48 protein-coding genes and 1 tRNA gene (1 of these 49 running past the window's edge) are annotated in these 57,117 nt (G+C 68.2%); 22 read left to right on the forward strand and 27 right to left on the reverse strand.

Annotated elements, in window-relative coordinates; all coding sequences use genetic code 11:
• Positions 1-119: 119 nt before the first annotated feature.
• The 3 genes from G9C85_RS17570 to G9C85_RS17580 are packed head-to-tail and all read right to left on the reverse strand — an operon-like array spanning position 120 to position 2,182.
• On the reverse strand, positions 120-1,148 hold the full coding sequence (locus tag G9C85_RS17570; protein ID WP_166042391.1) for a Zn-ribbon containing protein: 1,029 nt from the start codon (positions 1,146-1,148) through the stop codon (positions 120-122).
• Positions 1,148-1,534 carry a DUF2073 domain-containing protein gene (locus tag G9C85_RS17575; RefSeq protein ID WP_166042393.1) on the reverse strand — a complete coding sequence of 129 codons (387 nt, stop codon included), beginning with the start codon at positions 1,532-1,534 and terminating at the stop codon, positions 1,148-1,150. The genes G9C85_RS17570 and G9C85_RS17575 overlap by 1 nt, the downstream gene beginning before the upstream one ends.
• A 6-nt stretch (positions 1,535-1,540) precedes the next feature.
• Entirely contained in the window at positions 1,541-2,182 is a 642-nt protein-coding gene (locus tag G9C85_RS17580; RefSeq protein ID WP_166042395.1) for an Era-like GTP-binding protein, read from the reverse strand.
• Between the two features lie 2,223 nt (positions 2,183-4,405).
• On the opposite strand from G9C85_RS17580, the gene G9C85_RS17585 reads away from it, so the two are divergent.
• Positions 4,406-5,899: a Cdc6/Cdc18 family protein gene (locus G9C85_RS17585; protein WP_166042397.1), complete on the forward strand. Its 1,494-nt coding sequence runs from the start codon at positions 4,406-4,408 to the stop codon at positions 5,897-5,899.
• Between the two features lie 249 nt (positions 5,900-6,148).
• On the opposite strand, the gene G9C85_RS17590 is transcribed toward G9C85_RS17585, so the two are convergent.
• The gene (locus tag G9C85_RS17590) at positions 6,149-7,321 is read right to left on the reverse strand and encodes a S26 family signal peptidase (RefSeq protein ID WP_166042399.1); all 1,173 of its coding nucleotides are present in this window, start codon (positions 7,319-7,321) and stop codon (positions 6,149-6,151) included.
• A 117-nt stretch (positions 7,322-7,438) separates the two neighbouring features.
• On the opposite strand from G9C85_RS17590, the gene G9C85_RS17595 reads away from it, so the two are divergent.
• Entirely contained in the window at positions 7,439-9,115 is a 1,677-nt protein-coding gene (locus tag G9C85_RS17595; RefSeq protein ID WP_166042401.1) for a DNA-directed DNA polymerase II small subunit, read from the forward strand.
• A gap of 97 nt (positions 9,116-9,212) precedes the next feature.
• On the opposite strand, the gene G9C85_RS17600 is transcribed toward G9C85_RS17595, so the two are convergent.
• Positions 9,213-9,707 (reverse strand): hypothetical protein, encoded by a 495-nt coding sequence (locus tag G9C85_RS17600; protein WP_166042671.1) that lies wholly within the window; start codon positions 9,705-9,707, stop codon positions 9,213-9,215.
• Between the two features lie 189 nt (positions 9,708-9,896).
• On the opposite strand from G9C85_RS17600, the gene G9C85_RS17605 reads away from it, so the two are divergent.
• Together G9C85_RS17605 and G9C85_RS17610 are read left to right on the forward strand one after the other, a co-directional pair.
• Complete coding sequence (locus G9C85_RS17605) at positions 9,897-11,075, forward strand: aspartate kinase (RefSeq protein WP_166042402.1); 1,179 nt, start codon at positions 9,897-9,899, stop codon at positions 11,073-11,075.
• Between the two features lie 1,472 nt (positions 11,076-12,547).
• Positions 12,548-13,891: a tryptophanase gene (locus G9C85_RS17610; RefSeq protein WP_166042404.1), complete on the forward strand. Its 1,344-nt coding sequence runs from the start codon at positions 12,548-12,550 to the stop codon at positions 13,889-13,891.
• 43 nt (positions 13,892-13,934) lie between these two features.
• On the opposite strand, the gene G9C85_RS17615 is transcribed toward G9C85_RS17610, so the two are convergent.
• A complete protein-coding gene (locus G9C85_RS17615; RefSeq protein WP_166042406.1) occupies positions 13,935-14,594 on the reverse strand; it encodes a metallophosphoesterase in 660 nt (219 codons plus the stop codon).
• A gap of 147 nt (positions 14,595-14,741) precedes the next feature.
• Between G9C85_RS17615 and G9C85_RS17620 the strand changes: the two genes are divergently transcribed.
• Both G9C85_RS17620 and G9C85_RS17625 read left to right on the forward strand, forming a co-directional pair.
• Positions 14,742-15,614, forward strand: a complete 873-nt coding sequence (locus G9C85_RS17620; RefSeq protein ID WP_166042407.1) for an SDR family oxidoreductase — start codon at positions 14,742-14,744, stop codon at positions 15,612-15,614.
• Positions 15,614-16,705 (forward strand): patatin-like phospholipase family protein, encoded by a 1,092-nt coding sequence (locus tag G9C85_RS17625; protein WP_166042409.1) that lies wholly within the window; start codon positions 15,614-15,616, stop codon positions 16,703-16,705. The genes G9C85_RS17620 and G9C85_RS17625 overlap by 1 nt, the downstream gene beginning before the upstream one ends.
• A 79-nt stretch (positions 16,706-16,784) precedes the next feature.
• On the opposite strand, the gene G9C85_RS17630 is transcribed toward G9C85_RS17625, so the two are convergent.
• Positions 16,785-17,366, reverse strand: coding sequence for an IMP cyclohydrolase (locus tag G9C85_RS17630; RefSeq protein WP_166042410.1), 582 nt, complete (start codon positions 17,364-17,366; stop codon positions 16,785-16,787).
• Between the two features lie 161 nt (positions 17,367-17,527).
• Between G9C85_RS17630 and G9C85_RS17635 the strand changes: the two genes are divergently transcribed.
• Entirely contained in the window at positions 17,528-18,091 is a 564-nt protein-coding gene (locus G9C85_RS17635; RefSeq protein WP_166042412.1) for a homing endonuclease associated repeat-containing protein, read from the forward strand.
• 66 nt (positions 18,092-18,157) lie between these two features.
• Positions 18,158-18,230: transfer RNA gene (locus tag G9C85_RS17640), tRNA-Gln, on the forward strand.
• A 92-nt stretch (positions 18,231-18,322) separates the two neighbouring features.
• On the opposite strand, the gene G9C85_RS17645 is transcribed toward G9C85_RS17640, so the two are convergent.
• The 5 genes from G9C85_RS17645 to G9C85_RS17665 form a co-directional block, all read right to left on the reverse strand.
• Positions 18,323-18,475, reverse strand: coding sequence for a hypothetical protein (locus G9C85_RS17645; RefSeq protein ID WP_166042414.1), 153 nt, complete (start codon positions 18,473-18,475; stop codon positions 18,323-18,325).
• Between the two features lie 64 nt (positions 18,476-18,539).
• Positions 18,540-19,931, reverse strand: a complete 1,392-nt coding sequence (locus tag G9C85_RS17650) for an NADH:flavin oxidoreductase (protein ID WP_166042416.1) — start codon at positions 19,929-19,931, stop codon at positions 18,540-18,542.
• A gap of 98 nt (positions 19,932-20,029) precedes the next feature.
• Positions 20,030-20,608, reverse strand: a complete 579-nt coding sequence (gene cgi121, locus G9C85_RS17655) for a KEOPS complex subunit Cgi121 (RefSeq protein WP_166042418.1) — start codon at positions 20,606-20,608, stop codon at positions 20,030-20,032.
• The gene (locus G9C85_RS17660; RefSeq protein WP_166042419.1) at positions 20,608-22,896 is read right to left on the reverse strand and encodes an ATP-dependent DNA helicase; all 2,289 of its coding nucleotides are present in this window, start codon (positions 22,894-22,896) and stop codon (positions 20,608-20,610) included. The genes cgi121 and G9C85_RS17660 overlap by 1 nt, the downstream gene beginning before the upstream one ends.
• 76 nt (positions 22,897-22,972) lie before the next feature.
• On the reverse strand, positions 22,973-23,443 hold the full coding sequence (locus tag G9C85_RS17665) for a hypothetical protein (RefSeq protein WP_166042421.1): 471 nt from the start codon (positions 23,441-23,443) through the stop codon (positions 22,973-22,975).
• Between the two features lie 130 nt (positions 23,444-23,573).
• Between G9C85_RS17665 and htpX the strand changes: the two genes are divergently transcribed.
• Complete coding sequence (gene htpX / locus G9C85_RS17670) at positions 23,574-24,458, forward strand: zinc metalloprotease HtpX (RefSeq protein WP_166042422.1); 885 nt, start codon at positions 23,574-23,576, stop codon at positions 24,456-24,458.
• Positions 24,459-24,491: 33 nt separating this feature from the next.
• Here the strand turns inward: htpX and G9C85_RS17675 are convergent, their stop codons facing one another.
• The 4 genes from G9C85_RS17675 to G9C85_RS17690 form a co-directional block, all read right to left on the reverse strand.
• On the reverse strand, positions 24,492-26,123 hold the full coding sequence (locus G9C85_RS17675; protein WP_166042424.1) for an aryl-sulfate sulfotransferase: 1,632 nt from the start codon (positions 26,121-26,123) through the stop codon (positions 24,492-24,494).
• Positions 26,124-26,236: 113 nt separating this feature from the next.
• Positions 26,237-26,947 carry a type 1 glutamine amidotransferase gene (locus G9C85_RS17680; protein ID WP_166042425.1) on the reverse strand — a complete coding sequence of 237 codons (711 nt, stop codon included), beginning with the start codon at positions 26,945-26,947 and terminating at the stop codon, positions 26,237-26,239.
• A 191-nt stretch (positions 26,948-27,138) separates the two neighbouring features.
• Positions 27,139-27,909 (reverse strand): alpha/beta fold hydrolase, encoded by a 771-nt coding sequence (locus G9C85_RS17685; RefSeq protein WP_166042427.1) that lies wholly within the window; start codon positions 27,907-27,909, stop codon positions 27,139-27,141.
• Between the two features lie 139 nt (positions 27,910-28,048).
• Complete coding sequence (locus G9C85_RS17690) at positions 28,049-29,281, reverse strand: glycosyltransferase family 87 protein (RefSeq protein ID WP_166042429.1); 1,233 nt, start codon at positions 29,279-29,281, stop codon at positions 28,049-28,051.
• Positions 29,282-29,453: 172 nt separating this feature from the next.
• Here G9C85_RS17690 and G9C85_RS17695 point away from each other — a divergent pair, with 172 nt between their 5' ends.
• The 3 genes from G9C85_RS17695 to G9C85_RS17705 all read left to right on the forward strand — a co-directional run bounded on the left by G9C85_RS17695 (position 29,454) and on the right by G9C85_RS17705 (position 31,754).
• Positions 29,454-30,617 carry an HD domain-containing protein gene (locus tag G9C85_RS17695; RefSeq protein ID WP_166042430.1) on the forward strand — a complete coding sequence of 388 codons (1,164 nt, stop codon included), beginning with the start codon at positions 29,454-29,456 and terminating at the stop codon, positions 30,615-30,617.
• Between the two features lie 385 nt (positions 30,618-31,002).
• The gene (locus tag G9C85_RS17700; protein WP_166042432.1) at positions 31,003-31,209 is read left to right on the forward strand and encodes a hypothetical protein; all 207 of its coding nucleotides are present in this window, start codon (positions 31,003-31,005) and stop codon (positions 31,207-31,209) included.
• Positions 31,206-31,754: a DUF421 domain-containing protein gene (locus tag G9C85_RS17705; RefSeq protein WP_166042433.1), complete on the forward strand. Its 549-nt coding sequence runs from the start codon at positions 31,206-31,208 to the stop codon at positions 31,752-31,754. The genes G9C85_RS17700 and G9C85_RS17705 overlap by 4 nt, the downstream gene beginning before the upstream one ends.
• Before the next feature lie 96 nt (positions 31,755-31,850).
• Here G9C85_RS17705 and alaS read toward each other — a convergent pair whose 3' ends face one another.
• From alaS to G9C85_RS17720, 3 genes are all read right to left on the reverse strand, one after another.
• Positions 31,851-34,640: an alanine--tRNA ligase gene (gene alaS / locus G9C85_RS17710; protein WP_166042435.1), complete on the reverse strand. Its 2,790-nt coding sequence runs from the start codon at positions 34,638-34,640 to the stop codon at positions 31,851-31,853.
• A gap of 143 nt (positions 34,641-34,783) precedes the next feature.
• The gene (locus G9C85_RS17715) at positions 34,784-35,365 is read right to left on the reverse strand and encodes a response regulator transcription factor (protein WP_166042437.1); all 582 of its coding nucleotides are present in this window, start codon (positions 35,363-35,365) and stop codon (positions 34,784-34,786) included.
• A gap of 203 nt (positions 35,366-35,568) precedes the next feature.
• The gene (locus G9C85_RS17720) at positions 35,569-36,549 is read right to left on the reverse strand and encodes a replication factor C small subunit (RefSeq protein WP_166042439.1); all 981 of its coding nucleotides are present in this window, start codon (positions 36,547-36,549) and stop codon (positions 35,569-35,571) included.
• A gap of 175 nt (positions 36,550-36,724) precedes the next feature.
• Here G9C85_RS17720 and G9C85_RS17725 point away from each other — a divergent pair, with 175 nt between their 5' ends.
• The 3 genes from G9C85_RS17725 to G9C85_RS17735 all read left to right on the forward strand — a co-directional run bounded on the left by G9C85_RS17725 (position 36,725) and on the right by G9C85_RS17735 (position 38,526).
• Entirely contained in the window at positions 36,725-37,795 is a 1,071-nt protein-coding gene (locus G9C85_RS17725; RefSeq protein WP_166042440.1) for a polymer-forming cytoskeletal protein, read from the forward strand.
• A gap of 82 nt (positions 37,796-37,877) precedes the next feature.
• Positions 37,878-38,078, forward strand: a complete 201-nt coding sequence (locus tag G9C85_RS17730) for a ubiquitin-like small modifier protein 2 (RefSeq protein WP_166042442.1) — start codon at positions 37,878-37,880, stop codon at positions 38,076-38,078.
• Positions 38,079-38,082: 4 nt separating this feature from the next.
• Positions 38,083-38,526, forward strand: a complete 444-nt coding sequence (locus tag G9C85_RS17735; RefSeq protein WP_166042444.1) for a GNAT family N-acetyltransferase — start codon at positions 38,083-38,085, stop codon at positions 38,524-38,526.
• Between the two features lie 120 nt (positions 38,527-38,646).
• On the opposite strand, the gene G9C85_RS17740 is transcribed toward G9C85_RS17735, so the two are convergent.
• Positions 38,647-40,077 carry a phosphoglucomutase/phosphomannomutase family protein gene (locus G9C85_RS17740; protein ID WP_166042446.1) on the reverse strand — a complete coding sequence of 477 codons (1,431 nt, stop codon included), beginning with the start codon at positions 40,075-40,077 and terminating at the stop codon, positions 38,647-38,649.
• Between the two features lie 266 nt (positions 40,078-40,343).
• On the opposite strand from G9C85_RS17740, the gene G9C85_RS17745 reads away from it, so the two are divergent.
• From G9C85_RS17745 to G9C85_RS17755, 3 genes are all read left to right on the forward strand, one after another.
• Positions 40,344-40,481, forward strand: coding sequence for a hypothetical protein (locus G9C85_RS17745; protein WP_166042448.1), 138 nt, complete (start codon positions 40,344-40,346; stop codon positions 40,479-40,481).
• Positions 40,482-40,654: 173 nt separating this feature from the next.
• A complete protein-coding gene (locus G9C85_RS17750) occupies positions 40,655-41,242 on the forward strand; it encodes an NADPH-dependent FMN reductase (RefSeq protein WP_166042450.1) in 588 nt (195 codons plus the stop codon).
• 72 nt (positions 41,243-41,314) lie between these two features.
• Complete coding sequence (locus G9C85_RS17755; protein WP_166042452.1) at positions 41,315-41,794, forward strand: hypothetical protein; 480 nt, start codon at positions 41,315-41,317, stop codon at positions 41,792-41,794.
• Positions 41,795-41,818: 24 nt separating this feature from the next.
• Here the strand turns inward: G9C85_RS17755 and G9C85_RS17760 are convergent, their stop codons facing one another.
• From G9C85_RS17760 to G9C85_RS17780, 5 genes are all read right to left on the reverse strand, one after another.
• Positions 41,819-42,097 carry a hypothetical protein gene (locus G9C85_RS17760; RefSeq protein WP_166042454.1) on the reverse strand — a complete coding sequence of 93 codons (279 nt, stop codon included), beginning with the start codon at positions 42,095-42,097 and terminating at the stop codon, positions 41,819-41,821.
• Positions 42,098-42,205: 108 nt separating this feature from the next.
• On the reverse strand, positions 42,206-42,625 hold the full coding sequence (locus G9C85_RS17765; protein ID WP_166042456.1) for a hypothetical protein: 420 nt from the start codon (positions 42,623-42,625) through the stop codon (positions 42,206-42,208).
• 3 nt (positions 42,626-42,628) lie between these two features.
• Entirely contained in the window at positions 42,629-44,974 is a 2,346-nt protein-coding gene (locus G9C85_RS17770) for a DEAD/DEAH box helicase (RefSeq protein ID WP_166042458.1), read from the reverse strand.
• 70 nt (positions 44,975-45,044) lie between these two features.
• Positions 45,045-45,563, reverse strand: coding sequence for a hypothetical protein (locus G9C85_RS17775; protein WP_166042460.1), 519 nt, complete (start codon positions 45,561-45,563; stop codon positions 45,045-45,047).
• 175 nt (positions 45,564-45,738) lie between these two features.
• On the reverse strand, positions 45,739-46,065 hold the full coding sequence (locus G9C85_RS17780; protein WP_166042462.1) for a hypothetical protein: 327 nt from the start codon (positions 46,063-46,065) through the stop codon (positions 45,739-45,741).
• A gap of 220 nt (positions 46,066-46,285) precedes the next feature.
• Here G9C85_RS17780 and G9C85_RS17785 point away from each other — a divergent pair, with 220 nt between their 5' ends.
• Positions 46,286-50,167, forward strand: a complete 3,882-nt coding sequence (locus G9C85_RS17785) for a PAS domain S-box protein (protein ID WP_166042464.1) — start codon at positions 46,286-46,288, stop codon at positions 50,165-50,167.
• A 49-nt stretch (positions 50,168-50,216) separates the two neighbouring features.
• Here the strand turns inward: G9C85_RS17785 and G9C85_RS17790 are convergent, their stop codons facing one another.
• Positions 50,217-51,635: an MATE family efflux transporter gene (locus G9C85_RS17790; RefSeq protein WP_166042466.1), complete on the reverse strand. Its 1,419-nt coding sequence runs from the start codon at positions 51,633-51,635 to the stop codon at positions 50,217-50,219.
• A 177-nt stretch (positions 51,636-51,812) separates the two neighbouring features.
• Here G9C85_RS17790 and lipA point away from each other — a divergent pair, with 177 nt between their 5' ends.
• Positions 51,813-52,757, forward strand: a complete 945-nt coding sequence (gene lipA / locus G9C85_RS17795; RefSeq protein ID WP_166042467.1) for a lipoyl synthase — start codon at positions 51,813-51,815, stop codon at positions 52,755-52,757.
• 83 nt (positions 52,758-52,840) lie between these two features.
• Here lipA and G9C85_RS19150 read toward each other — a convergent pair whose 3' ends face one another.
• Entirely contained in the window at positions 52,841-54,778 is a 1,938-nt protein-coding gene (locus G9C85_RS19150; protein ID WP_166042469.1) for a histidine kinase N-terminal 7TM domain-containing protein, read from the reverse strand.
• 393 nt (positions 54,779-55,171) lie between these two features.
• Between G9C85_RS19150 and pdhA the strand changes: the two genes are divergently transcribed.
• Together pdhA and G9C85_RS17810 are read left to right on the forward strand one after the other, a co-directional pair.
• Positions 55,172-56,281: a pyruvate dehydrogenase (acetyl-transferring) E1 component subunit alpha gene (gene pdhA, locus G9C85_RS17805; RefSeq protein ID WP_166042470.1), complete on the forward strand. Its 1,110-nt coding sequence runs from the start codon at positions 55,172-55,174 to the stop codon at positions 56,279-56,281.
• A 1-nt stretch (position 56,282) separates the two neighbouring features.
• A protein-coding gene (locus G9C85_RS17810) for an alpha-ketoacid dehydrogenase subunit beta (RefSeq protein WP_166042472.1) crosses the window boundary here: on the forward strand, positions 56,283-57,117 show its 5' portion. Its footprint extends 173 nt past the window's final position; only the first 835 of its 1,008 coding nucleotides appear in the window; its start codon is at positions 56,283-56,285; the stop codon falls past the right edge of the window.

A 57,117-nucleotide genomic window follows, 5' to 3' on the forward strand; every position in this document is an offset into this window, starting at 1 on the left:
GGCAGGCCCCGACTCGCGGCGGTCAGTCGACCTCGACTCGCGACGGCGCACAGGCCCCGACCCGCAACGGGCCGTAGTCCTGTCTCGTGCCGGTGCTCGGTCCGAATTCTGGCGAATCGTCAGTCCGGGCTGGCGTCGCCGCGCCAGGACTCCGGGACCTCGATGACGTACCGGCCGTCCTCCTGGAGCGAGATGATGTACTCCTCGCGGTCGTACAGCTCCATCAGGTTCAGTTCGTACTTCCCGGGATCGAGCACTTTGATGCTCTCGAACTGGCTGTTCAGCTCCTCGCGGAGCTCGTCGAGGTCCGGCGAGTCCTCGTCCGGCTCGCTCGCCACGTCGCCCGCACTCTGTCGCTCAGGGATGCTCGAGGACCCCCGCGACGGCGGGCGGTCCGCGCGCTCGGAGGCGTCCACTTCACCCGGCGACGCGCCCCCAGCGTCGGGCGTCTCGTGACTCGGCAACTCGTCCGGCGACACCACGTCCGACCGCGCCGACCGCTGCGCGTCGTCCTCCGTCTCGTTCATCTGCGCCGTGATGCTCGAGTCGTCCTCCGCCGACGCCTCCGCGCCTCCAGCGTCCACAGACGCCTCCGCGCCTCCAGCGTCCACAGACGCCTCCGCACCACCAGCGTCCACAGACGGCGACGTCTCGGTCCGCGACCCCGACGCGTCCTCACGGCGCCGCGCCTTCTCCGAGGGCGTGTCGTACGCCTCCGTCCCCGACTTCGGCCACGATCCTTCGTTCGACGCCGTCGACTCCGACGACGTCGACGACGCGCTCGACTGTGACGCGTTCGACTGCGACGCGCTCGCTTGCGACGTGTTCTGCTGCGATGCGGGCGACTTCGATGGCTCGTCTGTCGACGGGGACGACGAGATTGGGTCCGTCGCACTCGAAGCGTCCGCGGACTCGCCACCGCGACCGACGAGGTCGCGGACCGTCGACGCCGCACGACTCATCGCACCCGCCGACTCCTCCCCGCCCGACGACTCCGCGGTCGCAGTCGCGCCGCTCTCCGCGCCGACGTCGACCGCGTCAGCCGGCTTGAACTGGAACTTGTTACCCCCGCAGTCCGGACACCCCGACAGCATCTCCTTCGAGCCGTCCGGGAACGTCCGACTACACTCCGTGCACTGATGAGGCATTATTTCCGGGAGACCAGCGCGCTGATTACCGTCTCGTCCTTGTGCAACGTCTCGATCTGGTTCGCCGGGCCGATGACCGTCAACTTCGACGTCTCCTCTCGACCCATGATCCGACCGAGGATACCCGTGTCACTCGTCTTCGACCGCGGGTACGTCTCGATCTCGATCCCGTTGAACTCGTCCGGACTGATCTCCGTCATCGTCACCTCGATCAACTTCGACTCCTCGTCCGGCGACAACCCATCCTCGAGGATGACGATCTTTCCGTCGCGAACGCCGTCCAGGATCATCCGTATCTTCTCCATGCTCGCCAGGCCGTCCATCCGCTCGGCGCTGATGAGGTCGATCTGGACGCCGTCGCCGTCTGATGCTTTCGCTTCAGGCATACACGGTCACCCGAAGTACTCCGCTATCTTGTCGTACACTTCGTCCATATTGTTACCCTCCAATGCCGACAGCGGCACCGTCTCGTGCTGCGGGAACGCGTTCCGGATCCGCTGCGTGCTCGAACCCTCGAGGTCGATCTTGTTCGCGAAGATGAGCACGGGGAGGTCGCGGCTCTCGATGATCCCGATGAGCATCGTATTCACTTGCGTGAACGGATCCTCCGTCGAATCCAGCACGTAGATGACGCCGTCGACATCCTCGCGAAGCCAATGCATCGCCTCCGCGACGCCCTCGGTGGCCTCACGGCTGCGTCGGACGGCGTCGTCCTTCTCCATCTCGTAGTCGAGGAACTCCTCGTAGTTCACCTTCGTCGTCACGCCCGGCGTGTCGACGATGTCGATACTCACCGACTTCCCGTCGCGCTCGATTTCCACGTTCTCCTTCCGACGCGCTCGTCGCGTCTCGTGAGGGATGTGGCTCTCCGGACCGATCGCGTCCCCGGTCCAGTCTCGAGCGATTCGGTTCGCCAGTGTCGTCTTGCCTGCGTTCGGCGGTCCGTAGATGCCGATACGCTTCTGTTCGTCCTCCGAGAAGAGGCTGTCCGTAACCCGTTGGAGGCTGTCTTTGAGTCCTGATAGCAGTCCCATCCTAGTCTATCCTCCCGTCCGCGTTCGATTGTGTGTGTAGCACACGGCTCTCGCCTCGCGATTCGACGGGCGCCGGGCCCGCGTCGACGGGGTGCGTTCCAGCGGCCCGCGTGGGAGCCTAGTCGGGGCCGTGGCGACGCCGTCGAAGCGCGCGGCATCTGCCCGGCGAGTCAGGGAGATCCCCAGACGTCTCGGGCATGGACGGCGCGTGCTTGCGCGACGATTTGCGTGCGTCTGGACGTACTACCGCACTGGATTCACTTAAGCCTGTGTCAGACATGGAAGTAAGACATCATTAACTCCGATTGTTTCGAGTGGAATCACTCCTGTTCAGCTCGGCTTCCCGCCGGACGAGACTCGGAGGCATGAACGGGTCGAAACGCGACTCTACCGGAACCACCACTGTTTCGACTGGAGTGGTACGACGGGTTTACTTCGCGAAAGATCGTGCTACGAAATTCTCTTCCGAGATTGGCTGTCAATGGACGAGAACGACTCGATGACCCCGACCGACCATTCTGAGAAACGCCGCTGACCGGTTCGGCTCTCTCACTCGGATCGCCTGACAGCCGTGACGGTACTAGTCGGTCGCTGGCGTCGAGGAAGGAGACGGTACAGGTCGACTCTCAACACCCACCCGCGCTCCGGACGAATTCGTTCCCGACCACTTTCTCGTTCCCGACCCCGTTTGACTATGAGACGGAAACAGATGTGGCCTGTCGGCCTCCTCAACTCTGGGAAGGGAACGAATGTGGCGTGTTGACGATTCGACACTGGGAGCCCCCCACCCCTTCGTTTCGGGTGGAACTCGTGGGTGGGTGGGGGTGCGTCGTGGGAGGTAGCGGTGTTTCGGGTGCCGGTCGGGAGAGTCGACGTGGACGGGGGAACACGTATTGGAAGTTCTTCTAGAGTTTTCTAGAAGAACCGAACAACTTCCTAGATAACTAGAATAGAAACAGACAGATAGGCTGTTTTGTTTGGTTTACGGATATGGTTATACTACTTCCCACTTAGTCCTTCCGGAGCTAGAGACCCCCTCCCCCACCCCACACCCACAACCCGTTCCACCCGAAACGAAGGGGTGGGGGGGTCCCGACCCCACCATCGACATCCATCCCTCTCTTCGAGTGGAACGGCACCCCGACCCGAATTCGCTCTGGCAACCCCCAGTAGATCCCCGAGACGAGATACCATACCACTCGACTTCCAGCTGCACCGACGACGGGTTCGGTCGTACAGTCGACACCTTCCTCACCGTTCGCCGCTCTCCGCGCTGGGTCCAACAGGAGATCGACCGAATCCATCGGAAGCCGATCGAGTTGATCGGAAGGCAACCGGATCGATTGAGGCCGAGATTCACCTCGACTTGAGCACATCGACCCGGCCCGACTCGACCGGACCCGACCCGACTCGACCGGACCCGACCGGACCCGACTTGAGCCGAACCCATCTCCTCGACACCTGTGATACCGGTCTAATCCAGGAGGATCCGTTTCTCTCGATTGCGACCACCGAACGTGACGAACCGAACCCCCTCGTTTCGACTCTACCGACGTCTCTCACCAGCGTTCCAGCGAAGCGTCGATGTCGAGTTGCATCCGAAGGGGACGTCCTCGCTCCCGTTCAGTGGACGCGGTGGGCCCGCGATAGGCTCTACAAACCTGATCGACCGATGATCACCTCTCTCGACCGTATCCCGTTTCGTCTGTGGACTGTCTTCCGTTTCGTCTATGGACTGTTTCCCGTTTCGTCTCGACCCGCTCTCTACGGTTCGACAGAGAACGGGTCGACTGAGTCGTCTCGACCTGAAATGGTCGATTGAGGGGAACGTGGCGAGCACCGATGCCCCGCCGTCCAAAGAATTAGAAACGATGGTCACCTGCGTTCGCGCGTAGCGTGCGATAGTACCTATTAGAGCTATACGGTGGTTTTCGGGCGGCAACGCTTGGCTGTGGGTCGTTCTCCCCTCGTCTGCTCGCGTCGGTTCCGAAGCGAACGTGGCTGCTGGCCAGGGCGGCGGAGCGTGGTTCGGTCGTGACTCGAGGTGCGACCTGGTGGGGAAGGAGCAACTATTAAGTACCTCCTCTTCATCTGGTTCGTCTGCATCAACTGGACGTTTCGCGAACGTACGATCGAGAGAATACCTCCCGTTCGGGGTTCTCTACGGCCGCACTCTCCGAATGAACGGCGCGGACTCCAGTAGAAACGAAGGGGTATGGGAATATGTCCAACGACGACGCCGATACGGCGGACGAGCAACGACGGGAGGACCGCGACTTCGACGTGGACCTCGACGAGGTCGTCCTCGACGAGGGCGACGACGAGGAGTCGACGGGCCTGTTCGACGACTTGCTGAGTGGCGAACCGATCTTCGAGAACAAGGAAGTGCTGCGGCCGTCGTACACGCCACACGAACTCCCTCACCGAAAGGAGCAGATCAACAAGATGGCGACCATCCTGGTCGCCGCGCTCCGTGGCGAGACGCCGTCGAACATCCTCATCTACGGGAAGACCGGGACGGGGAAGACCGCGAGCGCGAAGTTCGTCAGTCAGGAACTCGAGTCGACGAGCCAGCGCTACGACGTGCCCTGCGAGGTCGAGTACATCAACTGCGAGGTCACCGACACCCAGTATCGCGTGCTCGCACAGCTCGCGAACAAGTTCATCGAGCAGAACGAGCAGTACATCGACGGTCGCGTCGAGGAACTCGAAGAACTCCTCGAGGCCGTGGACGAGGAACGGCCCTCGGAGGTGCTGCCGGAGACCGAGTTCGATTCGACGGAGGAAGTGGAGGACCGCATCGAGTCGTTGCTCGCGGACAAGGAGGAGTTCGAGGAGGTCCCGATGACGGGGTGGCCGACGGACCGCGTGTATAGCGTGTTCTTCGACGCGGTCGATTACCACGAGCGCGTGGTCGTCATCATGCTCGACGAGATCGACAAGCTCGTCGAGAAGTCCGGCGACGACACCCTGTACAATCTGTCGCGGATGAACTCGGAGCTCCAGAACTCGCGGGTCTCCATCATGGGGATCTCGAACGACCTGAAGTTCACGGACTTCCTGGACCCGCGCGTGAAGTCGAGTCTCGGCGAGGAGGAGATCGTGTTCCCGCCGTACGACGCAAATCAGTTGCGGGACATCCTCCAGCATCGCGCGGACGTGGCGTTCAAGACGGAGGCGCTCACGGACGACGTCATCCCGCTGTGTGCGGCGTTCGCGGCCCAGGAGCACGGGGACGCGCGGCGGGCGCTCGACCTGCTGCGGACGGCGGGCGAGCTCGCCGAGCGCGACCAGGCGGAGGTCGTCGACGAGGCGCACGTCCGGAAGGCTCAGGACAAGATCGAGCTCGACCGCGTGGTGGAGGTGGTGCGGACGCTCCCGACGCAGTCGAAGCTCGTCCTGTTCTCGATCATCAGCCTGGAGAAGAACGGCGTGCACAACATCAACACGGGCGAGGTGTACAACATCTACAAGCGCCTCTGCGAGGAGATCGACGCGGACGTCCTCACGCAGCGGCGCGTGACGGACCTCATCAGCGAACTCGACATGCTCGGGATCGTGAACGCGGTCGTGGTCTCGAAGGGCCGCTACGGCCGGACGAAAGAGATCTCGCTGTCGGTCCCGATCGACGAGACGGAGGCGGTCTTGCTCTCGGATTCGCGCCTCGGCGACATCGACGACGTCCAGCCGTTCGTGCAGGCGCGCTTCGACAACTGAGCGCGGACGACTCGTCCACCGACAGCAAGAGACGGATGCAGTCGGCGTCTGGCCGCATCGGTGTGTATTCACGTCGGCGTCTGGCCGCATCAGCATCTGGTCGCATCGACGTTCGCGGTTCGAGGCTACTGGTCGTTCTCAAGGCGAAACAAAGGGGATGCAATTCCAGCAGACGGCAAGGCAATTACCGACGTTTCGTATGGAAGGAAATCGGCGCCGGAAGGGTCTCCCTGAAGGGGATCGACGTGGTTAGCGGCGCGTGGCGAAGACGGTGGCACCGGCGAGGCCGAGTGCGCCGAGTCGCGCGAACAGCTCGGTGCTCGACCCGAGGGGCGTCGGGCCGGTGAGGGCGAGCTTTGCGAACTGGAGACGAATCCAGCCGAGGAGGGGGACGCGGACCTCGGCTTTGCCGCGGACCCATTCGTCTTTGACGATGGTGCTCTGGTCGCCAACTTGGTCGTACGTCGGGTTAGCGTCGCCTTTCGTGATGAAGCCGTCGTAGGGGGCGGGACACATGTCCCGTGGGACTTCCGCGCAGGAGTCGACGCCGCCGAGGTACGCGGGGTCGGCGTCCTCGACCCAGTTCTCGCCTTCCTCGACGTAGAATTGCGCGCGATGAATAATGGGGGTACGTCGGTCGTCGCCGTAGGGACTGTAGACGACGACGTCGCCCTGGCTGCCGAACTTCGAGTAGCCATTCGCCGCGTTCGCGGATTCGTACGTCGAGATGCCGGTGTCCTCGACGCCGCTCTGGGGCACGTACCGGTCTTCGTCGACGATGAACACGAGGTCGCCCTTGGACATGTGGGGTTCCATGCTCCCGCTCTCGACGGCGACGAGCGGCGGCCAGATGCCGGAGATCGCGAACAGTACGAGACCGATGACGGCGACCGCTGCGACGCTGGAGAGGACGTCGCGGACCAGTACGACGGCGCCGTTGTGCGTGTTCATGAACCACGTGTAGAGGCCGTCGTCGGCGATGGTCGGCTGGTCGTCGCCGGTGGTGCGTGCGGGTGGTTTCTCTGGCGCGGTGCGTTCGCCGAGCGTCGATTCGGCGTCGGCGGTCGAAGCGGCTGAGTCTGTGTTGCTGGTCGCGGCGACAGAACCGTCCGTTGCAGTCGTAGCGGCCACGTCGCCGTCGGATTCGTCGACGTCTCTCGCACGCTCGCCCTCGACCCCGTCGACGACCGTCGCATCGTCGTCGTCAATGGGGTCGCTCCTGGTAGTTGCGTCGTCGCCTGCGGGAGGGGCGTCGTCGGCGGCGTGGGTGTCGTCGTCGGCAGCGTGGGTGTCGTCGTCGGCGGCGTGGGTGTCGTCGTCGGCTGTGGTCCAGTCGTCGGGCCAGCCGTCGGGACGGTCGTCGGCCTCGGTGGGTGTCCCGTCGGCGTCGTCGCCCCTGTCGTCGGGGTCGTGCCCGGTCATCTTGGTCGAGGTTGCAGCGCGCCGGGAATGAACCTTCTGTCTCGGGTCGTCGCGGTGGCGGGTGTCGAGGTCGGTCGTTCCGCTATGCTTTTGCCCGCCGGTGCGCTTTCGAGTGGTGTGCCACAGGAGGCGCCGGCGCGCGTGGTTCGCGAACTGGCGAGCCGCGGCTACAACGCCGAGCGCGAGGCGGTGACCCTTCTCTCGCGGACGGACGATTCGGGTGCGGCCATCGAGCGCGTCGTCGACGCGCTCGACGCGGACGTCTTGAAGGTGACGCGCGAGGACGTCGAGGGCGCGCTCGGCGACACCGGTGGGAGTGCGCGACCGGGTGCTGGCGATGCCGGCGGTAGTGCGCGACCGGGTGCTGGCGGCGTCGACGGGGATGCGCGAACCGATGCTGGGAGCGATGACGCGGCGACCGCAACCGCGACGGACGGGACCCCATCCTCCCCGCCGGAAGACCCCTCCGTTTCGACTGGACCGATTCCGGAAGACGCGGGCGGAGCGAGTGCGAGCGACTCGTCGATGGAGGGCGCTCCAGTCGAAACGAAGGGGGTTGGGTCGTTCGAGCGGACGGTCGACGAGGCGTTGCGGGAAGTCGAGATCGCGGGCGACGTCACCGGTCACTCCACGGGAACCGGCGCGTACGAGGACTTCGTGTCCGTGTTCCGCGACCGCTACGACCGCCTCGGGAGCAAGCTCCGCGGGCGCGTCAACCACAGGCCGACGGACAGCATCGAGGACATGGTCGGCGGGAGCGACGTCGGCCTCGTCGGGATGGTCAACGACGTCCGGTCGACGAAGAACGGCCATTGGATCGTCGAACTCGAGGACACGAACGGCGTCTTCCCGTGTCTCGTCACGAAGGACCGCGACCTCGCGGACCGCGTCGACGAACTCCTGTTCGACGAGGTCGTCGCGATCGAGGGGTCGCTCAGCGACGACGGCGGCATCGTCTTCGTCGACTCGCTGTACTTCCCCGACGTTCCCCGCACGTACAAGCCGAGTACGGCCGACCGCCACGTGCAGGCGGCGCTCGTGAGCGACGTCCACGTCGGCAGCCAGGAGTTCCTCGCGGACGCCTGGACGCGATTCACGGACTGGCTCCACACCGAGGAGGCCGAGCACGTCGAGTACCTACTGATCGCGGGCGACATGGTCGAGGGCGTCGGCGTCTACCCGAACCAGGACGAGGAACTCTCGATCGTCGACCTCTACGAGCAGTACGAGCGCTTCAGCGAGTACCTCAAGCAGGTCCCGGGGGACATGGAGATCGTGATGATTCCGGGGAACCACGACGCGGTCCGGCTCGCGGAACCGCAGCCGGGGTTCGACGACGACCTCCGCGAGATCATGAGCGCGCACGACGCGCGCATCGTTGGGAACCCCTCGACGGTGACGATCGAGGGCGTGAGCGTCCTCATGTACCACGGCGTGAGTCTCGACGAGGTCATCGCGGAGTTCCCCGAGGAACAGGCGAGTTACGACGAACCGCACAAGGCGATGTACCACCTCCTGAAGAAGCGTCACGTCGCGCCGCAGTACGGCGGGCACACGCGACTGGCGCCCGAGGACCAGGACTACCTCGTCATCGACGACGTCCCCGACGTCTTCCACACCGGGCACGTCCACAAGCTCGGGTACGGCAAGTACCACAACGTCCTCGCGATCAACTCGGGATGCTGGCAGGCGCAGACGGACTTCCAGAAGTCCGTGAACATCGACCCCGACTCGGGGTACGCGCCGATCCTCGACCTCGACACGCTAGACGTCACCATACGCAAGTTCACGTAGCCCGTCGATTCGCTGGACGTCACCATCCGCAAGTTCACGTAGCCCGTCGATTCGCTGGACGCACTCGTCCGCGAGTTCGCCTGACGAATCACTCCGTTCAGGCCGGTGAAAGCCGATAGCGGACGGTCTGCTGGCCGTCGAACCGCGGGCCGGCGCCGTCGCTCTCGAACCCGGCGCGTTCGGCGGCGGTCGCGACGTCGCCCTCGTCGTCGGTCACGAGCAGTTCCACGCGCATCCCCTCGGTCTCCGCGAACCGGACCGGTTCGGCGAGCAGGCGCTCGCACGCTTCCGGGGTCCCGTCGATCTGGGTGACGTGCACGACGTCGTTCCGGACGTCGAAGCTCACGAACCCGACGACGTCGTCCGAGTTCACGTCGTTGCCGTCGGCAGTGGGGTCCGTCGCGTCCGGGTTCTCGTCCGTCGCGCCGGGACTCTCGGCTGTCGCGGCCGGGTCCTTGTGCGTCGCCTCCGCGTCGCGTTCGGCGACCCGGACGGTCCGGTCGTGAACGATGTTCCGCATGACGTCCGCCGGGGCGTCGGCGATGGCTGCCATCGCTTCGGCGTCCGCTTCGACCGCGTCGCGTACTCGCATCATCGGGTGCTAACGAACCCCACGACCATAACTCCCCGCGCCCGCGTCGTCGACGGGTCCCGATCGGTGGCGTATCGGAGACCGGCAGTTCTTTCCCCGGAGGACAGGAGTTATCTCGCGGCGCGGGGTAGGGTGGATCATGACTCTTCGATACGCCGTGCTGACGGGCGACCGCTGCGAGGTGACCGGATGCGCGTAGTCGCGAAGTTCGGCGGGACGAGCCTCGGGAGCGGCGACCGCATCAACCGGGCCGCGGACTCCATCGCGGCGGCGGTCCGCGAAGGCCACGAAATCGCGGTCGTCGCGAGCGCGATGGGGAACACGACCGACGAGCTCTTAGAGGAGATCCAGTTCGACGTGGACGAGCTCGACCGGGCGGAGATCGTGTCGATGGGCGAGCGGACGTCCGTGCGGATGCTGAAGGCCGCGCTCGCGTCGCGCGGCGTCGAAGCGAAGTTCTACGAACCGGGCGTCGACGACTGGCCGGTCGTGACGAACGCCTCGGGCGAGGTCGACGTGGAGGCGACGACCGAGCGCGCGGCCGCGGTCGCGGCGGACCTCGACGCCGTCGTCCCGGTCATCACGGGGTTCCTCGCGGAGGGCCCTGACGGCACCGTCACCACGCTCGGGCGCGGCGGGAGCGACACGACCGCGGTGATGCTCGGGAAGTACATGGATGCGGACGAGGTCGTCATCGTCACCGACGTCGAGGGCGTCATGACGGGCGACCCGCACGTCGTCGAGGGCGCGCGGAACGTCGGCCAGATCTCCGTCGACGAACTCCGGAACCTCTCCTTCCGGGGGGCCGAAGTCGTCGCACCGTCCGCGCTCTCGTACAAGGAGGACGACCTGGACGTCCGCGTCGTCCACTACCAGCACGGCGACCTGCTCGCGGGCGGGACGCGCGTCACCGGGAAGTTCCAGAACCTCGTGGACATGCGCGAGACCCCGCTGGCGTGCCTCACAGTCGCCGGACGCGCGATCCGGAACCAGACGGGCGTGTTCAGCACGCTCAGCAAGTCCCTCTCGGATTCCGGCGTCAACGTCGACGCGGTGTCCTCGGGGATGGACTCCGTGACGTTCTACGTCGACGAAGTCGAGGCCGAGCGCGCGGAGAACATCCTGCACCGCGAGGTCGTCGACGAAGAGCACCTCTCCTCGGTCACCGTCGACGACGACGTCGCGGTCGTCCGCGTCACCGGCGGCGAACTCCCGAACCAGCCGGGCGTCATGGCGGCGATCGTGAACCCGCTCGCGGACGCGAACATCAACATCCACGACGTCATGACGTCGGCGACGAGCGTCGCCATCTTCGTCGCGTGGGACGACCGCGAGGAGACGCTCGAACTCGTCCAGGACCGGTACTGACCATCTTTTTCCCGCTCGGGTGTCCTCGCTCGCTCCGCTCGCTGCGGACACCGCTCGCGGCAAAAACATGGGTGAAAAAGGCCGGACGACTCGCTCCCTGCGGTCGCTCGCGTCCGGTGAACCGCCTCGCTCGCAGTCGCTCGCTCGGCGGACGCACTGGCGTTCGGCCGTTCACGCGAAAGCTCTCCCCTCAACGAGCGAGCGGGGCGATTGCCCCCGAGCGAAGTAGGGGAGGTAGTTTACCCGGCTTTACAAATGCTGATTTCCGGCGTGTCCAGATCTCGATCCAATCCTGGACGCTCGTCTCGATGAAAGAACTGTTAGGTACGTCTGCGTATTGGTCAAACCTCGACAAGAAGAAGGCTTATTTTATTACCACATTACCACTCTGTATGAATGTTCCCTCCACTCTATCTCGCCGTGACGCACTCCGCATTGGTGCAGTCATCATTACAACGGCAACAGCTGGCTGTGGCTCCTCTCCAAAATCGGATTCCACTGGACTCGTTCTCCACAGTGCGCTTGATGTCGAGACACGGGTAATGGTAACTGTAACTAACGCTGATCGGGACGAACCAATCCTTAATTCAGAGATTGCGACTGTTTCTGGTGGAGATCAAGTAGTTGTGAGTGACGACATCCCCCGACAGAACGGTCATGTAGTCACCGTATCTGTAGATATTGACAATCAGCCCTCTAATCAGTTAGAGTGGGAGCAAGTCAGTGAACCACTTCATGTCGTTATTCACCGGGGTGACATTGTATTTACTGTTGAACCGCCGGGTTAGCGACTACCAGTCCAGCCTGTACTGAGCGATTCGTGAGTCCCCTGTCTCTACAAGTCATTGACGAGGTGAAATACGTTCCCTGGCGCTTTGATCTCCCCCGTTCGCTCGACCCGCCGCGACCGCACCGCAGCCACCCCTCCCCAGCCGACTCGCTCGCCGACTCCCTCCGGTCGTCGCCTCGTTCCTCCAGCGTGAGACCAAGCTCTCACTGGCTCCCGTTCGCTTCACTCGCGGGAACCTCGCGCAGTATCGACGCAGTCGCGCTCCCCTCGGCTCGCGGCCTTCGGCCGCTCGCCACCGAGGCGACGGAGTCGCCTCGCTTCGCTCGCGCGACTGCGACACCGCGCGCCAGTCGGAGCTCTCGTGTTCGATTGGAACACGCTCTCACGCTCGATTCGACCGCTAATTTCGGCCGCGAGCAGCGCGCGCAGTTCCGCGTGCGTTGCGAGCAGGGGGAGGGTAGGCGCGGTGCGGTCGCGGTGGCAGAGTCGTCATGGGGGCAGTGCGGTCACGGTGGCAGAGTTGTCGCGGTGGCAGTGCGGTCGCGGGCGAGGGATGCCGGCGTCGCGATGGGTCGTCTGTCCCGACGCCCGGTTCCAGTATCAGGCACTCGCGTACAGTAGTGTGCGTCGTCGGTCACGTGCCGTCAACAATCTTGTTCGGGGTTCCGGCCCTCTCTAGGGTATGGTCAGGTACAAGTCGAAGATGGTCGAGCGCATTCACTTGCCGGCGCGCGAGGAACGAGAGCGGAACCTCGCGGACGCGGGCTACAACGTCTTCAATCTGGACGCGCGCGACGTCTTCGTCGACCTCCTCACGGACTCGGGAACGGGAACGATGACGGACTCGCAGTGGGCGGCGCTGATGCGCGGCGACGAGGCGTACGCGGGCAGTCGGAGCTTCGAGGAACTCGAATCCGCGGTCGCGGACGTCATGGGGTTCGAGCACGTCGTCCCCGCGCACCAGGGTCGCGGGGCGGAGAACGTCCTCTACTCGGCGCTGCTCGACTCTGGCGACGTCGCGCTGAACAACACGCACTTCGACACGACGCGAGCGCACGTCGCGAACCAGGGCGCGGACGCCGTCGACTGTCCGGTCGACGAAGCGCACGACCCGGACGCCGACGCCGACTTCAAGGGGAACTTTTCCGTCGAGAAGGCCCGCGAGTACGTCGACGAGCACGGCGCGGATTCGGTACCCGTCGTCATCCTCACGATCACGAACAACTCCGCGGCCGGCCAGCCCGTCAGCGTCGAGAACACGCGCCGAGCAGCCAACTTCGCCGACGAGATCGACGCGACGTTCGTCCTGGACGCGTGCCGGTTCGCGGAGAACGCGTACTTCGTCACCGAACGCGAGGACGAGTACGCCGACGCGACGGTTGCCGCGGTCGCGCGCGAACAGCTGAGCTACGCCGACGCGATCGTGATGAGCGGGAAGAAGGACGGCCTCGTGAACATCGGCGGGTTCGTCGCGACCGACGACGACGCGCTCTACGAGCAGACGAAACAGCTCGGGATCCTCTACGAGGGCTTCCCGACGTACGGCGGAATGGCGGGCCGCGACGTCGCCGCGATGGCAGTCGGCCTCCGGGAGGCGGTCGAACCCGGATACACCGAGGACCGCGTCGGGCAGGTGCAGGCGCTCGGCGAGGCACTCGCCGCGCGCGGCATCCCCGTCTTCGAACCGATCGGGGGGCACGCCGTCTACCTCGAGGCGAACGCGTTCCTCCCGCACCTCGACCGCGAGGAATTCCCCGGCCAGTCGCTCGTCTGCGAGCTCTACCGCGAGGGCGGCGTGCGCGCGGTCGAACTCGGCGAGCTCGCGTTCCCCGCCGCCGACCGACCCGAACTCGTCCGTATGGCCGTCCCCCGACGCACCTACCACCGGGAGCACGTGGAGCACGTCGTCGACACCGTCGCCGCCGTCCACGACCGCCGCGACGACGTGACGGGCCTCGAGATCGTCGACGAACCCGAAATGGCGGAGATACGCCACTTCACCGCCGAACTCCAGCCCGTCGAGTGACCGAACCACGCGAGATGGCTCGGTGGCATCACTCGCCTAGCGACTACTCGCCGCGTTCGAGTCGCGCGCCGATGCGCTCGGGGAGGCCCGCGTCGTGGACCGCCTCCTGCACCGCGTCGACGTCGTACTCGACGCGGCGTTCGTCGATCGTCATCGCGTCCAGGTCCAGGAGCGCGTACGCCGCCCGCGGGTCGCCGTCGCGGGGCTGCCCGACGCTCCCGGGGTTCATCACGATGCCGTCGCCGTACTTCTCGTGGTGCTGGACGTGCGTGTGGCCCATGACGAGGACGTCCTCGTCGTCGAGGAGGCGCGGCGAGAACTCGTGGGGTCGCGTGTAGTGGTCGGGGTCGTCGGGATGGCCGTGGACGATCTTCACTCGACCGCCGGCGGCGAGGCGTTCCTCGGGGAGTTCCGCGAGGTACTCGAAGTGCTCGTCGTCGAGGACGTCGCGCGCGTACTCGACGCCAGCGTTCGCCATGCTGTTGAAGCCGAATCCAGAGTCTCGGACGACCGCGCGGTCGTGGTTCCCCATGACCGCCGTCGCGCCCTCGCGTCGAACGGCGTCGACGCACTCCCCCGGCCACGGCCCGTACCCGACGACGTCGCCCGCACAGAGTACGCCAGCGACGCGCGGCACGTCCTCGAGCACCGCATCGAGCGCGACGCGGTTCCCGTGGACGTCCGAGATGACGGCGACTTGCATACCCCGCCACTACGACGGGTTCGGGTTTCAGTCTCCCGGTGACAGTTCATGCAAGCACGTCGCTGCAGCCCAGTCAGCGCGCAAGCTGAGCGCTCCGCACCCAGACTGGAGGTAGTTTCTTCCCGTCGGCGAGCGCGTCTCTAGCCGATGACCGACGACGACTTCGCTCCGGCCGCCGTCTCGCACGAGAACGTCATGACCGTCGCGGACGACCGGTTCGCGCCCGGGAACGTCGCAATCGTCACCGGTGCCGCGTCGGGCATCGGACGCGCGACGGCGGTCGCGCTCGCCGCGAACGGCCTGACGGTGCTCGCGACCGACCTCGACGAGGACGGTCTCGCCGACGCCGTCGAGCGCGCCGACGAGATCGGCGTCGACGGGTCGGTCGAGACCCACGAGGCGGACCTGACGAACGACGACGACATTGAGGGGATCGTCGACGCCGCCGCCGAACTCGGCGACGTGCGGTTCGTCGCGAACATCGCGGGCCTCCAGCACATCGACCCGATCGACGAGTTCCCCGTCGAGAAGTTCGACCTCATGCACCAAGTCATGCTCCGTGCGCCGTTCCTCCTCGCGAAGCACGCGATGCCGCACATCCGCGAGAGCGGGTCGGAAGCAGCGGGAACGAGCGGGACCGGCGCGATCGGGAACATGGCGAGCATTCACGGCCACACCGCGACCGAGGACAAGGCCGCGTACATCTCCGCGAAGTTCGGCCTCCGGGGGCTCACGCAGGCGATCGCGGCCGAAGGCGACGGCACCCTCCGCGCGTTCTCGGTGTCGACGGGGTACGTGAAGACGCCGCTCGTCACCGAGCAGATCCCCGACACCGCCGCAGAACGCGGCATCAGCGAACAGGAGGTCGTGGAGGACGTCATGCTCGGCGACGCGAAGGTCAAGGAGATGATGGAACCCGTCGAGGTCGCGAACCTCTTCGTCCTCGGGTTCAGCGAGCACGCCCGCCACCTCGACGGCGGCGACCTCACGTGGGACGGCGGCCACCTCTACACGTACTGATGGCGGACGAACCGGCCGCCCAGGACGTGGAAGCGGACGAATCAGTCGAAGACAGATCGAGCGAAGACGACCCCGGTGCGACGCGCGTCGCCATCGCGTGCCAGGGCGGCGGCAGCCACACCGCGTTCACCGCGGGCGCGCTCCAGTCGCTGCTCGCGGACGCGGAGACGAACGTCGTCGGGCTCTCGGGGACGAGCGGCGGCGCGATCTGCGCGACCGCGGCGTGGTACGGACTCCTCGCCGAGGACGAGACGCCAGCGAGCGTCCTCGACGCCGTCTGGACGGACGTCGCCGCTCGCTCGCCGCTCGACCGCGCGCTGAACGCGTGGACGGTCTGGGGGAGTACGATCGAAGCGTCGGGGTTCCCGACGCCGAGCGTGAGTCCGTACCATAACCCTGCGGCCGGTATCGCCCAGAAGCACCTCCGGCGTGCGCTCGCCGACAACGTCGACTTCGACCGGTTCGCCGACCTCGCCACCGAGGACGCACCACGGCTCGTCGTCGGTACCGTCGACGTCGAAGGCGGCGCGTTCGAGACGTTCGCCGACGGTGACGTCACCGCCGACGCCGTCCTCGCCTCGACCGCCATCCCCGAACTCTTCCCCGGCGTCGAGATCGACGGACACGTCCACTGGGACGGAGTCTTCTCGCACAACCCGCCGATCAACGCCCTGATGAACGTCGACCGGGAGCGCAAGCCCGAGGAGCTCTGGATCGTCCAGATCAACCCCGACGGCGCCAGCGAGAACCCGACGTCGCTCCGCGAGATACAGGACCGCCGGAACGAACTCGCCGGGAACCTCTCCCTCAATCAGCAACTGCACCTCGTCCGGCGCGTCAACGACTGGCTCGACGCCGGCCACCTCCCGGAGAGCGACTTCCAGACCGTGAAGATCCGCCGCATGGAACTCGACCGCGACCTGTCGTACGCGACGAAGCTCGACCGCGACGCCGACTTCCTCGACGACCTCCGCGACCTCGGCGCCGACGCCGCCGCCGAGTTCTGCGACCGCCGAGAGGCTGGGGACGTCGACGAGCACTTCCACGTCGACGCCACCGCGATACACGACGCTCACGCCGACGACGACTGACTACGTCAGTCTGGCAACCGGACGCAGTCGGTGACGACGACTGACGCGGTCCGTGACCGCTCGGACCGCCAGCCGACGCTCAGCCGTTGTGAACCGCGGTCTCGAACCCGTCGCCGTCGCGCGAGACGCCGGCCGCGCAGACCGCGTGCTCGAACTCGAGGTCGTACGCGTCACGGGCCGCACTCGCCGCGTCCGCCGCGTCGAACGCGAACGCCTCCGGTGCGTCCCTCTCGTAGGTCGCGACGATCGTCGACTCCTCGACCGCCCGCACCAGCACGGCGTCCCGACGCACGATCCCGACGTACGCGTCGCCTGCGTCGTCGAGCACGCCCGCGACGCGCGGTGTGTCGTAGTCGTCCTTCTCGAAGTCCAGCGCCAGCAGCACGGACGCCAGCGCGTCCCGCGCCGGATACCCGAGGTCGAGCTTCTCCACGACCGGATCGACGTGCGAGCCGTTCCCCAGCACCGCTTGCGCGCCGTCTGTCGTCGTCCGCACGCAGTTGTACTCCACGTAGGGGTTGTCCGTCTCCTCGGCGTCCGCCGTCGGCCCCACCGTCAACGCCGCGTCGCGCTCGCGGATCTCCCGGTTCGGGAACGACCGCGAGGACACTCGATACGCCGCCACGTCCGGACCGACGACAACGAACCGTCCCACGTACATACACGACCGTGCGCAACTATCGACCTAATAGGCGTCGATATGTGCACGAACGAGCGTCGCTGGATGATTTTGCCGCGTGACAGTTCCACTCAGAAGCGCCATCCTACTCTACTTTCACTCCACCCGGCCACCTTTATTACGAATAAAATAGAACGAATACTATGGCCGACGAAGCCGACTGCGTCACCGCGCTCCGCGAAGCCGCCCACCGCCTCGGCGAGTCCCCGACCAGAGCACAGTACGACGAACTCGGGCTTACACCAGCTGGACCTACGATCCAACGTACCTTCGGCGGCTGGAACGCCGCCAAACGAGCGGCAGACCTCGAAACGTACGACCAGGGTGGGGGTGCGGATCCGACACCTGACCCGAAACCGGACGACGTCACGTTGCCCGACGGCGTGGAGTGGGTGTCGCTGACTGCAAACCAGCGCTGGTACTACAAGAACCGTGAGTACGACATCGAACGGCGCGAAGAGCGCCGGCAGGAACTCCAGGCGTGGGTTCGCGAGCAGAAGGCGGAAAGCGACGGCTGCGAACGGTGCGAGGAAGCCCACCCTGCGACACTCGAGTACCACCACCCCGGGGAGAAGTTCAAATCGATCTCACGCATGGTGAGGGACGGGCACTCGCGGGATCGTATGCTCAAGGAGATGTCGCGATGCGAACTTCTCTGTGCGAACTGTCACCGAAAGCTCCACGACGAAGCGCTAGAGAGCGCCTGAGGGCTCGCCCCTCTGTCGGTTCGATGCGACAGGCATAAATATACGCCTGCACCTACGTTGATCCGTAGTCCCATGGGGTAGCGGCCAATCCTGAAGCCTTCTGGGGGCTTCGACCGCAGTTCGAATCTGCGTGGGACTACTTCTCGCCGTTCGATACGAACCACTACGCCGTCGTGCGTTTCTCCAGTCGAAACGAAGGGGTCTAGCGGTGGGTTCGGGTTGGTCGAGTGGTCAGTCCTGGGCGTGGTCCATGAGGCACGGGATCGAGCAGTAGTAGTGCCGTATCTGTTGGGTTTCGCCCTTGTACTCCATGGGTTTCACGACCTGGACGTGCGTGTCTTCTTGGTCGTCGATGTCGGCCATGCAGACGTTGCATTGCGGCATTGGTGGATCCCCCCTTGTGGGCTGCTAACTGGATACGTACGATATGGTGTCAGGGGTTATCGGTTTATCGGCCCGACACGTCGCCATCCTCGGCTTCTGAGCCGTCTACGGCCTGTTCTTCCAGGGTGTACGCGCCGCGTTTCTCGAGGCGGCCGCGTTCGCGGAGGACGCTCGGCGTCCGGCAGACGCCACGTTCGCCGGTGGCTTGTGGGACGGTGCAGTTGTTGCAGGACTCGCAGACGACGTGGACGTCGGGGGTGACGTGGTCGCGGTCGGGGGCGTCGAGGAGGCGGGCGGCGAGGCGGGGTTCGGCGTAGAACGGGCGGGCCATGCCGACGGCGTCCGCTGCTGGAGGGTCGCTGGAGTCGCCGTCGGACCCGAGCAGGCGGTCCATCTCGCCGCGCTCGCGGACGCCGCCCTCGCAGAGGACGGGGACGTCGACGCGGTTGCGGACGCGCCGGCAGAAGTCGGCGTTCCACGGCGCGTCGAAGTCCATGCGGCGGGCTTGGAGGCGGTTGAGGGCGCGAACCGAGAGTGCGCGCCATCGGCTCCCGAACGCGTCGGCGTACGCGTCCTGGAGCGAGTCGTCGGTCCACGCGCGCTTCGGGTAGGCGCCGCGGACGATGCTCATGTCCCAGAAGACGTTCGTCTGGACGGGTACCACGGCGTCGTACCCGTAGTCGGCGAGGCGCTCGGCGAGTGCGACGCCGTCCCGAAGGTCGAGGTGCCGGGGGACGAGCCGCGGAGCGGGCGTCTCGGCGGGGACCTTCGTGACGACGGGGACGTCACCGGCCCGGGACCGGATCTCGTCGAGGACGAGCTCGAAGAACGCGCCGCGGTCGCCGAAGCGGTCGTCGCGGCGGTTGTAGAACGGCGTCGCGAACTGGTGGAGGAGTCCCATGTTGGCGCCGGCGAGGTGGATGCCGTCGTAGCCGGCGTCCGCGCACCGTCGCGCCGCCTGGCCGAAGTCCGCCGCCAGTTCCTTGACTTCGCTCGTGGTCATGACGTGGGGGTCGTAGTCGAGGAAGCCGACGCGATCGAGCGCGCGAAGCTGCCAGGGCGGCTGGGAGACCGCGAGCTGGCGGAGGTCGGGGTGCTCGCGTCGGTAGTCGGCGTGCCAGGTCTCCATCGACCGGAGGCCGCCGTGCTCGAGCTGGACGAAGATCTTCGCGCCGTGGTCGTGGATGGCGTCGGTGAGTGCGGCGAGGCGCGAGACGAAGTCGTCGTCGTGGACGCGCGTCATCCCGGGCGCGGCGCAGCCGCCGTCGCCGCGGACGATGGTCGCGCCCTGGAAGACGAGGCCGACGCCGCTCGCCGCCGCGGGTTCCAGGTCCGCGATCAGCGTCTCGACGGCGTCCGGGCCGTTCCCCGCGCACTCCAGTAGCGGCGCGCGATAGAGGCGGTTTGGGACGGTGACGCTCCCTATTTCGAGGGAGTCCTCGAGTTGCGCGCCCATAGGTACTCCTTCGAGTGCGGTCGGGTGAAGGTTACGCCGCCGTCGCTCGCGGCCGGAACCGTTCGACTCGTCGTCCGCTCCGCAGCGTCGCGAGGCGGTCAGTGGTCGATCGACAGCAGGACGACGCGCTCGCGGACGAGGTCGGCGAGGGGGGCGTCGGTTGCTGTCAGTTCGCGGTCGCCGACGTCGAAGAACTCGCGGACGCGCTCGCGGTCGGTCGCCGCGAACGTCTCGCCCGCGTCGAGCGACTGCGGCGCGTCGAGGAGGTCCGCGACTGCGGTCGCGCACTCGCGTTCGGCGTCGCGCTCTTCCCGGGCCGTGTCGCTGTCGTTCTGGCCCGTGTCGCGCTCGTCGAGGGGCGCGTCGGGGAAGTCGGTCGCGACGACGACCGCGACATCGTGCTCGCCCTCGCTGACGCCCATCGCGAGCGCGCGGTCGATCTGGCGGCGGCCGGCGGCGTACAGGAGCACCTCGACGGCGGGGTCCCGGGCGATGGCGTCCCCGCGGCGGTGGGCGCGAGCGGCGTACCGGAGCGCGGTCGCGAGGTGCTCGCGCCCGGCGACGTAGCGGGCGTCGAACGCCTGCACGACGCAGTCGTGGGCGTCGCCGACGTCGCCGAGCGCGGCGACGAATCCGTCGAGGTCGTCGACGACCGTGGTTCCCTCGACGACGCGCATCAGAAGTCACCCAGGCTCGCCTGATCGTCGTCGTTCCCGTCGTCGCTCGAACTGCTCGCGCTCTCGCTACTGGCGCCGCTCGCAGTCGTCGCCGCGACGACCTCGTCGGGGGCGTCGTCGACGCTGACGTCGTCCATCGACGCGTCCTGCCGGCCGGCGTTCTCGAGGACGGTCTCGGCGGTCTTCTCGCGGCCGTCGAGCGCGGCGAGCACCGTCGCCTTCGGCGCCTCTCGGAGGTCCGCGCGCGTCTCGATGCCCGCGTCGAACAGCCGCCGCGCGCGCTTCCGCCCGACCTCGCGGACGCCCACGAGGTCCAGGAGTTCCTCCCGTACGCCGTCCTCCACGCGCTTTCTCGCCTCGCGGACGCCGACGACGACGTCCCCGCCGAGGTCCAGTTCCGTCGCGAGCGACTCCGCCGCCCCCAGCAGCCACTCCGCGGTCTCGGTCTTCCCACGGACGTCGCCGGGGCCGACGCCGTAGCGCTGCGTGATCGTATCCTCGTCGAGTTCGCTCGCCCAGTCCTCCATGAGTCGCGCCGTCTTCAGTGCACTCAGCCAGTCCTCGAAGCGCGCGTCCTCGAACTCGCTCGGTGCGGGGCCGAGGAACTCCTGCTCGCGCTCGTAGAACTCCTCCGTGTACTGCTCGCGGTCCCCGGACTTCAGGTAGAGCTGGTACATGTCCGGCGTCCGACTCACGAGGTGGAACAGGGCGAGCGCGGTCGGCTTCCCATCGGCCGCTTTGAGGCCGTCGACGATCTCCGCGGCGCTCATCGGGTCGAGGTAGAGTCGAGAGACGGTGTGTCCGAGGCCGGTCGCGGCAAGTTCGTCGCCGTCCCGCGTCACGAAGTCGTTCGTCTCGAGGTAGCGCAGGACGTCGTCGAGCAGCGCCTCCAGTCGGTTCGGGTCCTCCTCCTGGACCGCGTACAGGGTCTCGCGGAGGAACTCGAGGAGCGCGCTCCGCGAGCGCGCGAACCCGCTCGCTACGGTGGAGAGGACGTGCATCCGCAAGGCGGGTTCGGCGACGAGCTTCGACCGGAGCTCCTCGGGGTCGGCGCGCACGTACTCCTCGCTGAGTCGTTCGAGGTCCTCGTGGCTCTTCGCGAGCAACACCGCTTCGCCGTAGGGGTCGAGGCCGGGCCGTCCAGCGCGCCCCATCATCTGGTGGACCTCCAGTACCGGAAGGGGCTCCATGCCGCTGCCGGTATAGCGCTGCCAGTCCCGGACGACGACGCGGCGCGCGGGCGTGTTCACGCCCGCTGCCAGGGTCGGCGTCGCGCTCACCGCCTTGAGCGTCCGTGCGCGGAAGGCGTCCTCGACCAGGCTCCGGTGCTCGCTCGCCAGTCCCGCGTGGTGGAACGCCGCCCCGTTGGCGACCGCGTCCGCGAGGTCGTCGCTCGTCTCCGTGTCGCTCACGTCCCGGATATCCGCGGCCAGTTCCTCGCAGCGCTCGCGCTCGTCGTCGGTGAGGAACGGCGCGACGGTGTCGCCGAGGCGACGCGCAGCGGCCTCGGCGTTCCGCCGCGAGTTCACGAACACGAGCGACGACCCGCCGTCTTCCAAAGCGTCGCGGACCAGCGCCATCTCCGCCTTCTCGCCGCTGCGTACGCGAACCTCGCGCTCCTCGTCGTCGCCGTCGAAGTGCAGCGCCGACCCGTAGTGCACGCCCTTCTTCAGCTCGATCGGCCGCCAGTCCGAGTCCACGAGTTCGGCGTCCAGCCACTCCGCGACCACGTCCGCGTTCCCGACGGTCGCCGACAGCGCGACCACCTGAAGGTCGCTCGTCAACTGGCGGAGCTTCGCGAGCGTCACCTCCAGCGTCGGCCCGCGCTCGCGGTCGTCCACGAGGTGGACCTCGTCCGCGACCACGCACGAGACGTCCCCGAGCCAGCTGGCGTTGTTCCGCACGAGCGAGTCCACCTTCTCGCTCGTCGCGACGACGACGTCCTTCTCGGCGAGCCACTCGCTCGTCCCCTCGTAGTTCCCCGTCGACACCCCGATGTCGACGCCGAACGCCTCGAACTCGCGGAACTCCTCGGCCTTCTCGCTCGCGAGCGCCCGCAGCGGCACGATGTACAGCGCCGTCCCGCCCTCGGCGACCTTCGACAGCATCGCCATCTGCGCGACGAGCGTCTTCCCGCTCGCCGTCGGCACGCTCGCCACCACGTTCGCGCCCTCGGTGACGCCCGCCTCCACGGCCTCGCTCTGGGGCGGGTACAGCTCCTCGATGCCGTCGTCGTGCAGTTGCTCGCGGAAGGCATCGGGGAGGTTCGGCACGTCGGCGACCTTCATTGCACTTCGCTTGGTGCCTCCCCCGGTTTAAATTGTCGTCCGAGCGTCGGTGCGGGCCCCCGCCACGACCGACGGGTTACAGCCCGCCGAAGAGGCGAGCGCTCGCGAGCGCGCCGACGACGCCGCCGACGAGCGGCGCGTACGCGACGGGCGCGAGGACGGCGGTGACGAGGGCGACGACGACGCCGACGAGGTACACGTCGAACCACGGCGGGTCGCCGTCGTTGACCGCGGCGTACGTCACCTCCGGGGCGGCCGTCGGCGCGAACCCGGGGCCGATGTCGTTTTTCACCTCGCCCGTGGTCACCTCCTGGAGGCGGTAGACGCGGTACGTCAGGAAGGCCGTGAATCCCGCGAGGAACAGCCCCAGGAGCGTGCCGACGAGCACGCCCGCGTAGAACGTCCCCGCGACCTCGCTGGCGAGGACGACGACGCCCGTGATCGCCGGTGGGGCCGCGACGACCGTGATGCCGCTGACGACCCCGAGCACCACGGCGGTGACGACCGCGATGCTCCGTTCGACGACCCCGACCCCGCGAGCGCCCATTCATTGCATGTTGATAGAGTTAACATACAAATCTTTTCCTCCGGAAGTCCTCGCGCCTCCGGCACCTGCTCGCAGCGAGCCAAACCGGGACATACCCGGACTTATCCGGTCGCGTCGCGTAGTTCGACGCATGCAGTGGAAGACAGACTGGGGGTTGCAGACGCGCATGGGACTGACGATGTTCCTGCTGTTCGCGGTCTACGTCGCGTTCGCCGCCGGTCTCACCTACGCCCTCGACGCCTCCATCTGGGTCGTCGCCCTCGCGCTCGGCGCGTTCACGCTCGCGCAGTACTTCTTCAGCGACCGCCTCGCGCTCTACGGCATGGGCGCGAAGGAGGTGAGTCGCGAGGAGTACCCCGAGCTGTACGCGTCCGTGCAGCGACTCAGCCAGCAGGCGGACCTCCCGATGCCGACCGTCGCGGTCGCCGACACCAGCACGCCGAACGCGTTCGCGACCGGCCGGAACCGGAAGAACGCGACCGTCTGCGTCACCACCGGCCTCATGCGGACGCTCGACCGCGACGAACTCGACGGCGTCGTCGCGCACGAGCTCGCGCACATCAAGAACCGCGACGTCCTCGTCATCACCGTCGCCTCCTTCCTCTCCAGCCTCGCGTTCCTCATCGTCCGCTGGGGCGCGTTCTTCGGCGGCGGCCGCCGCGGCGGCCGGAACGGCGGCGGTGGCGTCGTCGTCGCCATCCTCGTGTCGCTGGTCGTCTGGATCGTGAGCTTCCTCCTCATCCGACTGCTGTCGCGGTACCGCGAGTACGCCGCCGACCGCGGCGGCGCGGCCATCACCGGCCAGCCGAGCGCGCTCGCGTCCGCGCTCCTGAAGATCAGCGGCGAGATGGAGAAGGTCCCGACGCAGGACGCCCGCGAGCAGGCGGAGATGAACGCGTTCTTCATCATCCCCGTCAAGAAGGGGTTCGTCGGAAGCCTGTTCCGTACCCATCCCTCGACGGAGAAGCGCGTCGAGCGCCTCCGCGACCTCGAACGCCAGCTCGAATCGCGCTGACACCGTCAGTTCGCGGTCGGCGTCTCGCGTGGCTCAGCCAGCGATCCGCGTGCGGAGTCGACCGACGGCGAACGCGAGCACGTCCACGACCGCGGCGACGCCGACCGCACCGATGACCGCGAGCATCGCCATCTCGACCGTCCCGACCCAGAACGGGAGGTAGAGGAACGCGTACCCGCCGAGCCGGTCCAGCAGGCCGCCGTCGCCGGATTCGTTCTCGTCGGAGTCGCCCTCGCCGGACTCGCCGTCGCCGTCGTCCGCATCGCCGGGCGTGGAGCCCTCCCCTCCGCTGCCGGTCGCCGCGTCGGTCGGCGTCTCGGTGGCCGTCGGCGACCCGGTCGGTTCGCCAGTGGCCGTCGGCTCGCCGGTTCCCGACGGTGCGGCCGTCCCAGTCGGCGACCCGGTCGGTTCGTCCGTCGCGCCCTGCGCGGGCATCCCGTCGGGTTCCTCCGGGAGCGACACCCGGTCGGCCTCGTAGGGGATGCCGCGCTTCCCGTTCCACGCCACCTGGTACGACCACACCACCTCGCCGTCAGGCGTCACCTCGACGACCTCGTACCGGAGCGAGTTCGTGACGAGCGTGTTCCCGTTCGGGAGCCGGTCCGCGTCGCGCGGCCACAGCAGGTCGTCGTCGTACGTCCACACGACCTCGTTCGCCGAGGCGTCGACCTCGACGATGCGGTCCGCCTCCGAGTCCGCGACCACCACGTGGTCGTCCGCGACCCACATCGGGTTGTGCTGGTCGTCCAGGATCGGGTCGCGGCCCGCGACGTCCTTCCCGCTGTTCCGGGGCTCCCCGATGACCCGCTCGATGTCCTTCGTCGACCGGTTCACCTCGAGGAGGACGTCGAAGTTCCGGATGGAGAGCCCGAACGTCCCGTTCTCGAGCCTATCGATGTCGTTCATGTGCGTCCAGTCGCTCTCCGGCCGCGGCTCATCCGGGCCGCCGTACGTCTCCCAGAACTCGCTGCCGGGCCCGATGTGCTCGCGCGCCGACCACTCCCAGACGACGTCCCCGCTCTCGTTCACGACGAACGCGCGGTCGTTCCCCATGTCCGCGATCGCCGTCTCGCCGGTCGCCAGCCGATCCGCGTCGTGGACCTCGTGGTGGTTGATGAACGCGTCGTACCAGCGGTACGACCACACCACGTCCTTCGAGTCGTACTCCAGTTCGACGACGTTGTTCTTCACGCACCGATCGGGCTTGTGCTCGAGCGTCCGCTCCGGGCACTCGCTCGCCGGCAGGTGCGTCGCGTACGACACGAGCACGTTCCCGTTCTCCAGGAACTCCGCGTCGAACACGCGCGAGTCCTCGGGCGCGAACGACCACACGACGTCCCCGTCCCGTACGAGGACCGCCCGACCGTTGTTCTCGCCGAACCCGCCGTAGCTCTGGACGGTCACGAGCACGCCCGACCGGTTCCGCGTCGCCACGCTCGACTCCCCGCCGTCGGATTCGCCGTCGCCGGGATCGGTCGCGGTCGCCTCCACGTCCCCGGGCGGCGTCGCCGTCCACCGACCGTCGTCGCTCGTCGTCGACGCCGTCCCGCCAGCCGTCGCCGCCTGGAACGACAGCGCGAGCGCGAGCACGAACACCACCGCGCCGTACGCGACCACACGCGTCCGACGGCTCCGCAGCGCCGAGAGGGCCGAAGCAACGTTCACACCACCTACCAGTCGGCACGCCACTAAGTGCTTTGCAGTTCGAGACGATGCGGTCGGCCCGCGAAGGACGAGCAGGGAGTCCGAGACGGCGTCGCCGGAACCCATTGCCGGCGTCAGTCCGCGGCGACGTCGTCGGTCGCACGAGCGCGCACGAACTGCGTGAAGTTCTCGAACAGCGTCTTCGCCTCGCAGGCCGCCGCGTACTCCTCGTCCGTGATGCCCGACAGCACCGCGTCCTTTCGCTCGTCCGGTAGCTCGTCCTTCCCCTCCGTCACCGAGCGCGCAGTCGACGGATCGTACTCCGGGTGGAACTGGACGCCGAACGCGTCGCCCGTCCGGAACGCGTGGACGCCGTAGTCGTTCCGCGCCGTCTCCGTCGCCCCCGGTGGCAGTTCGACGACCGCGTCCGAGTGCGTCGTGAACACCGTGAACGCGTCGTCGACGCCCGACAGGAGCGGGTCGTCGACGCCGTCGACGCGTCGGACCTCCCGGTACCCGATCTCGTACTCGCCCATGTCCGCGACCGTCCCGCCGAGCGCGTCCGCGAGCAACTGGTGCCCCCAGCAGACGCCCAGCGCCGGCAGCCCGTGCTCGTCGACGGCCTCGCGAACCCACTCGCGGGTCGCGTCGATCCACGCCTCGTCCTCGTACACGGACGACCGCGAGCCCGTCACGACGAACGCGTCGTACTCGAAGCCCTCGGGGAGCTCGCACGCGTTCGCGTCGAACTCGACGAGGTCCGCGTCGAGCTCGCGCCGGAAGTTCCGGCGCGTGTCGGAGTCATCGTGCGCAGCGTTGACGAGAGCGATGCGTGGACGTCTCATTCACTCGAACCGAGTGGTGGAACGGAAAAAACGCTTGCGTCGCGTCGAGACGTTGCCGGTGTCGCGGACGCCGGATGCCACTCAGTCGGTAGCGGACGGCACCAGAACCGGGGTCCTGGGGGACGCCGGATGCCACTCAGTCGGTAGCGGACGGCACCAGAACCGGGGTCCTGGGGGACGCCGGACGCCACTCAGTCGGTATCATCGAGAAAGCCGAGGACGGCGTCGTTGACTGGGCGGGAGCGCTCGGCGTGGACGAAGTGGCTGGCGTCCGGGAACGACTCGCGCTCGCTCCGCGGGAGGCCGTCGGCGAGTTCCGCGGCGGCACCGTCGTCGACGAGGGGGTCGGCGCCGCCGTCGACGACGAGCGCCTCGTTGTCGATCTCGTAGAGCGCGCCGGCGTCCCAGTCCTCGAGTGCGGCACGCTGGTGCTCCCAGTCGTCGCGGTCGGCGTCTTCCATCGTGCGCCACGCCGCGACGTCGTCGAGGGCGTCCGGGTGCGCGTCGCGGAACTCGTCGCTGAACGCGCACGCGAGCGATTCGCGGCACGCCGTCTCGTCGTCGGGGTCCGCGAACAGCGGCGCCGGATCGTACGCGTCGCCGCGCGCGGCGCCCGAGAGGAGGACGACCTTCCGCGCTCGTCCCTTCCGGCGCGCGTACTCGAGCGCCACCATCGCACCGAGCCCGCACCCGACGACGTGCGTCGCGCTCGCGCCGTGGTCCTTCATGATCGCGTCGAGGTCGTTCGCGAACGTCCGCATCGACAGGTCACCCCGCGGCCGCGAGGACTCGCCTGTTCCGCGCGGGTTCCACACCACGGCCTCGTACGGGCCCGCGAGCGCCGCGTGCTGCCAGCCCCACAGCCACGCTCCCGTCCCGACGTCGGGGACGAACGCGACCGTCTCGCCGTGCCCCGTCGCCTCGTAGTACAGTTCGGTTCCGTCGCGCTCGACCGTGGGCATGCGGGCACCTCGGCCGCGAGCGGACTTGAACCCCGGCGTCTCGCTCCGCCGACTACGCGCTCGCCGACTACGCTCCGCCGATTACGCGCTCGCCGACTACGCTCCGCCGATTACGCGCTCGCCGACTACGCTCCGCCGATTACGCGCTCGCCGACGCGGTCCGACGCTCCCGGACGGCGAGGACGCACCCCGCGAGACAGAGCACGGTCCCGTACAGCGGCGGCGTCGCGAACGTGAACACCGGCGCGACCGCGTCGACCGCGACCCCGGTGGCAGCGTCGGGGAGCGGCAGTCGACGGATCGCTCGCTCGACGGTCGGCAGCGTGTACGCGGCGTTCGCGACGAGCACGCCCGCCGCGAAGACGCGCTGCGGACGCCCCTCGAGCACGTACAGCAGCGCGAGCAGCGGGAGGAACGCGAGCGGGAAGTAGACGAAGTACGACGGCAACGCCACCAGCAGCGCCGCGACGGTGACGTACGCGCCGACCAGGCGCTCCACGGGCGTCGAGACGGACCGATAGCAGTACGCCACGACGGGGACGACCGCGACGACCGCGCCGAGCGAAACGGCCCACGACGGCGCACCCGTGAACGTCACCGACAGCGGGCGGCGGAGCGTGAAGATCGCCACGCTGGGCGACATCCCGCCCGCGAGGTCGACCTGCCCCAGTCGTCCGAGGAGCGCAACGTCGACGTACCGGCGGTGGACGTCGACGCCGAACAGCGCGACGCTCGCGAGGAGCGCCCCCACACCGGCCGCGACCGCCGACCCGACGGCCTTCCACGACCTGTTCCGGAGGAACCAGAGCCCGACGGCGGCCGGGAACACCTTCACGAGCGCCGCCGCTGCCGCGGTGACGCCCGCCCGTGCGCTCTCCGAACGGTCGACCCAGACGACCGCTGCGCCGAGCGCCAGCGCCAGCGTCGGATTCACGTTCCCGTAGTAGAGCGACGGCATCACGTGGACCGAGAGCGTCGCGTAACCGACGACCAGGGCGCGGTCGAGTCGTTCGAGCGACGCGCCGTGACGCTCGGCAACCCGGAGCGCGAGCGTGCCGAGGGCGACGCCGCTCGCGACCTGCACGAGCGTGTGCAGGAGGAACCCGGGCCACGGCGACGGGAGGAGGGCGTACGGCACGAACGCCAGCGCGACCACCGGCGGGTAGAGGTAGCCGTAGGCGGGGTGACCGGGCGGTCGCGCCCCGTAGAGGTCGCCGCCCGACAGGACCGCCTCCGCCGCGTAGTAGTACACCTCGAAGTTCACGGCGAACAGCCCGGGTTTCCGGCGACTCATCGCGACCAGCGTGTACAGACCGAGCAGGATCCCGACCGCGAGCGCGACCCTGGGAAGGCGGCGCGACGACTCCGTCATCGTTCTGGGGGTCCGGACGAGAGCGAATGGGTCTTGCGGTCACCGCAGAGGAACCGACCGAACATACCGCAGCCAGCACCGGCGGGCAGCGACCGTTCCGGCCGATGGCAAGCTCCGGCGGGCAGCGACCGTTCCGCGCCCTTTTTGCACGCGCCCGGTCACCGATAGGGGTATGCGAGCGATCAAGGACAGCGTCCACGACTACATCGAGGTCGAGGGCGTCGCCGCGGACCTGCTGGACACGGAGGCGTTCCAGCGGTTGCGGCACGTCAAGCAGCTCTCGACCGTCCGCCTCGTCTACCCGAGTGCGAACCACACGCGGTTCGAGCACTCTCTGGGCGTCTACCACCTCGCGCGCAGGGCGTGCCGGCACCTCGACATCGACGGGTCGCGCGCCGAAGCGGTCCAGGCCGCCGCGCTCCTTCACGACGTCGGTCACGGCCCGTACGGGCACCAGACCGAGGGCGTCATCGAACGACGCCTCGGCCGGCATCACGACGACGTCCACGGCCTCATCGACACCGGCGAGGTCGGGCGCGTCCTCGAACGCCACGGCCTCGACACCGACGCCGTCGCCGACCGCATCGCGGGCGACGGCCAACTCGGGCAGCTCGTCTCAGGAGAACTCGACGTCGACCGCATGGACTACCTCGTCCGTGACGCCCACCACTCCGGCGTCCCCTACGGCACCATCGACCAGGGCCGACTCCTCCGGGCCTTGCGGTACGTCGACGGCGACCTCGTGCTCGCCGAGGGGAACGTCCAGAGCGCCGAATCGCTCCTCGTCGCTCGCGCACTCATGAACGCGACCGTCTACCGGCATCACGTCTCCCGCATCGCCGGCACGATGCTCGAACGCGCCTGCGAGCGGTTGCTCGACGAGACCGACCTGCACGCCGAGGACTTCGCGCGCATGACCGACGACGAACTCCTCGCCGCGCTCCGGGACTGTCCCGCGACCGCCGACGCCGCCGCACGCCTCGGGACTCGCGACCTCTACAAGCGCGCGTGCTGGCTCGAACTCGACGACGTCCCCGAGCGCGTCGTCGACGCCGACCACGCCGCGATCCGGGAGCTCGAACGCGACGTCGCCGCCGCCGCGGACCTCGACCCCGCACTCGTCCACGTCGACGTCCCCGGCCGACCGAGCATGCCCGAATCGTCCACGCGGGTCGTCGTCGACGGCGACGTCCGCCGCCTCCACGAGGAATCCCCGCTCGTCCAGGGCCTCCAGGCGTCCCAGGACGTCCAGTGGCGCGCCGGCGTCTACGCGCCCGAAGCACACACCGACGCCGTCGGCGACGCCGCCGAGAGCACCCTCGGTCTCTCCACCTGACGCCAGTGCGCGAGCGCCGCGGGCTTCCAATCGCGCATCGGGAGCGGTCACGGCCATTCAATCAGCCGATAGGTTTTTGCAAGCGGATTCCGATGACTGTCATAGGGCGAGAGCCCTGCGCGTAATCGGATCAGTCGTTGCCTCCTGACCGACACTCGGCACGCACCGAGTGACCGACTGGGATACGCCACTATCATTCCTCAACGCGCCCCCGTTCCGGGGGCGCGACCTTCCCACGCCGACAGCGACCGCACCCGGGCCGTCGCGCGGAAGCGATGCTCGACCGGAGACCCACCCCCGCAAGGCGACCCAGTCACCTGCTAGATACTCACACCCATCACCTGCAGGGGAAACGCAGTCTTCGGCGGTCTCTGTAGCGTCCCTCGTGCTTCTGACCCTCGCCACTGCGCCCATCGCGACGTCCAGCGTCCTCGACCCCGCCGACAGGACGCCACCTCCTTGCGTCCTCGACCTCGCCGACAGGACGCCACCCCCATGCGTCCTCGAACCCGTCCGCTCGGCGGAGACCCAGTTGGCCGGCGAGGAGGCGGCCGCCGACGCCCGGTACTGGCCGCCGGTGACCGACCGATGAGCGACGTCGCCTTCTTCTTCGAAGGCTGGGAGCCAATCGTGCGGATCGTGGTCGTCGGCGTCCCGATGTACGTCGCGCTCACCGTCTTCCTGCGCCTCTCGGGGAGTCGAGCGCTCGCGAACCTGCACGTGTTCGACTTCATCGTCACCGTCGCCATCGGGTCGGCGTTCGGACGAGCGCTCACCGCGACCGACGTCACCCTCGCCGAAGCAGTGGCGGCGTTCCTCCTCCTGATCTCGCTCCAGTACGTCGTCACCGTGATTCAAGCGCGATCGCCCAGGTTCGGGCGCGTCATCACGAACCAGCCGGCGCTCCTGTACTACCAGGAATGTTTCCTGCAGCGACAGATGCGAGCCAACCACGTGACGAGGGACGAACTGCTGACGGCCGTCCGGGAACACCAGATGGGGTCGATCGACGACGTCGACGCGATCGTCCTCGAATCGACCGGCGAGGTCTCGGTCGTCCGCTCGCTCGGCGACGAGTCGGCACTGGAAGGGCTGGTCCAGAACGCCTCGGGTGCGTCCCGAGGAGACGGGGGGTGAGACGGTCGTCCTCATCGGCGCCGTCCTCAGGTTCCGCCCCTAAGCGACCCGCTATTCCTCGCGCACGATCGCCGTAAACGACCGAGGAATCAGCTCTCAGGCGTTCTTGACTGCTCGCAGGACGTCCGCGGCCTCCTCTAGCGCGTCGTCGAGCGCGTCGACGTCCGGGCCGCCACCTTGCGCGAAGTCCGGGGGGCCGCCGCCGCCACCACCGACCTTGCCCGCGAGCTCGCCGACGACCTCGCCGGCGTTCACGCCAGCGTCCTCGGGCACCGCGACCACGAACTGCGCGCTCCCGCCAGCGCCGGACCCGAACACCGCGATCGTCCCCTCCTCGACGAGCGCGTTCGCCGTCGCGCGAAGCTCGTCCGTGTCCGCGTCCAGCCGCTGGATCACGGCGGGCGTTCCGCCGACGTCGACCTCCTCGGCGTCGCCGGCGCCGCTCGCGCGAACCTCGGCCAGCTCCTCCTTGAGGTCCTCGATCTCCTTCCCGCGAGCCTTCCACTCCTCGAAGAACCGCTCGGCGGTCTCCGGGACCTCCTCCGGCGTCACGTCCAGCACGTCCGCCGCCCCGTACAGCGCGTCTTCGGCCTCCTGCGTGTACGAGATCGCGGCCTCACCGGCGGCGAACGTCAGCCGCTCGACGCCGTCCTGCACGCGCTCGGCGTTCCGGATCTTGATCGTCCCGATGTCGCCCGTGCGAGCGACGTGCGTCCCACCGCACGCCTGGACGTCGTCCGCGACGTGGATGAGGCGGATGTTCTCGCCGGGCGGAATCCCGCCCTGATAGAGGTCGAACCCGTGCTCGGCCTCCGCGTCGTGCCGGTCCGGCCACTCCTGGGTCACCGGCGTGTTCTCCATCACGATCTCGTTCGCGACGTGCTCGATGCGCTTGACGTCCTCGCGGTCGATGCGGTCGTAGTGATGGACGTCGATCCGCGACGACTCCACGCCCTTCTGCGCGCCCGCCTGCCGGATGTGTTCGCCGAGCACCCGTCGCGCCGCGTGAATCACGACGTGCGTCGCCGTGTGATGCCGCATCAACTGCCGGCGCCGACGCGTGTCCACTTGCCCGCGGACGATGTCGCCCTTCTCCGGGCGCTCGTCCGTGCGATGCAGGATGACGCCGTCCCGGATCTGGACGTCCTCGACCTCGACCGTGTACGACCCGTCGTCGTCCGACAGCGTCCCGGTGTCCGCCGGCTGTCCACCACCTTCGGGGTAGAACATCGTCTGGTCGAGCACCACGTCGAACCCCGACTCGCGCTCGAACACGTCCAGCACCACGGCCTCGAACGACGTCCGCTGCTGGTCGTCGTAGTACAGTCGTTCCGTCTCCGGCAGGTCGTCGATGCGGTCGTCGCCGTCGCTCCCCGCGTCCTCGAACGCCTCCTCGGAGTCGTGTCGCTCGGCGACGAGCGAGTAGAAGTCGTCCGGGACGTTCACGTCCGCACCCGACTCGGCCGCGATCTCCTCGACCATGTCCGGCTGGATGCCGTGCGAGTCGTACAGCTCGATGAGCTCGCTCGTCGGAATCGACTCGGACTGCCGCGCGTAGTCCTCGGCGAGCTGCTCGACCCTCCGACCGCCGCGCTCGAGCGTCTGCCGGTACTTCTCGACCTCGGTGCGGACGATGTCTCGTATCGTGTCGCGGTTCTCGTACCCGAGGCGCTCGGCCTGCATGTCCACGAGCTCGTCCAGCGGCGCGTCCACGCCGACGCCGTCGACGAGCCGCTTCGTCCGCCGGAGCACCATCCGCGCCAGGTAGCCCGTCGAGACGTTGCTCGGCACGATCCCGTCCCCGAACATGTACGCCATGGTCCGACAGTGGTCGGCGATCGCGTAGATGTCCTCGAGGGGCTCCATGAGCGCCTCCAGCTCCGCAACCTCGACATCGAGCTTCTCCGCGATGGTGTCGCGCGCGGACTCCATGTCCTCGGCCTCGTCGATGTCCATGTGTCCCGCGAGCTTCGCAGCCCGATGCACGAGCTCGGCCTCCGATTCGGAGAGCTCGATGCCCGCGTTCTCCTTCAGGAACGCGATCGTGTCCGGATAGACGGCCTCGTACACCGTCGGCGTCCCCTGACTCATCCACGTCCACCGCTCCAGGCCGTACCCGGTGTCGACGATGTACGTGTCCATGTACGAGTACGTGTTCCCGTCCTTCAGCTCGTACTCGCCATCCGGGTCCTGCTCCATACACATGAAGACGAGCGTCGCGAGTTCGGCTCCTTTATAAATGACCTCGATCGCGGGCCCGGCGTTCCCGCCACCCACCCACGGATCCTCGATGTACACGATCTCGTCGAGGTTCGCACCCATCGACTCGAAGAACTCGTCGCAGTACTCGACGCACTCGTCCTTCCAGTACACCTCGCCCTCATACGCGTACTGGCCGGGGTCATCGAGGTCCTCGCGCGCGTTGAACGCGTGATGCGCCATCATCTCGAACGCCATCGTGTGCCGGCCCGTCTTCCCGACGTTGTCGATGTCCTGCATCCGAATGCAGGGCTGGGAAATCGTGAGGGGGTTCGCCGGCGGCGGCGTCTGCCCCGAGGTGACCAGCGGCTGGAAGTCGTAGATCGACGCCTGCGTCAGCAGGACGTCGTCCCGCCAGCGGTTCGCCGCGACCGGATACGGCTCGATGCGCTCGTGATCGTTCGCCTCGAAGAACGACAGGAACGCCTCCCGCATCTCCTCCAGCGAATAGGCTTCGTCGAACCCGGGGTCGTCGATGAACGCGTAATCCTCACAGGGCGGTTCTCCGCACGTCTCGCGGTCGTGATCCCGTGTCCAGAAGTTCGCCCCGCAGTCCGTGCACTCCTTGCGCACGAACCCGTTCTCCTCGAAATAATCGAGGCGATACTCCTCTTCTAGCTCGCTCATTCTTGCGTCAGTCTCGCCCCGCGGGACGTAAAACGGTTCCGGGAGTCCCTGACGCGGGCGGTTTCACCGGGTCGCCGCGCCGGTCACACGGACGTCGAGGACGCCGTCACCGGACGGGGTACCGGCGAGGATGCCGTCGGCAGTCACTCCATCGCAGACTCGATGAGACCCCGAAACAACCGCGTCTGCGTCGACGGATCCGACAGCAACTCCTCGAGGAGCTCGTCGGCGCGCTCGCGGTGCGCCGCCGCACGCTCCACGAGCCGATCGTACTCCGCCGAGGCCGACAACTCGTCGCTCGACTTGTGTGCCTCCAGAACGGAGAGCTTCGACACCGCCGCGTAGTACTCGCGGAGCTCCGTCGCGTACGCCGACCGCGCGAGCAACCGCTCGAGCGTCCGCTCGAACGTCTCCCGCGTCACCGGCTTCACGAGGTAGTCGTCGAACCCCATCTCGACGATGTCGAAGTCCGGCTCGACCGCCGTCACGATCACCACCTGGCCGTCGTACCCGCGATCCCGCAACCGCTCGAGCACCTCGTCGCCGGAACACCCCGGGAGCCGTCGGTCGAGAACGACGACGTCCGTCGACTCGTCGACCGCTGGCACCGCCTCGTCCCCGGACATCACCGTCTCCACCGACCACTCCTTGGGCGTCCACGACGCGTACAGCTCCGCCAGTTCGGCGTTGTCCTCGACGACGAGGACGGACGTGTCATCCGTCATGATACTCGCAAGCCATCGCTAACCTTGTGAGACCGTCACATAAAGCCCCCGGCCGGAGACGCCTCAAACCCGAAAAATCATCCGCGAGCGCGCCTCGAACCAACGACCAGCGAGTAGTACCACCGTCTCCGAGTCTCGACACCACGTTCGCGGACCGAACGGACTGGCGTTCCCGGACCGAGTCGAACCGGCTCGAACCGAACTCAGTCGCGAGCGAGCGACGCCAGCAACGCCTCCAGCTGGATGCGCTCGTTCGCCCCCTCCGTGATCCGATAGTCCGCCTCCCCGAGCCGATCCATCAACCGCACCGTCGCCGTATCGTCCAGGTCGAACTCCCACGCCGACCGATGCACCTGATCGATGATGTCCCCACCAGCCAGCCCGCGATCGCTCAAGAGTTCGTCCAACCGCGAGCGCGACGCCACGAAGTCGCCGTCGATCGCCAACGACACCATCTCCTCGACCTCCTCCGGCCGCGCCGTCGACGTGATCGCGTACACGGTCGCCTCGTCCACGACCTCGTCCGTCACCGACGCCGCCTGCAGTGCGTTGATCGCCCGCCGCATGTCGCCGTCCGCCGCGTACACCAGCGCGTCAACGCCGTCGTCGGTCACCTCCAGCCCCTCCGCCTCGGCGATCTTCCGGACTTGCGCCGCCACCGCCTCGTCCCCCAGCGGCGAGAACCGGAACACCGCACACCGCGACTGGATCGGGTCGATGATCTGACTCGAGTAGTTACACGACAGGATGAATCGCGTGTTGTTCGAGAACTGCTCCATCGTCCGCCGGAGCGCCGACTGCGCGTCGCTCGTCAGCGCGTCGGCCTCGTCCAGGAAGATGATGCGGTACTCGTACCCACCGAACGACGAACGTGCGAAGTTTTTGATACGGTCTCGAACCACGTCGATACCGCGCTGATCGGACGCGTTGAGTTCCAAGAAGTTCTCTCGCCAATCGTCGCCGTAGACCTCCTTCGCGATGCTAACGCTCGTCGCCGTCTTCCCCACGCCCGCCGGCCCTGCGAACATGAGGTGCGGCAGGTCGTTCTTCCGGACGTAGCTCTCGATGCGGTCGATGATGTCCTCGTGCCCGACGACGTCGTCGAGGGACTCCGGCCGGTACTTCTCGATCCAGACCTCCGTCTTCCCGGCGGGTCGGTCCCCTGCGTCCGCGGACTCGCTCATACCCTCGGCCACGGCCCTGCCGCAGATAAAGCCCCCGAGACGACGCAGGCACCTCGAGTTCGGGGACGTCGTCGACGGCCTTCTCCAGGAGCACATCGAGGGCAAGTGTGCGGCGGTGCTCACTCCCTGAGAACCAATGCTCGTGATTATGGTCGATTCCGTCGTATCCGTACGTATGAGCCATACGTCTTCCCGGCGAGCGTCGGCGTTCGTCGTCCTGCTCGTCCTCGCACTCGCGATCACGCCCGCTCTCGCGGCGGCCGAAACGCGCGCCGGGTCGACGGTCACCGTCGGCCCCGGCGAGACCGTCGACGGTCTCGAGGTCGCCGCCGCGACCGTCGTCGTTCACGGGACCGTGAACGGGAACCTCGACGGTGCCGCCGCGAACGTCCGCATCAGCGACTCCGGCGTCGTCACCGGCGACGTGAACGTTGCCGCCGCCAGCCTCAGGATCGACGGCGAAGTCGGCGGTGACGTCTCCGCGGGCGTCGCGACGTTCGTCCTCGGCGACGGCGCTCGCGTCGGTGGCGCCGTCGACGTCGGCGCGGCGGATGCGACGTTCGCCGGCCAGGTCGAGGGCGACGTCACCGTCGGCGCGGACACCATCCTCGTCGCCGACAGCGCGGCTCTCGGCGGCGAACTCCGATACGACGGCGACCTCACGCAGCGCAGCGGTGCCACCGTCGCTGGCGACGTCGTCCAGGACGAGAGCATCGGCGGGAACCAGTTCGGGTTCTCGCCGGTTCCCACTGGAGCCGGTGCAGTCTACGGGTTCCTCGCGAACCTCGTGCTCGGCGCGATCCTCCTGATCGCGTTCCCCGGAACGACCCGCGCAATCGCACGCACCGTCGCGGACCAGCCCGTTCGCGCCGGCGCGTTCGGTCTCCTGACGCTCTTCGCGGTCCCACTGGTACTGGTCGTGTTCGCGCTCACGATCGTCGGGCTCCCGGTGACCGTCCTGGGCGCGTTCCTGTTCGCGCTCGTCGTCTGGACGGCCGTGGTCTACGGCTGGTACGCGGTCGCGTCGTGGGCGCTCGGCCGCGTCGACGTCGGGAACGACTGGGTCGCGCTCGCCGTCGGCCTCCTCGCGAACGCCATCCTCGAGTTCGTTCCCGTCCTCGGCCCCGTCGTGTCGTTCGCGGTGTTCCTCGCCGGCCTCGGCGCGCTCGCGCTCGTCCTCGACGACTACCGGCGCAACCGCCGGAACGCGCGTCGCGGCACGACCGCGGACGCTCCGACCGCCTGACCGCTTGGACGGTAGTGCGTCCACGTCGCTCGCGGACACTGGACCCGTTACGCTGAAGCGCGCTCGGCCGATACCGTGGGGTATGCAGGTGACGGTGGACGTGAAAGGCGAAGCCGAGACCGAGGTCGACGCGTCGGCGGACGCGACGTACGCGGACCTGTTGTCGGCGGTCGACCTCAGTCCGCACGAGGTCACGGTCCTCGTCGACGGCCGGCCCGTCCCGGAGGACCAGCCGGTCGTCGTCGACCACGTCACCGTCCTTCGGCTCGTCAAGGGTGGATAGGTCGATGTCGGGCGCACGCGGCGACGCCGGGGTGGTGGTTCGGGAGGCGACGGCGGACGAATCGCTGGCGGTTCGGCGCGTGCTGGACGCAGCGATGCTGGAGACGGACGCCGTGGACGGCGCGGTCGAGCGCGGGGACGCGTTCGTCGCGGCGGTCGACGATCGCGTTGTGGGCGCGCTCGTGCTCGTTCCGGTCGCGTCGGTGGACGGCCCCGACGAGCTCGACGGATGCGACGGGATGCACGTGGACGCGGTCGCGGTCACGCACCGCCGACGCGGGCAGGGCGTGGGGCGTGCCCTCGTCGATGGGGCGCTCGAGCGAGAGCGACGGCTGTCGGTCGCGTTCGACCCGAGCGTGGGGACGTTCTACGACGCGCTCGGGTTCGAGACGGTCGTTCAGGCGGACGCGGACGGTCGCGCCTGGGCGGTGCAATCGCTGGACGTGTAGGCGACTGCGTGGTGGCGAACAGGGTGGACGACGGCGGCGTGCGAGGGCGTCCACCGCTCCCGTCTCGACCGCTCGCACGCCCGCGAATCGGGCACGGCGAGCGTGGCCGCGTCCTCCGACTTAAACGAGGGGTTCGACGAGGTCGCGGCCGGCGTCGAGGAGCGCCTCGACGCGGGCCTCGCTCTCGGCTTCGGCGTACACGCGGAGCTTCGGTTCGGTGCCGGAGGGCCGCATGAGCGTCCACGAGCCGTCCTCGAGCAGGAGTTTGAAGCCGTCGACGGTGACGACGTCCGCGACGGGTTCGCCGGCGACGGCGTCGGGGATGTGGTCCTCGAGGGCGGCGAGGACGTCCTGCTTGCGGTCGTCCGGGCAGTCGACGCTTTCCTTCCCCTGGTGGATCTCGCCGTGTTCGGCGAGGAGGTCGCTGACGCGGTCCTCGAGGGGGCGGTCGACGGCCGCGGCGGCGGCGAGTAGCGCCATGAACACGCCGTCCTTCTGGCGGAGGTGACCGCGGACGGCGAACCCGCCGGACTCCTCGCCCGCCATCAGGGGGTCGAAGTCGGCCATCGCCTCGGCGACGTACTTGAACCCGACCGGGGTCTCGTGGACGGTCTCGCCGTAGGCGTCGGCGACGCGGTCGACGAGGAACGTCGTCGAAACGGTTCGAACTGCAGACCCGCTCTCGCGTTCGAGGAGGTAGTCGTAGATTGCGGCGAAGAACAGGTTCTCGTCGAGGAATCCGTCTGGAGTGACGACGGCGATGCGGTCGGCGTCGCCGTCGTTCGCCACGCCGAGGTCGGCGTCGCGTTCGCGGACGGCGTCGACGAGTCCCTGGAGGTTCTCCTCGCTCGGTTCGGGGTGTGCGCCGCCGAAGTCGGGGTCGCGCTCGCACCGCAGTCGGTCGACGGACGCCCCGCACGCTTCGAGGAGCGCGTCCGTGGTGTCGCGGCCGGAGCCGTGGATGGCGTCGTAGACGACGTGCAGGCCGTCGAGGAGGTCGGTGGTGCTCTCGTCGCTGGTCGCGTCCCCGTCGTCGGCACCTACATCGGCGAGTTCGGCGATGCGGCGCCTGCACTGCTCGAAGTGCGGCGTCACCACGTCCACGCGCTCGACGTCGCCCCACTCGCTCTCGGGGAGCGGGTCGGGTTCGGCGAGGTGGTCGACGATGGCGTCGGTCTCGGCGGCGAGGGCGGGCGAGCCGTCGTCGCTGACGAACTTCACGCCGTTGTACTCGGGCGGGTTGTGGCTCGCAGTGATCATGCAGCCGCCGGCGAGGTCGCGGTCGCGGATGGCCCACGCGAGCTGTGGCGTGGGGCGGTCGCGCTCGGGCATGACGACGTCGAACCCGTTCGCGCAGAGGACGCGCGCGAGCTCCTCGGCGAACCCCTCGCTGGTCTCGCGGGCGTCGTAGCCGACGCCGACGGTCTCGCCGGCGCGTCCGGCGTCCTGGAGGTAGCCGGCGACGCCCTGTGCGACGATGCGGACGCGGCGCTCGGTGAACTCGTCGAGGGTCGCGCGCCAGCCGTCGGTCCCGAACTGGATGGCGTCCATGCGCGAGCAGACAGGCGCCGAGGCGAAAAAACCCCTGCACGGCCCTGCGAAGACCGGGGGTGAAGACGCTGCGAGCCGTGTCGCCTCGGGCTTCACTTTCACTTTCACCGCGCTTCGCTCGCACTTTTCCCCGTTCCGTTCACTATTACCAATAGCGCCCGATGGCGCGAGTTCGTACCGTCGCGGTGCGAGCGCGACGCACGCCGCACTGCGTCGATAAACAACGACGACGGCGGAGGTGTCTCTCGATACGAACGAAGGTCGTCATGACGCTGGCGACCGGAGCCGTCACGCTCCTCTCGCAGGGGAACGACGCGGGGTACGTCCTGCTCGCGGTCGCCGTCCTCGCGTCGCGCGGCTCGCGGTCGACCGAATCGCACGCCAGTGACCGCGACGCCCGATAGCGCGGGCGCCGCGGCCCACCGCGTCGGCTCCCCGCCCGGAGCCCACGCGTGTGGTGTTCTTCGAGCGAGATAGTGCTATCGCCGCCGGCAGCGGCAACCCGCGGTGCCTCGGAGACCGAGCGCGCCGTCTCCGCGACGAGGCGCTTATCCACGTCCACGACCAACTCCGGACAATGACCTCCCTCTCGGTCGTTGCCGTCTGCGGCAGTCTCCGCGACGAATCGTACACGCGAACCGCGCTCGCGTACGCCCTCGACGCCGCCGAACGAGCCGGCGCCGCCACCACGCTCCTCGACGTGGGCCGTGAGGACGTCCCGATGTACGACCCCGACGTCGACGACCAGGGCGTCTCCGAACTGCTCGCGACGATCGAAGCCGCCGACGCCGTCCTCCTGGGCTCGCCCGTCTACCACGGCACGTTCACGGGCGCGCTCAAGAACTTCCACGACCACTGCGGCTGGGACGAGTACGAGGACACCGTCGTCGGCCTCGTCGCCACCGCCGGCGGCGGCAGCTACGCCAGCACGCTCGAGCACATGCGCAGCACCGTTCGCGGCGTCCACGGCCACGTCGTCCCCGAACAGGTCGGCATCCGCTCGGCGTCGAGCAAGTTCGACCCCGACCCCGAAGCGATCGACGACCGCGCCATCTCCGATCCCGACATCGAGGAGCGCCTCCGCGACCTCGGCGACGCCGTCGTCCGCGACGCCCGCCGCTTCGCGACCGAACCCTGCGAGGGAACCGCCGCCGCCGACGATTAGCCAACCCAGGCCCGCGAAACGCGCGTTTCAGCTAGCCACACCTTCTTCGGTTCCGGCACCGACGTGCCGCACGTGCCAGACTGCTTCCGCCGAGACCTCCTCGGGACCACCGCCAGCGTCGCCGCCGCGGCCGCCTCGCTCGCCGGCTGCCTCTCGACCTCCGGTATCGGCGGCACCGAGAGCCAGCACACGGCGCCCGGGAACCTGACGGCGTGGGACCACACGCCCGACTGCAAGACGAGCGAGGAGCGCGACGCGATGGACGAGCACTACGACAGCACCATCGCGGTCGACCACACCACGACCAGCCTCGACGGCGGGTACGAACCCATCCGGTACGCGTCGCTGACCGGCGCGGAGCAGGCCCTGCTCGATACCGTGACGACCGACGGCGGGTACTCGACGTGCGACGAAGGCGACGCATTCGAGCGGTTCGTCGTCCGAGTCCGCGAGCACCTCCAGCGTCAGGACGACACGATGGCGTACCTCGAACGCGGCAGCGTCTACTACGCACTCCGCGTCGAGGTCAAGGACGTGGGCGTCTCGTACTGACGACGGAACGCCGCCACCGACGGGTCAATCGTCGTCGAGTGCGTCCGCGATGGCTTCCAGGTCCGCCTTCCGGAACGCGCCCCCCTCTGTCTCGGGGTCGGCGTCGTCCGCGAGGCCGACTCGTGCGCGAATCTCCGCGCGCATTCGCTCTTTCGTCGGGAGCCGGCCGTCGCCGACGTCGTACCCGAGGTCGCCGCAGATTGCCGCGAGCGCCTCCTTCGTGAACCCCGTCGAGACGAGGCGTTCGTGACGGCCGGTCGCGGCGCGGATCTCGTTGCGAAGATCGTCGACGGTCGGTGACATACCCGGAGTGGAGATGCGCCCACCGCCTGTACGTTGCGGTCGCGACGCGGCCGGGATGCTGTGATCGCGACGCCGCTGGGACGGTGCGGTCGATAGACCGCTGTCGGGTCAGTCCTCGAAGTCGAACTCGTCTTTCGCGCTGTCGACGGGTTCGTCGCGCGCGACGACCTCGGGCGGCGCTTCGGGGTCGTACCGCCAGTAGGCGTACGCGGTCGCGACGACCGCGCCGACGGCGAACGCGACGCCCGAGAGCGGCCACGCGAGCGCGGTGTTCGCGGTGACGAACCCGTGGAGGACGACGACGCCGAGCGCCGCGAACAGGACGCCGATGCCCGCGACCCCGTATCGGCCGTACCGGTGGAACGCGACCGCGCGGTCGCCGTCGCCCGCCGCGACCACGACGTAGTCGTCGTCCGCGGGGAACCACACCACGTCCACGCGCTCCCCGCTGTCGGCCGTTGTCTCCTCGCGGTCTCGAGGGTTCACGCGAGAGTCCGCGCTGTCCTCGCTCGGGTCGCTCGCGCCCATCGATCAGGTCACCCGGACGGTCCGCGTCTCTGCGACGGGCACGAGCGGGTGGTCGGGGAAGGCGATCGAGATCTCGTAGGTGAGTTCGTCGTCGTCGGCGCCGAACACGGCGACTGGCGTGGTGGTCTCGTCGCCGAGGTACGTCTCCGTCTCCGTCATCTCGACGCCGTTGACGGTGACGCGGAGGTGCGCGTTCGCGCCGCCGCCGTCGTTCGCGACCGTGACCTCGCGGACGTCGTTCTCGCCGGTCGCGACGGAGTCCGGGAACGCGCCCCACTCGATGCGCGGTGCGGGCAGGTCCGCGGCCGCGTCGACGATGCGTTCGGCGACGCCCTCCGAGAGGCCGGCTTCGACGAGGCCGTCCACGCCTGCGGCGACGAGGTCCCCGGGCGTCGCGAACCCCTCCTTCGCGAGCTTGCTCGCGCGGCCCGCGCCGACGCCGTCGACCGCGGTGAGGCCGACCGCGTCCGCGCTCACGCCGTCCTCGATGCGGGCGGCGACGCGCTCCGCGACGTTCGCCGCGTGCCCGTCCGCGAACCGCTCCAGGAACGCCCGGCACGCACCCAGGAGGCGGAGCGCGTTCTGCTTGATGACCCACGCGTCCGACCGCAGCTCCTTCGGGGTCGACCCCGTCATGCTCGACTCCAGTATCGCGAGCACCTTCCGCTGCCCCGGCTCCATGTCGCCCGTGTCCCGGCCGACGAGCACTGCGTCCACGGCCTCCTTCTCGCTCTGGCGAGCGCTCACGGAGTCGAACTCCATCGCCGTCGCGACCGCACCGAGGACCGCGTTCGCGTCCACCGGTGCGTCGCGGGTCGCGAGCTCGCGGAATCGGGCGGCGGTGTCGAGCCGCAGGTAGAACTTCGACGCGAGCATCCCGAGGCTCGTCGCCGACAGCGACAGGTCGTCGCCGGCGTCCACGAACCCGCGGTCGACGAGCCCCTCCAGCTTCCCGCGAACGTACTCGCGGAGTCCCTCGAAGTCGTACATCTCGGGCGCGGCGGACGCGCGGACGTAGTAGAACGTCGTCTCCAGCCAGTCCATCACGTCGTCCATGTCCCGTATCGTCCCCATCGCGATCTCCGCGTTCAGGTGCGCATCGAGGTTGTCCGCGAGCCGCGACTCGATGTCCTTGCCCTCCCGCAGCAGCCGCCGGTACTTGTCGGCGTCCGCGCGGTCGCAGACCACCCAGCCGTAGCCGACGTCGTCGTACCCCGGACGGCCCGCGCGCCCGAGCATCTGGAGGACGTCCAGCGGACTCATGTCCACCTCGCCCTCGAGCGGGTCGTGGAGCTTCGTGTCGCGGATGACGACGCAGCGCGCGGGGAGGTTCACGCCCCACGCGAGCGTCGACGTCGAGAAGAGTAGTTGAATCTTCCCCTCCTTGAACCACTGCTCGACGCGGTCCTTGTCGCCCTTCGCCAGGCCCGCGTGGTGGAACGCGACCCCGTCGAGGACGCTCTTCCGGAGCGTGTCGTTCTGGAGTTCCTTCGCGTCGTTGTGGAAGTCGTAGTCGCCGCGCGCGCCCATCGGGATGTCGCGCTCGCCGACCTCGTCCCGGGCCTTCTTCGCGGCCTGCACGGTGTCCTGGCGCGAGGAGACGAACACGAGCGCCTGCCCGTCCTCGCGGACGTGCGGTTCCGCGAGGTCGAGCGCGCGGTACAGCCGCCGGTACTTGTCCGCGAACGAGTTGTCGCCGTGCGTGTACGTCTTCACGCCCGCGTTCAACTCCACCGGTCGGTACTCGTCGCCGAACGCGAACGTGTTCTCCGCGGGCGCGTCGAGCCACGCCGCGACGTCGTCGACGTTCGGCATCGTCGCCGACAGCGCCACGACGCGCGGGTCGCAGAGCCGCCGCAACCGCGAGATCGTCACCTCGAGCACGGGCCCGCGCTTGTCCGAGTCCAGGAGGTGGACCTCGTCGATGATGCAGACGTCGACGTCCGTCACGAAGTCGTACCGCGTCGAGTCGTGCTTGCGCGTCGCCGAATCGAGCTTCTCGGGCGTCATCACGAGCACGTCGGCGTGCCGCGCCCGCCGCGGGTTCAGGTCGCGCTCGCCGGTGACGACGTACACCGAGTACCCCATGTCCTCGAAGCGCTCCCACTCGGTCTCCTTCTCGTTCGTGAGCGCCCGCATCGGCGCGACGAACAGCGCCGTCCCGCCGTCGGCGAGCGTCTTGCAGATCGCGAGCTCGGCGAGCGCGGTCTTCCCGCTCGCGGTCGGCGCGCTCGCAACCACGTTCTCGCCGGACTCGAGCAGCGCGGGCAGCGCCTCGCGCTGCATCGGATTGAACTCCTCGAACGCGAACGCCTCAGCGAACTCCGGGACGACCTCGGCGACCTCCATCCTGATAGGTACGCAGAGAGCGCGCGGCAAAGGCGTTTCCGTCCCGCCCCGACCCCCCGGGGCGCCGCCGCTACTCCTCGCCGTCCGACCCGAACACGGACTCGAAGTCGTCCTCGTCGCCGTCGTCCGCGCCACCGTCGTCGTCGCCGGCGGTCTCGCCCCCGCCGCCAGCGCTCCCGTCGCGGTCGGCGTCGTCGAGCACCTCGTCCGGGTCGTCGAAGACGTCGCTCGGCGCATCGAATCCGTCGCCGGCAGCCACGCCGTCACCTGGCGCGTCGAACTCGTCACCGGCGGCAGCCCCGTCGTCGCCGGCGTCGGTCCCGTCCTCGTCGCCGGCGTCGGTTCCGTCCTCGTCGGCACTCTCGTCCTCGTCGTCGATGTCGAGGATCAGTTCGACGTCCCCGCCGTCGCCCTCCGCGTCCGCCTCGTCGTAGAACCCCGCGACCTCGGCGTCGCAATCGGGACACACCGCGAACTCGTCGACTTCACCGAGGTCGTGCAACCGGAAGCGCGGCGTCACGTCGACGACGTCGTTCTCGAACTCGACGGTGGCCGTGCAGTCACCGATCGGACACGCCCTGTCATCCATTCAATAGGTACCGGGTGGCGAGGGATTTAGTCGTGACGGCCAACCGATGCCGGGTGGCGGGGACCCGACGACGAACGTACGGCGTCGACCGACCACCGGAGACGTCACTGGGCGGCGGTCTCCGCAGAAACGGTCCGTCGAGCGACGTCGCGAGTCTCCTCGCGGACGGGCGAATTCAGGAGCGGGGCCGTCGGGGGGACGACACGACGCGGTTCGCGTCGCCGTCGTAGTCGATGACCCCTACTTCGGCGATCAAGGGAAGGTGAACGTGGTGGAGCGAGACTGCGACCCGCTCTATGGCTTTCGCGTCGGGTTCGTCCGCGTTCTCGCGGGCAGCGACAGTTCGAGCGATGTCCGAGAGATCGACAGGATCGGTCCGCGTCGCGAGGACGTCGAGGACCGCCCGACGCCGTTCGGACGACAATAACCGATGGGTCTCGCTCTCAGTTAGATCGACTGTTCCCGAACGGTCCTCCGGTATTTCCAGTGTCGTGTGGGTCATGCTGAATTCACTCGCCTCGGTGGCTGTATGCCTCGACACGCGCTTCACCCGTAACGTTACACTCGTACTAATTAGGTGGGTCCAGTCGAAAACCGCGTCGTTGCGTCTCAAGTTTCGAATGATCGTTACGGGTTACGTACCACGTCGGACCCACTCGATTCCACACCGCGACCCTCCATCGACGGAGGGTTGATATTGGCTGGCCGTGTTCTGGACCGGCATGGAAACGACATCGCTGTCGGAGAGCCTCCGGGAGACCCTCGCACGCTTCGATGCGGGCGGCGCGCCGCGGACGACGCCGGAGGTGGCCGAAGACCTCGACCTCGGCCGACGGAGCACGTACGAACGCCTCGAGCGCCTCGCCGAGCGCGACCTGCTCGAGACCAAGAAGGTCGGCGCCAACGCGCGAGTGTGGTGGCAGCCGGTGGGGGCCAGTGCGAGCGACCGAGCGGGGCCGGAGTCGGGAACCACGCAGGACGACGCGGGTCGCGACGACGGGTCGACCCGGGAGACCGACGCCGCCGAGTTCCAGGCGCTCGTGGACGCCGTCGAGGAGTACGCCATCTTCATGCTGGACGTCGACGGTCGCGTCCGGACCTGGAACCCCGGTGCCCGGTCGATCAAGGGGTACGAGGTGGTCGACGTCGTCGGCGAGCACTTCTCGACGTTCTACACCGAGGCGGACGTCGACGAGGGCGTCCCGGAGGCGAACCTCGAGGCGGCCGCCACCGAGGGCGAGACGGAGGACGAGGGCTGGCGCGTCCGGGCCGACGGCACGCGATTCTGGGCGAACGTCACCATCACCGCGATCCGCGACGACGAGGGCGACCTCCAGGGGTTCGCGAAGGTCACCCGCGACATGACCGAACGCCACCGACACGAGGAGGAGCTACACCAGCAGCGGGACTTCACCCAGGAAATTCTCGAGACGGCTCCGGTCGGCGTCCTCGTCGTCGAACCGGACGGGACGTTCGAGCCGATGAACAAACGAGCGAACGAACTCCTCGGCATCGACGAGGGCGGCCCGTACAACGTCGGTCACGTCCGCGTCTACGACGAGAACGGGGCGCTACTCCTACCCGAGGAGCGGCCGTACGTCCACGCCTTCGAGACGGGCGAACCGGTTCGGGACGTACACCTGAGCGTTCCACTGCCCGAGGGCGGGCAGCGCTGGCTCTCCGCCAACGTCGAACCGTTGACGGTCGAGGACGGGAGCGTCGAGGAGGTCCTCGTCACCATCGAGGACGTGACCCAGCTCAAGGAGCAGACCGAGCGTCTCGAACGCCACCGCGACGACCTCGCGAGCGAACTCGACGAGGTGTTCGAGCGCATCGACGACGGGTTCTACGCGGTCGACGAGGCGTTCCGGTTCACGTACGTCAACGAACGCGCCGAGGAGTTGCTCCAGCACGACGAGGCGGAGCTCCTGGGCCGGAGCGTCTGGAGCGTGTTCCCCGACGCGACGGAGACCCCCGCGTACGACGCGTTCCACACCGCCCTGGAGACCCAGGAACCGACCAGCTACGACGTCCACTTCGACGTCCTCGACTTCTGGGTCGAGGCCCACGTCTACCCCTCGGAGAACGGCCTGTCGGTGTACTTCCGGGACGTCACCGACCAGCGGGAACGCGAGAACGAACTCGAACTGTACGAGACCATCTTCTCGGAGGCCCGCGACGGCATCTACGTGCTCGACGACAGATTCTGCTTCTCCCGGGTCAACGACGCGTACGTGGAGATGACGGGCTACGACCGCGAGGAGCTCCTGGGCGCCCACAGCTCGCTCGTCGTCGACGAGGATGTCGTCCAGGACTCCGCGAGGTCGCTCCAGGAGGTCTTCCGGGGCGAGCGAGACAGCGCCACCCTGGAGGCGGACATCCAGCGGGCCGACGGCGGGACGCTCCGCGCCGAGAGCAAGTTCACCGGGATGCCGAACGGGGACGGGGACGGCCACCGGAAGCTCGGTTTCGTCCGGGACGTCAGCGAGCGAGTGGCACGGGAGCGCGAACTCGAGGAGTCCCGTCGGCGCTACGAGACGATCGTCGACCACTTCCCGAATGGTGCCGTCGCGCTCGTGGACGAGAACCTCGACTACGTCACGGTCGGCGGCACGCCCCCGGGCGAGGGGAGCCTTGACCGAGACGAGCTACAGGGCGGTCACGTCGCGGACGTCCTGCCAGCGGAGCTCGCGGACCTCCTCGACCCGGCCTACGAGCGGGCCTTCGACGGCGAGTCGTCCCAGTTCGAGGCTACCATCGACGGGAGCGACTACCAGTTCCACGTCGTCCCGATCCGGGACGACGACGGCGTCGTGTTCTCCGCCATGGGAATGTCTCAAGACGTCACTGAGCGCAAGGCGTACGAGCGCGAACTCGAGGTCCGGATGCAACAGCAGCGCGCGACCGCGGACCTCGGCCAGGAGGCCATCGAGTCGAACGACCTCGACGACCTCTTCGAGCAGGCGGCGACCGTGGTCGCGGACGTGCTCGGCAACGATTACTGCAAGGTGCTCGACCTGGACGCGGACGCCGAGGAACTGCTGCTCCGGCAGGGCGTGGGCTGGCAGGACGGTGTCGTGGGCGCGGCGTCGGTCTCGGCGACAGAGGACGACTCGCAGGCGTCGTACACGCTGAGCATCGACGAACCGGTCGTCGTCGAGGACCTGGAGACGGAGACGCGATTCAGCGGCACGGACCTCCTGACGGACCACGACGTCAGTAGCGGGATCAGCGTCATCGTCGGAACGCGGGACGACCCGTGGGGGATCCTCGGCACGCACGACACCGACACGAAGCAGTTCACGCCCCACGACGTGGACTTCGTCCAGGCCGTCGCGAACATCCTCGCGACCGCCATCGAGCGCGACCGCCAGGAGCGCGCGCTCGCCCAGCAACGCGAGCAGCTCCAGGCGCTGAACAGCCTCAACGAGGTCGTCCAGGGCATCACGGACGCCGTCATCGACCAGTCCACGCGCGAGGAGATCGAGGCGACCGTCGTCGAGGGGCTGGCCGCCGTCGACTCGTTCTCGTTCGCGTGGATCGGCGACGCCGACAGCGCGACCCGAGAGGTGACCCCGCGGGCGCAGGCCGACGCCGGGGACTACCTCGAGGGGTTCACCATCTCCGTCGACCCCGACGACGACCTGAGCAGGGGCCCGACCGCACAGGCGCTGCTCACCGGCGAGATGCAGGTCACCCAGGACGTCGCAGTGGACGACAGCCACGACCCGTGGCGCGAGCACGTCGACGCCTACGAGTTCCGGTCCTCGGCGGCGATACCGATCGTCCACGAGGAGACGACCTACGGCGTCCTGAACGTCTACGCCGACCGCCCCTTCGCCTTCGAGGACGCGGAACGGCGGGTCCTCGACCAGCTCGGGGAGGTCGTCGGCCACGCCATCGCCGCGGTCGACCGCAAGCGCGCGCTGATGAGCGACGAGGTCGTCGAACTCGAGTTCCGCATCGCGGACTTCTTCGGCGCGTTCGACATCGAGGACGCGGCCGACGGCCGGATCACACTCGACGAAGTGGTGCCCACGAGCGACGGAAACTACCTCGTCTACGGGACCGCAGCCGAGGAGGCACGGCCGCTGATCGATCGTCTCGTCGACGCGATCCCGCATTGGACGAGCGTCACGGACCGCGGCCAGTGGGGCGACACCTGCCGGTTCGAACTCCAGTTGACCGACTCGCCGGTGCTCTGGGCCATCGCCTCGAGCGGCGGGTACGTGGACGAGGCCGTCGTCGAGGACGGCGACTACCACATGACCATCCACCTGCCGCCGACCGTCGACACTCGCTCGGTCGCGGACACCGTCATGGACGCGTATCCAACCGCCGACCTCGTCGCCCAGCGCCAGCGCTCGCGGACCGCCGAGTCCGCAGGCCGACTGGAGCGTATGCTCGTCGAGGAGCTCACCGAGCGCCAGCGGGCCGCGCTCGAGTCGGCGTACCGGTCCGGCTTCTTCGAGTGGCCCCGGGAGAGCGACGGCCAGACCGTCGCCGAGTCGCTGGGCGTCTCACCGCCGACGTTCCACCAGCACCTCCGGAAGGCCGAACGGAAGGTGTTCGACGCGCTGTTGTCGGAGTCCGCCGCGACCTGACCGGCCGCGACCAAGCTCTCGGGGGACCGACCGCCAGTCCGCGGGTTCGTCACCCGCTGACGCTGTCTGCCGCGGTCTCGGCGGCGCGGTCGAGCATGCCGTGACTCGTCTGGTACCGGTAGTACGCCGCCAGGCCGAGCGCGACTGCGACGTTCGAGAGCGTCACCGCCCAGAAGACGGCGATGGCGCCGCCGCCGAGGAGGACGCCGCCGACGACCGCGATCGGGAGGCGGACGCCCCAGTTCTGGGCGAGGCTCGCGACGAGGCTCGTTCGCGTCCGCCGCGCCGCGTTGAACCCGCCCTGGAGGAGGTAGGAGGCGCCGATCGCCCAGTAGCCGACCGCGAGGATCTGGAGGTACGCGACCGTGAACCGCAAGGCGTCCCCGGAGACGCCGGGGATGAACAGTTTCGCGAGGAGTTCGGGCACGAACCACTGGACGACGCCGACGCCGCCGAGGCCGACGACCGCGATCGCGACCCCGACCCACGTCGTCTCCTTCGCTCGCGAGGGGTTGCCGGCGCCGAGGTTCTGGCCGACGACGCTCTGGGCGGCCTGCTGGAGGCCGCTCGCGGGAATCCACGCGATCGCGGAGACGCGCACGCCGATGGTGTACGCCGCCATCGCCGCGCCGCCGCCGGCGTAGAAGACGAGCGCGACCATCGCGACCTTCACGCCGTCCTTCGACACGCGCTGTACGGAGTTCGGGTAGCCGACGTCGACGAGTTCGCGCCACGCGCCCGCGTCGAACGCGAGGTCTTCGCGGGAGAGCGTGAACGTGTCCCGGAGGCCGAGGGCGAACGCGACGACGAGCGCCATCCCGGCTGCGTACCCGATCGCGGTCGCGAGCGCCGCGCCCTGCACGCCGTAGGCGGGGACGCCGATGGCGTCCCACCCGAAGATGAGGACGGGGTCGAGCGCGAGGTTCACCGCGACCGCGACGACGTTCACGTACAGCGCGGCGCGGGAGTCGCCCCAGCCGACGAACGCGCCCTCGAGCGTGTCCGAGATCGCGATGAACGGCACCGCGAGCGCGTACGTGACGAGGTAGATGCTCGCCATGGTCGCGATGCCGTCGGTCGGGTTCAGGAACGAGACGGCGGTCTCGACGAGCCACGGCCCGGCGAGCACGACGACGGCGAGGACGGGGACGGCGACCGCGAGTGCGAGCGCGACGCCGTTCGCGGCGACCGTGCGCGCGCCGGCGTCGTCGTCCGCGCCGACGCGCTGGCTGACGACGACCTGCGTGCCGACGAACGGCATCACGATGACGGCGAGCATCACGCTCGTCAGCGGGTAGACGAACCCGACCGCGGCGACGGCGGTCTCGCCGACGCGACCGAGGAAGAGCGCGTCGACCAGCAACTGGGCGAACTGGACGACGTTCTGGAGGACTAGCGGCGTCGCGAGGAGGAGGAGCGAGCGCGGGATCGACCCGTCCGTGATCTCCTCGCGGGAGACGTCGAGCATTGCCTTTGGCAATGTCGCGCACAGGACGCACTAAATTCTATCGGAAATAGCGGCTGGCTCTTGACATGGCCGGGTCGTACTCGACACGCGGACCCGTCGCGCTGGCCTCACCGCGTGCACTCGGTCGGCCGCGATCGAACCCCACGCTTTAACCCAATCCGCGCCGCAGTTCCGGGCATGAGTCGCTCGCGGAAGCCCGACTGGCTCAAGATGCGGCCGCCGTCGGGCCGTGAGTTCACGGACATCAAGCGGACCCTCCGAGAGCACGACCTGAACACGGTCTGCGAGGAGGCGAACTGCCCGAACCTCGGGGAGTGCTGGAGCGGCCGGAACGGGTCCGGAGAGGGCGGCACCGCGACGTTCATGCTGATGGGCCATCGCTGCTCGCGCACCTGCAACTTCTGCGACGTCGAGACCGGCGGGATGGAGCCGCTGGACCCCGACGAGCCCGCGAACGTCGCCGACGCCATCGCCGAGATCGGCCTGGACTACGTCGTCCTCACTTCGGTCGACCGGGACGACCTCCCCGACCAGGGCGCCGCGCACTTCGCGGAGACCATCCGCGAGATCAAGCGCCGCCACCCCGGCATCCTCGTGGAGGTCCTCACGCCGGACTTCCAGGGCGACCCCGACCTCGTCCGGAAGATCATCGACGCCGAGCCGGACGTGTTCGCGCACAACGTCGAGACCGTTTCCCGCCTCCAGCATCCCGTCCGCGACCGACGCGCGGGCTACGAGCAGTCCCTGTCGGTCCTCGAGCAAGTGAACCGCGAGTCAGACATCTACACGAAGACGAGCCTGATGCTCGGCGTCGGCGAGTACCACCACGAGATCTACCAGACGCTGAAGGACCTCCGCGAGATCGACCTGGACGTCGTCACGCTCGGCCAGTACCTCCAGCCCAGCAGGACGCACCTGGACGTCGAGCAGTACGTGACGCCCGACGAGTTCGACACGTGGCGGCGCGTCGCCGAGGACGAACTCGACTTCCTCTACTGTGCGAGCGGTCCGATGGTGCGCTCGTCGTACAAGGCCGGCGAGCTGTTCGTCGACGCGGTGCTTCGGGACGGCAAATCGGTCGAGGAAGCCAGGGAGCAGGCGCGTCGAGTCGCCTCGGACTGATTCTCGCACGGCGAGCGTCGGTCGTTCGATTGCACCGGTCGTGCGGTCGCATCGGCCGTGGCTCGCGTCGGTCCGTCGTCGCGTCACTGCGTTCGCGGGAGGTCGACGACGAACGCGGTGCCGCCGAGGTCGTCGGCGTCCGCGATGGTGACGTCGCCGCCGAACTGATCGACGAGGTTGTCGACGAGGTAGAGGCCGAGGCCGGTGCCGTCGGACGCGAGCCCCTTCTCGCCGCGACCGAAGATTCGAGCGCGCTGGGTCTCTGGGATGCCGGGGCCGTCGTCGGCGACGCGGACGCGGACGCGGTCTGCGGTGACGGTCGCGGTGACGTCGACCGTTGGATGCTCGTCGTCGTTGTGTTGGACGGCGTTGTTGACGAGGTTCGTGAACACGGACCCGAGGGTCTCGTTCGCGTCGACGAACACGGGTTCGTCGAACGTCGGCGGATGAATGGTGGCGTGCGCGAACCGCGCCTGGGCCTTCGAGACGGCTTCCTCGAGGGCGGTGTCGAGCCGGATCCGCTTGAGTTCGAGGTCCTCGTCGATGACGAGCGCCTCCGCGATGTCGCGTGCGACGAGCGTCAGGTCCTCGATGTGGCGGTTCGCGGCGAGCACGGTCTCCAGGTGCTCGCGGGCGGGGTCGTCGTCGTCGAGTTCGTCCGCGAGCTGTTCGCCCCAGCCGAGCGCGATCGCGACGTCGTTCTGGATGTCGTGCCGGAGCAGGCGGTTCAGGACGGTGAGCTGGTCGTACTGCTCGCGGATGCGGCGCTCGAGCGAGACGCGGTCGGTGACGTCGTAGAGCAAGAACAGTCGGCCGCGCTGTCGGCCACGGGCGTCCGTCACCGATCGGATGCGCGCCTCGAACCGCTCGTCGGTCGCGGGTACCGCGCCGCCGTCCGTCGTCGGTTCCGGGCCGTCGTCCGGAGCGGTATCGGCATCGGCGGCGTCGGCGGCGTCGGCGGTGTCGGCGGCGGTAACGTCGGTGTCGTCGTCGGCGGTAGCGTCGGTGTCGGCGGCGGTAGCGTCGGTGTCGTCGTCGGCCGCGACGGCGTCGGGCGTTTCGGGTTCGTCGACGACTGCGATGACGTCGCCGTCCGCGACGTCCGCGAGCGCTTCGTCGAACGTCGCGCGGACTGCCCGTGCCGCCGACGCACCCACGAGCCCGTCCCTCGTGGGGGCGACGAGGAGGCTCGTGGCGGCCGTGTTCGCCTGCACGATCCGGTCCTGTGGGTCGACGACGAACACGGCCTCGGGGAGCTGGTCGATGAGCGACTGCGGGTCGACGGGGACGACCGCGAGGAGGTCGCGGCGGTAGAGCGCGAACGCGACCGCGAACCACGTGACGGCGAACGTCGGCGGCACGAGGTCGATCGGATAGTTCGGGACGAGGAGGACGTTCGCGGCCCCCGCGACCATCGGGACGACGACCGCGAGACACAGCAGGCGACCCTGCCGCCTGTACATCCCGGTCGAGCGCAGCCAGAGCACGAGGAACTGGCTGGCGGCGAGCGCCGCAAGTGCGAGCGCGTACGCGGTGTCCACGTAGAACCAGGGGCCGGCGTCGTACGCAAGCGCCGTGCGGCCGACGGTCGACCAGCCGACGACCGGGAGCGTCGCCTGCCAGGGGACGGCGGTGAGGTCGCCGAAGTAGAGTCCGACACCGGCGACGGGTTCCGCGAGGACGAGCGCGACCGTGACCGTCGGGACGACCGCGAGCGCGGCGATGAACCGCCGCGTCACGTACCGGTTCGCGCCCGTGTACTCGAGCGAGAACACGAGCACTGCGGGGCCGATCAGTTCGAACGGAACGGTCTGTGCGACGAAGAACGCGTACTTGACGTCCGTGGTCGTGGCGAGGAGTTCCGCGACGTCGAAGGCGGTGTATCCCGCCGCGCCGACGAGGGCGACTGCGAGCGCGGTCGCACCCGGCTTGTCGGGGTGGGTTCGCCTGAGGGCGACGGTGACCCAACACAACCCGACGATGACGGGTGCGAGCAGTGCGGCGTAGAGACCGACCAGCACGATACCGTCGTTGCGTCGCGGCGAGGAATAACGGTTCTGGCATCTCCGTCGCCGACCGGCCCGCTCGTGGCGCGCGCGAGCGTTCGGTCGAGCCGCGACGTCACGTGTGGAATGCCAACGTGTATCGTCCTCTCTGGCGGTGATTTTCGGCGTCTTACGCGCCGGTAGGCGTCCACTGCTCCCGCCCGTTCGTCCAGAATCTCGGTAGAAAACCGTGAGGAACGTTCGATGCGTTCGATACCACGGAAGAAAACTGAAAGGTTACAGTTATCGGCGGTATTCTCGGACGTTCAATGCGAGGGCGTGGCAAGAATACACTTGATAGTAACGTTTTTACGAAAATCATATAACGCGAGCAAGAGACGTATCACTCATGCGAAGGTGCGTTTTCCCGTGAGCACGCTAGAACGAAACCCTCGAGACCGCGTACAGGTACTCGACGACAGCGGTCGAGTGCTCGACGACGCGGAGGTGCCGGACCTCTCCGACGACGAGCTCCTCGAGATGTACGAGCAGATGAAGCTCGCGCGGCACTTCGACCAGCGTGCCGTCTCCCTCCAGCGACAGGGACGCATGGGAACGTACCCACCCCTGTCCGGCCAGGAGGGCGCGCAGGTCGCGAGCGCGCACGCACTCGATCAGGACGACTGGATGTTCCCCAGTTACCGCGAGCACGGCGCCGCACTCGTCCGCGGGTTCGGCCTGAAGCGCACGCTCCTGTACTGGATGGGCCACGAACGCGGGAACGCCATCCCCGAGGACGTCAACCTGTTCACGGTCGCGGTGCCCATCGCGACCCAGATCCCGCACGCCACCGGCGCGGCGTGGGCGTCGCGCCTGAAGGGCGAAGAGAATGCGTTCCTCTGTTACTTCGGCGACGGCGCCACCTCGGAGGGCGACTTCCACGAGGGCCTGAACTTCGCGGGCGTGTTCGACGCGCCGGCGGTGTTCTTCTGCAACAACAACCAGTGGGCGATCTCGGTGCCCCGCGAGAAGCAGACGGCGAGCGAGACGCTCGCCCAGAAGGCCCAGGCGTACGGGTTCGAGGGCGTGCAGGTCGACGGCATGGACCCGCTGGCGGTGTACAAGGTCACGAAGGAGGCCGTCGAGAAGGCGAAAGCGCCCGGGGAGGACGAGCTCCGGCCGACGCTCATCGAGGCGGTCCAGTACCGGTTCGGTGCGCACACGACCGCGGACGACCCCTCCGTCTACCGGGACGACGACGAGGTCGAACGCTGGAAGCAGAAGGACCCGATCCCGCGGATGGAGACGTTCCTCCGCGAACGCGGAACGCTCGACGACGACCTCGAAGAAGAGATTACCGCGCGCGTCGAGGACGACGTCGCCGAAGCGATTGCCGCGGCCGAAGAGGTCGAGCGTCCAGAGCCCGTAGAGATGTTCAACCACGTGTACGCCGACATGCCCGAGCGACTCCACGAGCAACTGGAGTGGTTCAACGAGGTGCGCGAGGAGTTCGGCGACGACGCCCTACTGGAGGACTAACATGAGCAAGCAAGCACAACAAGCTGACACGGAGAACCTGACCCTCGTGCAGGCGGTGCGGGACGGCCTGCAGAGCGAGATGCGCAACGACGACGACGTCCTCGTGATGGGCGAGGACGTCGGGAAGAACGGTGGCGTGTTCCGCGCGACCGACGGCCTCTACGAGGAGTTCGGCGAGGACCGCGTCATCGACACGCCGCTGGCCGAGGCCGGCATCATCGGGACCGCGATCGGGATGGCGGCGTACGGTCTGAAGCCGGTCCCCGAGATCCAGTTCCTCGGGTTCATCTATCCGGCGTTCGACCAGATCGTGAGTCACGCCGCGCGCCTCCGCACGCGCTCTCGCGGTCGGTTCGAGTGCCCGATGGTCATCCGCGCGCCGTACGGCGGCGGCATCCGTGCGCCCGAGCATCACTCCGAGTCGACGGAGGCGATGTTCGCGCACCAGCCCGGCCTCAAAGTCCAGATTCCCTCGACGCCGTACGACGCGAAGGGGATGCTCATCGCGGCGATCCGCGACCCGGACCCGGTCGTGTTCCTCGAGCCGAAGCTCATCTACCGCGCGTTCCGCGAGGAAGTCCCCGACGACGACTACGAGGTCCCGCTGGGCGAGGCCGCGGTCCGCCGCGAGGGCTCGGACATCTCGGTATTCACGTGGGGTGCGATGACGCGCCCGACGATGGAGGCCGCCGAAGAGCTCGCGGAGGAGGACGGCATCGACGCGGAGGTCGTCGACCTGCGGTCGATGTCGCCGCTTCCCAAGGACGCGATCGTCGAGTCGTTCAAGAAGACGGGTCGTGCGGCGGTCGTCCACGAGGCCCCGAAGTCTGGTGGTC

Origin of the sequence: Halorubellus sp. JP-L1, assembly GCF_011440375.1 — an archaeon.
Taxonomy (GTDB): domain Archaea; phylum Halobacteriota; class Halobacteria; order Halobacteriales; family Natrialbaceae; genus Halorubellus.

What these genes read in the sequence shown, in the direction of transcription:
- G9C85_RS17620 (WP_166042407.1), top strand. Translation starts at nt 14,742, where the DNA reads ATGACCGACGACGACTTCGCTCCGGCCGCCGTCTCGCACGAGAACGTC.
- G9C85_RS17660 (WP_166042419.1), bottom strand. Translation starts at nt 22,896, where the DNA reads ATGAAGGTCGCCGACGTGCCGAACCTCCCCGATGCCTTCCGCGAGCAA.
- lipA (WP_166042467.1), top strand. Translation starts at nt 51,813, where the DNA reads ATGAGTCGCTCGCGGAAGCCCGACTGGCTCAAGATGCGGCCGCCGTCG.
- G9C85_RS17730 (WP_166042442.1), top strand. Translation starts at nt 37,878, where the DNA reads ATGCAGGTGACGGTGGACGTGAAAGGCGAAGCCGAGACCGAGGTCGAC.
- G9C85_RS17605 (WP_166042402.1), top strand. Translation starts at nt 9,897, where the DNA reads ATGCGCGTAGTCGCGAAGTTCGGCGGGACGAGCCTCGGGAGCGGCGAC.
- alaS (WP_166042435.1), bottom strand. Translation starts at nt 34,640, where the DNA reads ATGAGCGAGCTAGAAGAGGAGTATCGCCTCGATTATTTCGAGGAGAAC.
- G9C85_RS17780 (WP_166042462.1), bottom strand. Translation starts at nt 46,065, where the DNA reads ATGACCCACACGACACTGGAAATACCGGAGGACCGTTCGGGAACAGTC.
- G9C85_RS17635 (WP_166042412.1), top strand. Translation starts at nt 17,528, where the DNA reads ATGGCCGACGAAGCCGACTGCGTCACCGCGCTCCGCGAAGCCGCCCAC.
- G9C85_RS17770 (WP_166042458.1), bottom strand. Translation starts at nt 44,974, where the DNA reads ATGGAGGTCGCCGAGGTCGTCCCGGAGTTCGCTGAGGCGTTCGCGTTC.
- G9C85_RS17645 (WP_166042414.1), bottom strand. Translation starts at nt 18,475, where the DNA reads ATGCCGCAATGCAACGTCTGCATGGCCGACATCGACGACCAAGAAGAC.
- G9C85_RS17585 (WP_166042397.1), top strand. Translation starts at nt 4,406, where the DNA reads ATGTCCAACGACGACGCCGATACGGCGGACGAGCAACGACGGGAGGAC.
- G9C85_RS17680 (WP_166042425.1), bottom strand. Translation starts at nt 26,947, where the DNA reads ATGAGACGTCCACGCATCGCTCTCGTCAACGCTGCGCACGATGACTCC.
- G9C85_RS17570 (WP_166042391.1), bottom strand. Translation starts at nt 1,148, where the DNA reads ATGCCTCATCAGTGCACGGAGTGTAGTCGGACGTTCCCGGACGGCTCG.
- G9C85_RS17760 (WP_166042454.1), bottom strand. Translation starts at nt 42,097, where the DNA reads ATGTCACCGACCGTCGACGATCTTCGCAACGAGATCCGCGCCGCGACC.
- G9C85_RS17615 (WP_166042406.1), bottom strand. Translation starts at nt 14,594, where the DNA reads ATGCAAGTCGCCGTCATCTCGGACGTCCACGGGAACCGCGTCGCGCTC.
- G9C85_RS17665 (WP_166042421.1), bottom strand. Translation starts at nt 23,443, where the DNA reads ATGGGCGCTCGCGGGGTCGGGGTCGTCGAACGGAGCATCGCGGTCGTC.
- htpX (WP_166042422.1), top strand. Translation starts at nt 23,574, where the DNA reads ATGCAGTGGAAGACAGACTGGGGGTTGCAGACGCGCATGGGACTGACG.
- G9C85_RS17790 (WP_166042466.1), bottom strand. Translation starts at nt 51,635, where the DNA reads ATGCTCGACGTCTCCCGCGAGGAGATCACGGACGGGTCGATCCCGCGC.
- G9C85_RS17690 (WP_166042429.1), bottom strand. Translation starts at nt 29,281, where the DNA reads ATGACGGAGTCGTCGCGCCGCCTTCCCAGGGTCGCGCTCGCGGTCGGG.
- G9C85_RS17735 (WP_166042444.1), top strand. Translation starts at nt 38,083, where the DNA reads ATGTCGGGCGCACGCGGCGACGCCGGGGTGGTGGTTCGGGAGGCGACG.
- G9C85_RS17580 (WP_166042395.1), bottom strand. Translation starts at nt 2,182, where the DNA reads ATGGGACTGCTATCAGGACTCAAAGACAGCCTCCAACGGGTTACGGAC.
- G9C85_RS17725 (WP_166042440.1), top strand. Translation starts at nt 36,725, where the DNA reads ATGAGCCATACGTCTTCCCGGCGAGCGTCGGCGTTCGTCGTCCTGCTC.
- G9C85_RS17695 (WP_166042430.1), top strand. Translation starts at nt 29,454, where the DNA reads ATGCGAGCGATCAAGGACAGCGTCCACGACTACATCGAGGTCGAGGGC.
- G9C85_RS17740 (WP_166042446.1), bottom strand. Translation starts at nt 40,077, where the DNA reads ATGGACGCCATCCAGTTCGGGACCGACGGCTGGCGCGCGACCCTCGAC.
- G9C85_RS17590 (WP_166042399.1), bottom strand. Translation starts at nt 7,321, where the DNA reads ATGACCGGGCACGACCCCGACGACAGGGGCGACGACGCCGACGGGACA.
- G9C85_RS17765 (WP_166042456.1), bottom strand. Translation starts at nt 42,625, where the DNA reads ATGGGCGCGAGCGACCCGAGCGAGGACAGCGCGGACTCTCGCGTGAAC.
- G9C85_RS17750 (WP_166042450.1), top strand. Translation starts at nt 40,655, where the DNA reads ATGACCTCCCTCTCGGTCGTTGCCGTCTGCGGCAGTCTCCGCGACGAA.
- G9C85_RS17625 (WP_166042409.1), top strand. Translation starts at nt 15,614, where the DNA reads ATGGCGGACGAACCGGCCGCCCAGGACGTGGAAGCGGACGAATCAGTC.
- G9C85_RS17745 (WP_166042448.1), top strand. Translation starts at nt 40,344, where the DNA reads ATGACGCTGGCGACCGGAGCCGTCACGCTCCTCTCGCAGGGGAACGAC.
- G9C85_RS17610 (WP_166042404.1), top strand. Translation starts at nt 12,548, where the DNA reads ATGGTCAGGTACAAGTCGAAGATGGTCGAGCGCATTCACTTGCCGGCG.
- G9C85_RS17785 (WP_166042464.1), top strand. Translation starts at nt 46,286, where the DNA reads ATGGAAACGACATCGCTGTCGGAGAGCCTCCGGGAGACCCTCGCACGC.
- G9C85_RS17715 (WP_166042437.1), bottom strand. Translation starts at nt 35,365, where the DNA reads ATGACGGATGACACGTCCGTCCTCGTCGTCGAGGACAACGCCGAACTG.
- cgi121 (WP_166042418.1), bottom strand. Translation starts at nt 20,608, where the DNA reads ATGCGCGTCGTCGAGGGAACCACGGTCGTCGACGACCTCGACGGATTC.
- G9C85_RS17575 (WP_166042393.1), bottom strand. Translation starts at nt 1,534, where the DNA reads ATGCCTGAAGCGAAAGCATCAGACGGCGACGGCGTCCAGATCGACCTC.
- G9C85_RS17650 (WP_166042416.1), bottom strand. Translation starts at nt 19,931, where the DNA reads ATGGGCGCGCAACTCGAGGACTCCCTCGAAATAGGGAGCGTCACCGTC.
- G9C85_RS17685 (WP_166042427.1), bottom strand. Translation starts at nt 27,909, where the DNA reads ATGCCCACGGTCGAGCGCGACGGAACCGAACTGTACTACGAGGCGACG.
- G9C85_RS17630 (WP_166042410.1), bottom strand. Translation starts at nt 17,366, where the DNA reads ATGTACGTGGGACGGTTCGTTGTCGTCGGTCCGGACGTGGCGGCGTAT.
- G9C85_RS17720 (WP_166042439.1), bottom strand. Translation starts at nt 36,549, where the DNA reads ATGAGCGAGTCCGCGGACGCAGGGGACCGACCCGCCGGGAAGACGGAG.
- G9C85_RS17775 (WP_166042460.1), bottom strand. Translation starts at nt 45,563, where the DNA reads ATGGATGACAGGGCGTGTCCGATCGGTGACTGCACGGCCACCGTCGAG.
- G9C85_RS17600 (WP_166042671.1), bottom strand. Translation starts at nt 9,707, where the DNA reads ATGCGAGTACGCGACGCGGTCGAAGCGGACGCCGAAGCGATGGCAGCC.
- G9C85_RS17705 (WP_166042433.1), top strand. Translation starts at nt 31,206, where the DNA reads ATGAGCGACGTCGCCTTCTTCTTCGAAGGCTGGGAGCCAATCGTGCGG.